The organism is Streptomyces sp. SA15 (genome assembly GCF_002291145.1).
GTDB lineage: Bacteria > Actinomycetota > Actinomycetes > Streptomycetales > Streptomycetaceae > Streptomyces.
On sequence record NZ_NTGE01000137.1, the window covers coordinates 1 to 51,839 of the forward strand.

Below are 51,839 nucleotides of genomic sequence, written 5' to 3' on the forward strand. Positions count from 1 at the left end.
GGGTATCAACATATCTGGCGTTGACTTTTGGCACGCTGTTGAGTTCTCAAGGAACGGACGCTTCCTTTGTACTCACCCGAGAGACTCTCTCGCGGCTTTCCTCCGGGCGCTTCCCTTCGGTCTTGCGTTTCCGACTCTATCAGATCCTTTCGGGCCTGATTCCCGGTCGGCGGGGCCTTTCGACATTCACTACGTTAACCGATTCCCGAGCCAACTCATAATCGAGTTCCGCGAGTCTGAATTCAGGCATGCAGGCATACCGAATTCGCCCTCGCTGGAGGGGAGTCGTAGGTAGTGGGTTGGCCGCTTCCGGCTGCTGGCTTTCGCCGTACCCGGTTCAGCGGCTCGGGCTACATTACGCACCTTCGGAGGGCGAGTCAACTTCGGCGGCGCCTGGGGGCATGGGCCCGATAAGGGCTCACCGTCGGGTCGTTGGCGATCCAGTAACGCCAGGGATGGACGCCACCGTCGCCGGCCACGCCGGTGCGCGGGCCGCTGAGTACCTGGTCGGGGGGCACGGAGCTACCGGCCAGCACCCGCAGCGGCGTATCGCCGGCCGCGCACGCGTCCGTGCCGTCCAGGGCTCTGTCGACACCCAGGGCCGTGGCCAGGCGGGCCGGGCCTTTGGCCAGTTCGTTGTCGTTTCGGGCCGAGAGTCGACGTTTGCGAGCCAGTTCGGTGCCTTCGATGATCTCTCCGGCGCGGAGGAGGACGGCGCTGGCTCGGCCCTCCGGACCGCAGACGAGGTTCATGCAGAACCACATGCCATAGGTGAAGTAGACGTACACGTGTCCGGGCGGACCGAACATCACGCCGTTGCGGGCCGTGCGGCCGCGATAGGCGTGGGAGCCGGGGTCGTTCGGGCCGTCGTAGGCCTCGACCTCCGTGAGGCGGAGCGTGATCGGACCGTCCGGGGTGGTGCGCACGAGGATGCGGCCCAGGAGGTCGGGAGCGACGTCCAGTACGGGCCGGTCGAAGAAGTCTCGGGGCAGGGGCGTACGGTCGGTCGCGATCATGCCCTCCGAGGGTAGTGCAGACGGGTGGGGGCGACGGGGTGGTCAAGGGGCGTTCGCCTTGCCAGGGTGAGGCGCGGAACCGGCCGCGGTCGGATCGCGTTTGTATGGATCAAGGACCCGCGCGCGTGAAGCGCAGGAAGCTCAAGAAGCAGGACGAGGGAGAGACATGGCGTTCAAGAAGCTGCTCGCGAGCCTGGGGGCCGGCGGGGCTTCGGTGGAGACGGTGCTGACCGAGGTCAACGTCGTTCCGGGCGGTGTCGTCCAGGGTGAGGTGCGGATCCAGGGCGGGTCCGTCGACCAGCAGATCGAGGCGCTGTCGGTCGGGTTGCAGGCCAAGGTCGAGGTCGAGAGCGGCGACCAGGAGTACAAGCAGGACATCGAATTCACCAAGCAGCAGCTCGGCGGGGCCTTCGAGCTGAAGGCGAATGCCGTGCACGCGGTGCCGTTCGGGCTGGAGATCCCGTGGGAGACGCCGATCACGATGATCGACGGACGCGCGCTGCCGTCGATGCACATCGGTGTGTCCACGGAGCTGGAGATCGCCCGCGCGGTGGACTCCGGTGACCTGGACCCGGTCAATGTGCACCCGCTGCCCGCGCAGAAGGCGATTCTGGACGCGTTCATCCAGCTGGGCTTCCGTTTCAAGAACGCGGACATGGAGCGCGGCCGCATTCGCGGGACGCGGCAGAAGCTGCCGTTCTACCAGGAGATCGAGTTCCTGCCGCCGCAGCAGTACCGGGGTCTGAACCAGGTCGAGCTGAGCTTCGTCGCGGACGAGAGCGCGATGGACGTCGTCCTGGAGATGGACAAGAAGCCGGGGCTGTTCAGCGAGGGCAGTGACACCTTCCGCTCGTTCCAGGTGGGTCTGCACGACTACCAGAACACCGACTGGGCGGCGTACCTCAACCAGTGGCTGTCCGAAGTCGGCAGCAAGCGCAATTGGTTCTAGGCTCGGAACCACTGACTCCAGAATCGATCAGGAGGTACCGAGGTGACCGAGCTCAAGAGGCGGCCGCTCCCCCACGACTTCCATCCGCCCGTGCCGTCGTTCACGGTGACGAGCGAGGACGTCGCGGAGGGTGCGACGCTCAAGGACGCTCAGGTCTACGCGGCCGGCAACACCTCGCCGCATCTGCGGTGGGAGGGCTTCCCGCCCGAGACCAAGAGCTTCGCCGTGACCTGCTACGACCCCGACGCTCCGACGGGCAGCGGGTTCTGGCACTGGGTGGTGTTCGACATTCCGGCCTCGGTGACCGAGCTGCCGGCGGGTGCGGGCAGCGGCAAGTTCGAGGGGCTGCCGGAGGGTGCCGTACAGGCGCGCAACGACTACGGGTCGAAGGACTTCGGTGGTGCCGCGCCGCCGCCCGGAGACGGACCGCACCGGTACGTGTTCACGGTGTACGCCGTGGACCAGGAGAAGCTGGGCCCCGACGCGGATGCGACGCCTGCCTTCGTGGGCTTCAACCTGCGGTTCCACACGATCGCGCGCGCCCAGTTGATCGGTGAGTACGAGGTGCCCACCGAAGCCTGACGTTCAGAGAACGTTTGCCCGCCCCTGGTCTTGGAAGTGATCAGGGGCGGGCATTTTTGTTGCCGGGGGTCGCGGGGGTCACCCCTCGCGGAGCAGCAGATATTGCGTTGTCCATCTCGGCGTGCCCGGCCAGAGTTGATCCCAGCCCGCCAGGGGGTGGGCCGGTGCACACGGGAGGTGGGCTGGTGATGCGGGACACGCTGGTACTGAACGCGAGCTTCGAGCCGCTGTCGACGGTGACGTTGAACCGAGCCGTCGTTCTGGTGCTTCAGGACAAGGCCGTCGTCGAGCAGTCCCACCCCGAACTGCGCATGCGCGGAGCCGCGGTCGACATACCGGCGCCCCGGGTGATCAGGCTGTGCAGGTACGTACGGGTGCCCTTCCGAAGACAAGCTCCGTGGTCGAGGCGCGGTGTCCTGGTGCGTGACCGGCACAGGTGCGCGTACTGCGGCCGGCGGGCGACGACCGTGGACCATGTGGTGCCGCGGTCGCAGGGTGGTCAGGACACCTGGCTGAACACGGTGGCCTCGTGCGCGGAGGACAACCACCGCAAGGCCAACCGGACTCCGGAGCAGGCGGGTATGCCGCTGCTGCGGGAGCCGTTCGAGCCGACGCCGGCGGACGCGATGCTGCTGGCTCTGGGGCAGGACGACTTCGACGCGCTGCCGGAGTGGCTGGCTCAGCCCGCCGCCTAGGCCGTACGTAGATCTGGGGCCCACCTCCCGCGGGAGGTGGGCCCCAGTCTCGTATGAGGATCTCGTCAGTCGATCGACGGCTTCTCGCGGCGTTCCGTGCCCGTGCCGCCGTTGCCCGAACCGCCCGAACCTCCGACCATCGGGCCGAAGTTGCCCATGGCACCGCTCAGTCCCTTGAGCGCGTCGCCGATCTCGCTGGGCACGATCCACAGCTTGTTGGCGTCGCCCTCGGCGATCTTCGGGAGCATCTGGAGGTACTGGTAGGCGAGGAGCTTCTGGTCCGCGTCTCCGGCGTGGATCGACTCGAAGACCGTACGGATGGCCTGGGCTTCGCCCTCGGCGCGCAGGGCGGCGGCCTTGGCCTCACCCTCGGCGCGCAGGATCTGGGACTGCTTCTCACCTTCGGCGGTGAGGATGGCGGCCTGGCGCGTACCTTCGGCGGTGAGGATCGCGGCGCGCTTGTCACGGTCGGCGCGCATCTGCTTCTCCATCGAGTCCTGGATGGAGGTGGGGGGCTCGATGGCCTTCAGTTCCACGCGGTTGACGCGGATGCCCCACTTGCCGGTGGCCTCGTCGAGGACGCCGCGCAGGGCCGCATTGATCTCCTCGCGGGAGGTCAGGGTCCGCTCGAGGTCCATGCCACCGATGATGTTGCGGAGTGTGGTGACGGTGAGCTGCTCGATCGCCTGGATGTAGCTGGCGACTTCGTAGGTCGCCGCCCGGGCGTCGGTCACCTGGTAGTAGATGACCGTGTCGATGTTCACCACCAGGTTGTCCTGGGTGATCACCGGCTGGGGCGGGAAGGGAACGACCTGTTCACGCAGGTCGATGCGGTTGCGGATGGTGTCGATGAACGGGACGACGATGTTGAGTCCCGCATTGAGTGTCCGCGTGTAGCGGCCGAAGCGCTCGACAATGGCGGCGCTCGCCTGCGGGATGACCTGGATCGTCTTGATCAGGGCGATGAAGACCAACACCACCAGAATGATCAAGACGATGATGACCGGTTCCATCGTGCTCTCCCCGTACCCTTCTCCGCCTAGGCGCCTTCGGAAAGATCTTATGCTTGTTGAAGATCTTGCTGGTCGAGTGTGACAGACCGTCGCGTACCTCGTGGTGCGTTCGGTTCAGTTACGTCTTGCCCCGATTGACGAGGTCACATGACGATCGCCGTGGCCCCCTCGATCTCCACGACGTCCACTTCCTGGCCTACTTCGTAGGCGCGGCCGGTGTCGAGGGAGCGGGCCGACCAGACTTCCCCGGCGAGCTTGATACGGCCGCCGGAGCCGTCGACGCGCTCCAGTACGACGGCCTGTTTGCCCTTCAAGGCGTCCACACCCGTGGCGAGTTGGGGTCGCTGTGCGCGGTGCCGGGTGGCGATGGGCCGTACTACGGCGATGAGGGCGACCGAGACGACGGCGAAGACAAGTACCTGGACGACGACACCGCCGCCGATTCCGGCCGTCGCCGCAGCGGCGAGGGCGCCCACGGCGAGCATGCCGAGTTCCGGCATCGCCGTCACCACGAGCGGGATTCCGAGGGCTGCCGCGCCGATGAGCCACCACACCCATGCGTCGATGTCGTTCACATGGTCATGGTAGGTCCGCGGGTCCTGCCTCCGACAGGGCGCAAGATGCGTTGAAACGGGCTTCTTACCCGGGAGTTGGGGGGTGTCAGGCCATCGGGAGACCCTGTGCGGTCCAACGGTCGCCCACCTGTTCGACGACGAGCGGGAGCCCGAAGCAGAGGGAGAGGTTGCGCGAGGTGAGCTCCAGCTCCAGCGGGCCGGCGGCGAGGACCTTGCCCTGACGGATCATCAGGACGTGGGTGAAGCCGGGGGCGATCTCCTCGACGTGGTGGGTGACCATCAGCATCGAGGGGGCGATCGGGTCGCGGGCGAGGCGGCCGAGACGGCGTACGAGGTCCTCGCGACCGCCGAGGTCGAGGCCGGCGGCGGGCTCGTCGAGCAGGAGCAGCTCGGGGTCGGTCATCAGGGCACGGGCGATGAGGGTGCGCTTGCGCTCGCCCTCGGAGAGCGTGCCGAACTTGCGCTCCATGTAGTCGCTCATGCCGAGGCGGTCGAGGAAGGCGCGGGCGCGCTGCTCGTCGATCTCCTCGTAGTCCTCCTGCCAGGTGGCCGTCATGCCGTACGCGGCGGTCAGCACGGTCTGCAGGACGGTCTGGCGCTTGGGCAGCTTGTCGGCCATGGCGATGCCGGCCATGCCGATGCGCGGGCGCAGCTCGAAGACGTCGGTGCCGGGTGTGCCGAGGGTCTCGCCGAGGATGGTGGCAGTGCCCTTGCTGGGGTAGACGTAGCTGGAGGCGACGTTCAGGAGGGTGGTCTTGCCGGCGCCGTTCGGGCCGAGGATGACCCAGCGCTCGCCCTCCTTCACCGACCAGGAGACCTGGTCCACCAGAGCCCGGCCCTCGCGGACCACGGATACGTCCTGAAGCTCCAGAACATCGCTCATGAGCGCGTTGTCTCCCCTTGCAGTGTGGCCGGTCTCGGCTGTCGCGTAAGCCTGTGGCTCGGTCCGCCGCGCCGGTGGGCGCAGCCCTCAAGGAAATCTACGCCACGGGTGGGCCCGGACATTCCATCGGTCCGGTCCTTAGGGTGGGGGCATGCTCACGGAACCACGCTCTGGACGCCTTGCCGCTTGGGGAAATGCCCTGTTGGCCGGACTTGTCTCGCCGGACGACGCCGTGCTCGCGATCGTCGGGGAGGACGCGGTGCACCGGGTCGAGGGGCTGCCGGGTGAGGCGGTGCCCGTCGGGCTCACGCTCACGCTGGGGCGACTGCGGTCGCTCGGTGTGACGGGGCTGCGGGTCGCGCTGCCCGCGCCCGGGCATCCGCTGGGGCTGAGCGGGCCGCCGGAGTTCAACGCGCGGGCGCTGGACGCGGAGGAGGCGGTCGTCTGTCATGGCGTCGCGCTGGGGCTGGTGCCCGAAGTGTATGAGGCCGGGCCCGAGGGTGATGTGCATGTCGAGGTGGTGTGGCATGTGCTTCCCGTGCGGGAAGCGCCGCCGGCCGATGTGCCGTCGCTCGGGGAGGCCGAGCGGGAGCTGGCGGAGGCGTTGCGGGAGGCGACCGAGGTGCTCACTCGGCTGGATGTGGCCGGGTCGGGGCCGGTGGCCGAGGCGGCGATCGAGGCGTATCGGGCTCGGGCCGAGCGGGGGCGGGAGGTGTTGGCTCCGGGGTATCCGGGGCGGGCGGTGCGGGTGCTGGAGTTGGCGCAGCGGGTCGGGTTCCTGGTGTCGCTGGCGTCTGAGAACGGGCCCGGGGGCGCGGTGAGTGCTTCCGAGATGGCGGCGCGGGGGGTTGCGTTGCGGCCGGTGGAGCGGACGGCTCGGCGGGCTGCTGTCGCTGCTTACAACGCGTATGTGGAGGAGCGGGAGAAGGGGGTGCGGTGAGCGCCGGTTTGCTGGTGGGTCGCGCAGCCCGGCGCTGACGGGGTGCCGCCTGCGCCCACCCGTGCCGCCCCAGCGGCACGACTGCCCGCAGGCTAGGCGGATCGAACGCCCGCAGCCTGACGGCGCGGCTGACCGCGGCTGGGCGGGTGCCGCTGCCTGTGGCGGTAGCGGCGGCGAAAACTGACCGGCCTCCCGGGCACGCCCGGGAGGCCGGAGGTCACTGGCCGCTGGGCGGCATCAGTCAGTGGTTGACGCCCGTGTTGCCGAAGGCGGGGTTCAGCACGCCGACGACGTTCACGCTGTTGCCGACCGCGTTTACCGGGATGTCCACCGGGGCCTGGACGAGGTTGCCCGAGGCGACGCCGGGCGAGCCCACGGCCTTGCCGTCGGCGTGCGCGCCGTCGGTGGCGGAGGCCATCCCGGCACCGGCGGCGAGCAGACCGCCGGCCACCATCGTCACGGCCGCTGCCTTCTTCAGGTTCTTCACTTCTAAGCCCTCCTAGCGATTGCCACGGCCAGTCGCCGCAGCACGCACTGGAGAACGGCGGAGATCCTCGAAGGATGCGCCATCCGGGGGACATTCCCACGACGGTATGAATCTCAGTCCGGAGCGGAACCCTCCGTATTGCCATCTGAAGAGAATTTCAGCCGGTCACACCATGGCGTACGGCCCACAGGGCGGCCTGGGTGCGGTCGGCGAGGTCGAGTTTCATCAGGATGTTCGAGACGTGCGTCTTGACGGTCTTCTCGGAGAGGACGAGGGCGCGGGCGATCTCCCGGTTGGAGCGGCCGTCCGCTATCAGCCCGAGCACCTCGCGTTCCCGCTCGGTGAGCGAACCGCCCCTGCCCTGGCCGGCGTTGGTCTCTTCCTGGGACAACAGGGCGCCCGCAACCTCGGGCTGGAGCAGGATGTGGCCGGCGTGCACGGAACGGATGGCGCCGGCCAGGGCGTCGGGATCGACGTCCTTGTAGACGTACCCGGCGGCGCCGGCGCGCAGGGCCGGGACGACCGTGCGCTGTTCGGTGAAGCTGGTGACGATCAGCACGCGCGCGGGGTTGTCGAGTTCGCGCAGCTTGCGCAGGGCGTCGACGCCGTCCATGCCCGGCATCTTGACGTCCATGAGGACGACGTCGGGTTTCAGCTCCTCGGCGCGGGCGACTCCTTCGGCTCCGTCGGCCGCCTCGCCCACGACCTCGATGTCGTCCTGCACTTCGAGGAACGTGCGCAGTCCCCGGCGGACCACCTGGTGGTCGTCGACGAGCAGCACCTTGATTGTGTCAGCCACCGGGGACCTCCATCTCGATCGTGGTGCCCTTGCCGGGCGCCGATTCCACGGTCAGCGCGCCGCCGACCCCGCTCGCCCGGTCCCGCATGGAGACCAGGCCCAGGTGGCGTCCCGCGCGGCGTATCCCCTGCGGGTCGAAGCCGCTGCCGTCGTCGGTGACCCGCAGGACGGCTCCGCTGCCGCGTCGGTCCAGGGTCACGTCGACGTGCTCGGCTCCGGAGTGCCGCAGGGCGTTGTGCAGGGCCTCCTGGGCGACCCTGAGCAGGGCCTCCTCCTGGGCGGCGGGCAGGGCGCGGACGCCTCGGCCGGCGAAGGTCACGCGGGCGGCGTGGGCACGGTCGAGGACCTGGATCTGGGTGCGGAGGGTCGCGACCAGGCCGTCCTCGTCGAGGGCCGCGGGGCGCAACTCGACAACGGCGGCGCGCAGTTCGTCGGCGGCCTCGGCGGCGAGCGCGGCCACCTGCTGGAGCTCGCCCTTCGCGCGGGAGGGATCGCGGTCGACCAGGGTGGCGGCCGCCTGGGCCGTCAGGCGCAGCGAGAACAGTTTCTGGCTGACCGCGTCGTGCAGTTCGTGCGCGAGGCGCGAGCGTTCCTCGGCGATCGTCAGTTCGCGGCTGCGTTCGTAGAGCCTGGCGTTGGTCAACGCGATCGCGGCGTGCTGGGCGAGAATGGAGAGCAGTTCCTCGTCGTCCTCTGTGAAGCCGCAACCGCCTTCCGGCTTCGGGCACGGGGGGTGTGGGGGGTGTCCCCCCACAGGATGCAGCTTGTTGGCGAGGAAGAGCGCGCCTAGGACCTCGTCGCCGTCGCGGATCGGCAGACCCAGGAAGTCGGCCAGGTCGGGGTGGGCGGACGGCCACCCCTCGAAGCGGGGGTCCTTGCGCACGTCGGCTAGACGCTCGGGCCTGGCCTCGTGCAGCATCGAGGCGAGGATGCCGTGCTGGCGCGGAAGGGGGCCGATGGCCTTCCACTGCGCGTCACTGACGCCGTCGACCACGAACTGGGCGAACCCGCCGTGGTCGTCGGGGACGCCGAGCGCGGCGTACTGCGCGTCGAGCAGCTCGCGGGCCGAGGCGACGATCGTCTTCAGGACGTCGCGCACCTCTAGGTGCCTGCTCATGGCCAGCAGCGCGGAGCTCACCGCGGCGAGGCCGGACCGGGGGCCTTGACTCATGACCTCACGGTACCGGCGGGGTGTGACAGTCCGTATCGGACCTGTGGCGGCCGCCTCCTAGGCCGGTGGGCCTAGGGCGAAGGACCCCGCCGCTTTGCTGCCCGCGTCCGAGGCGGACCGGGCGGTCCGGTTCCTACGTTGGGGGCACGCCGATCAGGAGGCGTCGAGAACGAGGGGACGTGTGTCATGCCGGTAGCGATCATCACGGGGGCCTCGAAGGGGCTGGGGCGGGCGCTCGCCGAGGCGCTGGCCGCGCGCGGCTGGGATCTGGTGCTCGACGCCAGAGGCGCTCAGGCCCTCAAGGAGGCGGCAGAGGCCGTGTCCGCGCACGGGACGCGCGTGACCGCCCTGCCGGGGGACGTCACGGACGCCCGGCACCGCAGCGAGCTGGTGGCGGCGGCGCGGCAGCTCGGCGGGCTCGACCTGCTGGTGAACAACGCGAGCGCACTGGGCGCCGAGCCGCTGGTCCGACTGGCGGAGCTACCCCTTAAGGGGCTGCGGCGGGCGCTGGAGGTGAACGTGGTGGCCGCGCTGGGGCTGACCCAGGAGGCGCTGCCGCTGCTGCGGGCGTCCGCGGCGGGCACGGTGATCGCGGTCAGCTCGGACGCGGCCGCCGAGGCGTACGAGACGTGGGGCGGCTACGGGGCGTCGAAGGCGGCCCTGGACCACCTGGCGGCGGTGTTCGCCGCGGAGGAGCCCGGGCTGCGGGTCTGGGCGGTGGATCCCGGGGACATGGCCACAGACCTGTACGCGGCGGCCGTACCGGAGGACGAGGATCCGCGGCCGGAGCCGGCCAGTGTGGTCCCGGCGTTCCTGCGGCTGCTTCAGGAGCGTCCCGCGAGCGGGCGCTACGGGGCTCCCGCCCTGCTGGAGGGGCGATGACGCTGGCGATGGGGGTGCCCCCGCTCGAGCCCGTTCGAGAGTGGGGGAGGGTGCCGGAGGAGCTGTCGGCCCGGGTGCCGGTCGAGCAGCGCGGGGCCGGGCTCGACCGGGATGCCGTACGGCTGCTCGTGTCGCGCGGCAGTGAGGTGTCGCACCACGCGTTCGTCGAACTGCCCCGGCTGCTGCGCGCGGGGGACCTGTTGGTCGTCAACACGTCTCCCACGCTGGCCGCCGCCGTGGACGGGTGGATCGGGCACGCGCGCGTGGTGGTGCACTTCTCCACGCGCGGGGACGACGGGCGGTGGGCGGTCGAGCTGCGGGACGCCCACGGGAAGGGCACCACGCGCGCGCGTGCGGGCGGTCCCGCGGGGACGCGGGTGCGGCTGCCCGGGGATGTGCGGCTCGTCCTGGAGGAGCCCGTGAGCGCGGAGAGCGGGCGGCTGTGGTGGGCACGGGTGTCGGCGTCCAAAGGCTCGGGGGTCCCCGGGATGCTGCGGGAGCACGGGCGGCCGATTCGTTACTCCTATACGGAGCGGGACCAGCCGTTGTCCGTCTACCAGACGGTGTTCGCGCTGCCGTCCGCCGACGGATCGGGCAGTGCGGAGATGCCGAGTGCGGCGCGGCCCTTCACGGCGCGGCTGGTGGCGGAGCTGGTGAGCCGGGGTGTGCAGTTCGCGCCGATCACGCTGCACACCGGGGTGGCCTCGGCTCAGGCGCACGAGCCGCCGTATCCGGAGCGCTTCGCGGTGCCGGAGGCTTCGGCGCGGATGATCAACGCGGTCAAGGCGGGGGACGGCCGGGTGGTGGCGGTCGGTACGACGGCCGTACGGGCCGTGGAGACGGCCGCGGGGCCCGACGGGGTCGCGCGGGGAACCGAGGGATGGACCGACCTCGTGGTGACGCCCGAGCGGGGCGTACGGGTGGTCGACAGGCTGCTGACCGGGCTGCACGAGCCGGAGGCCTCGCATCTGCTGATGCTGGAGGCGGTCGCCGGGCGGCCGGCGATCGACCGCGCCTACGAGGAGGCGCTGCGGGGGCTCTACCTGTGGCACGAGTTCGGGGACGTACACCTCATTCTCCCGGAGGAACCCCCTCACACAGAGCATTGCGTCAGCAACTGCTCGTGAGACTGTTACCTGCCCGATGTGAGCCCGCACATAGGGCGCAGATCACGTACGAAGGGAAATAGGAGACAAAGCCTTCCGCCCTGAACGGGACAGACGTTCTGGTCTGTCCCGTTTTGCCCTTCCCTGATCCACTACCCGGGGTAGTACGTCACACCTTTGCCTGGCCTTTTTGCGGCCGCTAAGAATGGCTGCCGTCGCTCAGCGCCGCGGGTTCCGCCCGCGGCGTTTGTGCAGGAAGCACCCGTGTCCCCCGCCGGACATGAGCGACCTCCGCGCTATTCGAAGAGGTCCAACCCGCCATGCCCAAGAACACTTCCCTTCGTGACCGCAGTCGCGCCCTGACCCGGAGGCACAAGATCGCGATCGCCGGTGTCGCCACACTCGGTGCCGCCGCCGTCGTGCTGACCACGGTGCCGGGCGGGCAGACGACCACGTCCGAGGCGGCCGCCGCCTCGAAGCCGGTGGCCTACAGCTCCGAGCAGCTCGAGGGCCTGCAGTCCGGCGTCAGCGAGCAGCTCGCCGGTGCCAGCCTCCAGGGCCAGGCCCTCCAGGCGAACGAGAAGGCCGAGGCCGAAGCCGCTGCCAAGGAGAAGGCCGCCGAGGCGGCCGCGAAGCAGCAGGCCGCCGAAGCCGCCGCCGAGAAGAAGGCCGAGCAGGAGCGCGAGGGGAACGAGCCCGCGAGCCGGTCGATCATGCGCGTCCAGGTCAAGGCGGTCGCAGCCAAGAGTTACTCCAACAACCTCGACGGCTGGATCCGCGAGTCCCTGGACATCATGAAGAAGAAGGGCATCCCGGGCTCGTACGACGGCCTGCACCGCAACATCCTGCGGGAGTCCTCGGGCAACCCGAACGCGATCAACAACTGGGACATCAACGCCATCAACGGCGTGCCCTCCAAGGGCCTGCTCCAGGTGATCCCGCCGACCTTCAAGGCGTACCACGTGGCCGGCACGTCGTGGAACATCTACGACCCGATCGCCAACATCACGGCCGCCGCGAACTACGCGGCCGACAAGTACGGCTCGATCGACAACGTCAACGGCGCGTACTGAGTCCGGCGCGGGCCTCTGACCGCACGATGAAGGGCGGCACCCCCACCGGGGGCGCCGCCCTTCATCGTCGTACGGCGGAGGTTACTTGCGCATGACCTCGGGCTCGTGGCGGCGCAGGAAGCGGGCCACGAAGAAGCCGCAGATCACGCCGAGGGCGATCAGGGCGGCCATGTCCATGCCCCAGGCGCCGAGGGTGTTCTCCCACAGCGGGTCGGTGTCGCCGGGCTTCTCCGGCGGGCTGATCTTGTTGAAGTCCAGCGTGGCGCCCGCGGCGGCGACCGCCCAGCGCGACGGCATCAGGTACGAGAACTCGTTGACGCCGATCGAGCCGTGCAGGGTGAACAGGCAGCCGGTGAACACGACCTGGATGATCGCGAACATGACCAGCAGCGGCATGGTCTTCTCGGCCGTCTTCACCAGTGAGGACATCATCAGACCGAACATCATCGAGGTGAAGCCCAGCGCCATGATCGGCAGGGAGAGCTCGATGAGCGTGGCGCTGCCGAGGACCAGGCCCTCCTCGGGGATCTCGCGGCTGGCGAAGCCGATGACGCCGACCATCAGGCCCTGGAGCACGGTGATCAGGCCGAGCACGAACACCTTGGACATCAGGTACGCGGAGCGGGACAGGCCGGTCGCGCGCTCCCGTTCGTAGATGACCCGTTCCTTGATCAGCTCACGGACGGAGTTGGCCGCGCCGGCGAAGCAGGCGCCGACCGCGAGGATCAGCAGGACGGTCGTGGCCGTGCCGTTCGGGATGATCCGGCCGGTCTGCGGGTTGGCCGGATTCGGCAGCAGGCCCTTGTCCGCGTCGATGAGCAGGCTCACCGCGCCGAGGACGGCCGGCAGGATCACCATCAGCGCCAGGAAGCCCTTGTCGGAGGCGATCACCGAGACATAGCGGCGCACCAGGGTGACGAACTGGGACATCCAGCCCTGCGGCTTGGGCGGCCTCATCGCCTGCATCGGAGGCATCTGTACGGACTGCGGAGCAATCGCGTCGATGTCCGCGGCGTACATCTGGTAGTGCTGCGAGCCCTTCCAGCGGCCCGCCCAGTCGTAGTCGCGGTAGTTCTCGAAGGCGGAGAAGACATCTGCCCAAGTGTCGTAGCCGAAGAAGTTCAGCGCCTCCTCCGGCGGGCCGAAGTAGGCGACCGAACCGCCCGGCGCCATCACCAGCAGCTTGTCGCACAGCGCCAGCTCGGCCACGGAGTGGGTGACGACGAGGACGGTGCGGCCGTCGTCGGCGAGGCCGCGCAGCAACTGCATGACGTCACGGTCCATACCCGGGTCGAGGCCGGAGGTCGGCTCGTCCAGGAAGATCAGCGACGGCTTGGTGAGCAGCTCCAGGGCCACGGAGACGCGCTTACGCTGGCCGCCGGAGAGGGAGGTGACCTTCTTCTCCTTGTGGATGTCCAGCTTCAGCTCGCGCAGCACCTCGTCGATGCGGGCCTCGCGCTCGGCGCCCGTGGTGTCGGCGGGAAAGCGCAGCTTGGCCGCGTACTTGAGCGCCTTCTTGACGGTCAGTTCCTTGTGCAGGATGTCGTCCTGCGGGACCAGACCGATGCGCTGACGCAGCTCGGCGAACTGCTTGTACAGGTTCCGGTTGTCGTACAGGACGTCGCCCTGGTTGGCGGGCCGGTAGCCGGTCAGCGCCTTGAGCAGGGTCGACTTGCCCGAGCCGGACGGGCCGATGACCGCGACCAGCGACTTCTCCGGGACGCCGAAGGAGACGTCCTTGAGGATCTGCTTGCCGCCGTCGACCGTGACGGTCAGGTGCCGGGCCGAGAAGGAGATCTCACCGGTGTCGACGAACTCCTCGAGACGGTCGCCGACCAGGCGGAACGTGGAGTGGCCGACGCCGACGATGTCGTTCGGGCCGAGCAGTGTGGAGCCGCCCTTGGCGATGGGCTGGCCGTTGACGTACGTGCCGTTGTGCGAGCCCAGGTCGCGGATCTCGTAGCGGCCGTCGGGTGTGGCGTGGAACTCGGCGTGGTGCCGGGAGACCTGGAGGTCGGAGACGACCAGTTCATTTTCCAGGGCACGGCCGATACGCATCACGCGGCCGAGCGAGAACTGGTGGAACGTGGTCGGGCTGCGATCGCCGTAGACCGGCGGCGCCCCCGCGCCACCACCGGGGCCCTGTTGCGGCGGGATGTGCGCGGCGTGCTGCGGCGCGGCCTGCTGCGGCTGCTGCCAGCCGGCCTGCGGGGCCTGCTGCTGCGGTACCTGCGGTGCCTGCGGGGCCTGTTGGGCCGCCGCCCAGCCGGGGTTCGCGCCCTGCGCCGCGTACGGCTGCTGCTGGGGCTGGACCTGCGGCGAGGCGACGGACGCCGCCGCGCCGGAGACGTTCACGCGCGGTCCGTCGGTCGCGTTGCCGAGGTGCACGGCCGAGCCGGGGCCGATCTCCAGCTGATGGATCCGCTGCCCCTGCACGAACGTGCCGTTGGTGCTGCCGTGGTCCTCGATGACCCAACTCCGGCCGCTCCAGCTGATCGTGGCGTGACGCCAGGACACTCTGGCGTCGTCGAGCACGATGTCCCCCTGCGGATCACGTCCGAGGGTGTATGGCCTGGACGCATCGAGCGTCCAGGTCCGTCCGTTCAATTCCAGTACGAGTTCCGGCACTCCATGCCCCACTGAGTAGTCCCCCGAGTTACCCCCATCACAGGGAGTCTAGGGATGTCGAACATCGTCGGGAACTATTTCAGGATCCGCCCCCTGACCGAAAGTCGGACCTTGTGAAGACCACGCACACGCGCTTCGACTGGTTCCGTTGACGGGGTTGAAACCGGCCCGGAGAGTGGTAATCCAGGCGAGGGGGACATGCGCGGCTTCAACGGCCGCGCCGCGGATCGGGGGGTCTGCCATGAGTGCGTCCATGAGCGTCGAGACCGCGCAGCACGGCACGAGGCTGCCGTGGGGGGACATCCTGCTGTCCGCGATCGCCTCTGTGAGCTGGGCGTTGATCGGGATGGCGGGCACGGCGGCGCTCGGCCTGCATCTGCTGGAGGCGGACACGGCGGGCTCGCTGGGGCCGATGACCGCGGCGGTGGTGGCTCTTGGGGCGGGTGGTTCGGTCACACCGTCCGGCGATGTGTCCGCGTTCGGGTTGACGGGCGCGGAGGCGGCGACCGCCGTCGAGATCACGCCACTGGGTGTCAGCCTCGTCGGCGCGCTGCTGTTGTCGTGGTTCTTCTTACGGTCCCTGCGGGCGGCCGGAGTTGTGATCGCCCCGTCCGAACTCCTCGCGCGCGCGGGGGTGGTGGTCGCGCTGTTCGTGGCGATGCTGGGCGGGCTGGCCTGGGCGGGGCACGACGTCATCACGATCGACGGAAGCTCGCTGGGGCTCGACGATCTGCCCGGCGGTGGTGGGGGCGGCGGCGGCGTCGAGATTCCCGGGGTGGGCGACATCGGGGATATCGGGGACATCGAAGGGCTGCTGCCCGACCAGATCGGCGACCTCATCGACGCGCAAGCCGCGGTCGGCTTCACCGTCGACACCGCGCCCACGCTGCTGGGCGGGCTGGGCTGGTCGGCCGGAATCCTGCTGATCGCGCTGCTGGCCTCGCGCCGCACGCCGCTGCCGCGCGGTTGGGAGGCCGTGCACCGTGTCGTACGGCCGGCCGCGTCCGCCCTCGTCACGGTGCTGCTGGTGGCGGTGGCCGCGGGGTTCGCCGCCGCGGCGTACGCGGCGATCGGCGACGACCATCCGAAGCGGATCGCCGGCGCGGCGCTGCTGGGCGCGCCGAACGGCGTGTGGCTGGGGATTCCGATCGGCCTGTTCGTGCCGTGGGACGGCAAGGCCACCGGCGAACTCGTCCGGCTGCTGCCCGACCCACTGGACGACCTCCTGAGCCCCGGCACCGACCAGAACGTCACGCTGGGGCGGCTGGCCGACCTTGATGGACGGGTGTGGCTGCTGGGGGTCGCGGCGGCGGTGATGATGCTGCTGGCGGGGGTACTGATGGCTGTTCGGACGCCTGTGGGGCTTGTGGGCGGCGGTGTCATCGGGGTTTCGGGGCCGGGGCATGCGGGGGCAGGGTATGCGCTGGGCTCGCGTGGCGGGGGTGTCGGGGCTTCGGGGGGCGGCGGGCCCGAGGGCTTGGCGAGTGGTGGCGGGGCTCGGGGTTCGGCGGGTGCGGGGTTCTGGGGCGGGGCCGGCGCAGGGCCCGGCGGTGTGGGAGGGGGTTCCGGATCCGGGGCCGCTGTGGGCGCGGGGGCCGGTTCCGGGGTTGTACGGGATCCGGGTGCCCTCGGTTTCGCGGGGCGGTGTGCCCTACGGCTCGGGGTCGCGAGCGCGTTGACGCTGCTGCTGCTCGCCTGGCTGACGGAGGTGTCCGTGGACGCCTCGCTGTCCGTGCTCGGCTTCGACGCGCTCGGCGCGGGGATCGACCTGCACGGGAACCTCGGCATGGCACTGCTGCTCGGCGCCGTGTGGGGCGCGGGCGCGGGGGCCGCCGGGGCGCTGCTCGCCCGTGCGACCGGGGCGGCGGGTCAGCGGGCGGCACCACTGGCGCTGGGTGCGGTGGCAGAGGCGCGGCCGGGCGAGAGGCCGGTGGCCGGCGGTGCCGGGGGGTCGCAGTCCGTGGGCGAGGCGGGTGGGGCATACCCCGGGGAAGCCTGGGGGCCGTACGCCGGTCAGGCGGAAGGGCCGTACGCCCGGGGAAGCGGAGGACCACGTGCCGACCAAGCTGGAGGCCCGCACGCCCCGGACCGCGGCGGACCAGATGCTGGCCAGGCTGGAGGGCCGTACGGCCGCGAGGTAGGAGCGCCCCGCGTCGGCCAGGCCGGAGCGCCGCACGCGGGCGAGGCCGGGGCCCCGTACGCCGGCCAGGCCGAGAAGCCCAGGCACGTCGGTGAGCCCGGGGAGCAGCGGTCCGGTGAGGCCGGGCCCTACGCCCCCGGTGCGCCGTACCGTCCGCCGAACCCGGCCACCAATCCGTATCTGCGGGTGCCGGAGGAGCTGAGGGAGCCGGAGGATGCGCGGCCGTCCGGTGCGGGGCCGGTGCCGGGCGGTGTGCGAGCTCCTGAAGACCGGCCGCTGGAAGCGGGACGGCCCGGCGCCGGACCGGGGCGCGGAGATGCGCACGCGCCTCATGACCGGCCGCCCGCTGCGAGGCGGCCCGGTGAGGAAGCTGGGTCGGAGGAAGGCACGCATGCGTCCGACGAGACGCGGCGGCCCGGGGACCCCCCGCCGTCCGGCGACGACGTGTACGGCGCGCCCACGGTGGCCCGGCCGATCGGGCCGCCGCCTCGGTCGTACCGGAAATCCAACAGGTCACGGCCCGGAGACCGGCCGTCGGCCGCATCGGACGGCGGGCCTCCGCCGCCGCCCCCACCACCGCCGCCTCCTCCGCCGGGGAGGCCGAAGGGGCGACGGTGATCCGCGTGGGGCGGCGAGTCGAGGCCGTGACATGTGCCGTATGTGTCGCATGTGCCGTGGGAGTCGAGCGACCCACCACCGAGAGGACGTGGCCCGTTGGTAAGGTCCGCGTCACCGGCCCGACGCCCAGAGTTCCGTGTCCGCCAGACGGACCGCAGGGGCGCAAGGCACTGCGTGCCGGATACGGTGGGAACACCATGAGCGCTTCGCAGACCTCGTCCTCCGACGCCCCCACTCTCCTCGTCAAGATCTTCGGCAAGGACAGGCCGGGCATCACGGCCGGCCTCTTCGACACCCTCGCCGCGTACTCCGTCGACGTGGTCGACATCGAGCAGGTCGTCACCCGTGGCCGGATGGTGCTGTGCGCCCTCGTGACCGAGCCGCCGCGCGGGCTCGAGGGAGATCTCCGGGCGACCGTCCACAGCTGGGCGGAGTCGATCAAGATGCAGGCCGAGATCATCTCCGGCCGCGGCGACAACCGGCCGCGCGGACTCGGACGTTCCCTGGTGACCGTGCTCGGGCATCCGCTCACCGCCGAGGCCACGGCCGCCATCGCGGCCAGGATCACCAAGGTCGGCGGCAACATCGACCGTATCTTCCGGCTCGCCAAGTACCCGGTGACGGCGGTGGAGTTCGCGGTGTCCGGCGTGGAGACCGAGCCGCTGCGCACCGCCCTGGTGACCGACGCGGCGGCGCTCGGCGTCGACGTCGCGGTCGTCGCGGCGGGACTGCACCGGCGTGCGCAGCGCCTGGTCGTCATGGACGTGGACTCGACGCTCATCCAGGACGAGGTGATCGAGCTCTTCGCCGCGCACGCCGGCTGCGAGGACAAGGTCGCCGAGGTGACGGCGGCAGCGATGCGCGGGGAGCTGGACTTCGAGCAGTCGCTGCACGCGCGCGTGGCGTTGCTGGAGGGGCTGGACGCCTCGGTGGTGGACAAGGTGCGCAGCGAGGTACGGCTGACGCCGGGCGCCCGCACCCTGATCCGCACGCTGAAGCGGCTCGGCTACCAGGTGGGGGTCGTCTCGGGCGGGTTCACCCAGGTCACGGATGATCTGAAGGAGCGGCTCGGGCTGGACTTCGCCCACGCCAACACGCTGGAGATCGTCGACGGGAAGCTCACCGGCAGGGTCACCGGCGAGATCGTGGACCGGGCGGGCAAGGCGCGGCTGCTGCGCCGGTTCGCCGCGGAGGCGGGTGTGCCGCTCGCCCAGACGGTGGCGATCGGCGACGGCGCCAACGATCTGGACATGCTCAACGCGGCCGGTCTCGGGGTCGCCTTCAACGCCAAGCCGGTGGTGCAGGAGGCCGCGCACACCGCGGTGAACGTGCCGTTCCTGGACACGGTCCTGTACCTGCTGGGCGTGACCCGTGAAGAGGTCGAGGCGGCGGACGCGCACGACGAGGACTGAGCCGTATCGCGGATCCGGCCGCGGGCCGGGAATCGCACCGCGAAGGTCCAGCCGAATCGCGGACCGAACCTCGAGGATCGAACCACGGGCTCGAACACCGCCGCGAAGGCTGGGCCGCCACCGCACAAAGAAGGGCCCGGCACCTCTGCGATGCCGGGCCCCTTACGCGTAGGTCGGGTCAGTCGGACGGTGCCCAGTAGTCGAGCAGGGTGGCCGCGCCCGGCTCCAGGGTCTTCCAGGAGCCCTCGAAGGACAGGACGGCGAAGGCGGCGGCCGGGAAGCCGCGCCGGCTCATCCGCTCGCGGGCCTCCTCCTCGGCCGAGCCGGCCAGGATGTCGGCGAGCCCCTGCACACCGGGGTTGTGCCCGATGAGCAGGATGTTCTGGGCGTCGTCGGAGGTTTCGTTGAGCAGGGCGATCAGCTCGCCCGGCGAGGCCTCGTAGATCCGCTCCTCGTAGACGGTCTTCGGCCGCTGCGGAAATTCCTGGACGGCCAGCTTCCACGTCTCGCGCGTCCGGATCGCGGTGGAGCACAGGGCCAGGTCGAAGGAGAGGCCGGTGTCTGCCAGCCTTCGTCCGGCCTCTGCCGCGTCTTTTCGGCCCCGATCGGCGAGCGGCCGCTCGTGGTCGGTCACCTGTGGCCAGTCGGCTTTCGCATGCCGGAAAAGGACAATCCTGCGGGGTTCTGCGACGCTCATGGGATCCAGCTTCGCACGAAACAGGCCATGGGGCGCAGGGAGTTGACGGGCGACTCCGAGGGGGTTCAGCGCGTTATCAGCTGCTGCACGCGCGCGAGGAGATGGGTGACGGCGGGGTCACCCGAGGCCGCCTGCGCGTCCGTCGGGTTCAGGATCAGGGTCAACAGCACGATGAAGGCGAGCGTGGGCAGCGCGAGGGCCCACCAGGGCAGCCGGATGTCGACGCCGCCCCGGGGCGCCGTGTGGGGCCGGGTGGGGATGTGGGCCGACATGGATGCCTCCGCTGGTCTTCGATGCCGCGTGGTCCGCTTCTCGCGGTCACATCTCGAAGCTACGGAATCCTGAGCCCTCAACCCATCCGGTGATCCACCCAGTTGACCCTGACACTCGCCCCCTAGGGGATGGTGGGGCTAGCCCCACCCGCAGAAGGAGATCCGGTCAGGGCGAGGCGATCGTCGCGATGATGGCGATGATCACGAAGATGGCGAAGAACGAGCCGAAGACGAGCAGCATCTTCTTCTGGCCGTTCTGGGGGTTCGGGTCGAGCACTGGCATACGGCAAGTCTCGCACCCGTCGCCCGCACCAGAATCCCCGGGGGTCCCGCACCAGAATCCACCGGGGTCCCGCACCGGATTCCCGGGCGTCCCGTACCGGATTCCCGGGTTGTGAGGGCGACCGGGCCGAGGGGCGAGGACGACCGGGCCCAGGGGAGAGGACGACCGGGCCCAGGGAGAGCTCAGCGGGCCGCCTCGTCCTCCACCGTGCGGCTGCGGCCCGCGAGGACGCCCACCACCATCTGCGGGATCATGAGGCCGGTCATGAGGGCGATCGGCAGGCCCCAGCCACCACTGTGCTGGTAGAGCACGCCCACCAGAAGCGGGCCGGGGATGGAGATCAGATAGCCGGTGCTCTGCGCGAAGGCCGACAGCTGGGCGACGCCCGTACCGGTCCTGGCGCGCATACCGACCATTGTGAGGGCCAGCGGGAAGGCGCAGTTGGAGACGCCGAGCAGAACGGCCCAGGCCCAGGCGCCGCCGGCCGGCGCGAAGTACAGGCCGGCGTATCCGGCCAGACCGCAGACGCCGAGCGCGATCACGATCGGCCCCTGGTGCGGCAGCCGGGTGGCGACGCGGGGGATGACGAAGGCCAGCGGCACGCCCATCACCATCGTGACGGCGAGCAGCAGCCCGGCGGTGCTCGCGGGCACTCCGGCGTCCCGGAAGATCTGCGCCATCCAGCCCATCGTGATGTAGGCGGCGGTGGCCTGGAGTCCGAAAAAGACGGCGAGGGCCCAGGCGATACGGCTGCGGGTGATCCGCACGGCCGCCGCCGGCTCCTCACGCGCGGGCCCCTCCCGCGAGGCGGCGGCCTGGGCGGTGCTGCCCCGCTCCCGGACGAACGGAATCCACGGCACCACGGCCACCGCCGCCAGGAGCGCCCACATCGCGAGCCCGGACCGCCAGCTGCCGCCCAGCGCCTGGGTCATCGGCACGGTCACCGCCGCCGCGGCCGACGTGCCGAGAGCGAGCGCCATCGAGTACAGGCCGGTCATGGAACCGACCCGGTCCGGGAACCAGCGCTTGACGATGACCGGCATCAGCACGTTGCTGACCGCGATGCCCATGAGCGTGAGGGCACTGGCGGCCAGGAAGCCTGCCGTACCGCCCGTGTACGGCCGTATGAGCAGGCCGGCCGAGATGGCGGCCATGCCCGCGCACACCACCGCGCCCGGCCCGAAGCGGCGGGCCAGCCGGGGGGCCATGACGCCGAAGAGGGCGAAACAGAGCGGGGGTACGGAGGTGAGGAGTCCGGCCACGCTGCCACTCATGCCGAGCCCGTCGCGGACCTCTTCCAGGAGGGCGCCCAGGCTGGTGATGGCGGGGCGGAGGTTGACGGCGGACAGCATGATGCCGATGACGACCAGACGGGTCGCCCACGCGCGCGTGGCTGATCCCGTGGACACAGCTGCTCCCTGGGGGCCGCCGCTCGCGGTCGGACTGCGTACGCTCGTGGACTTCGTCGTCCGGGTTCCCTGACGTGCCATGCGCCCATCATAGAATCATGGGATGATTGGCTGTCCATCCCCGGGCCGCCCGCTCCGGCCCCGACCGTGCGAAGGTGTGTCATGCCCCTGAGCCATCCCCGCCGGTCGGCGCTGTCCGAGCAGGTCATCGCCGCACTGCGGCACCAGATCACCTCGGGCGAGTGGCCGGTCGGGTCCCGGATCCCGACGGAACCGGAGCTGGTCGAGCAGCTCGGCGTCGCCCGCAACACCGTCCGCGAGGCTGTCCGCGCGCTCGCGCACAACGGTCTGCTGGACATCCGCCAGGGCTCCGGCACGTATGTCGTGGCGACGAGCGAGCTGGCGGGCGTGATGCAACGCCGCTTCGCCGGCGCCGACCCGCGGCACATCGCGGAACTGCGCTCCACGCTGGAGTCGTCCGCCGCCAGGCTGGCCGCCCAGCGGCGTACCGAGAAGGACCTCAAGCAGCTCGACGCGCTCCTCGTACGGCGTGAGGAGGCGTGGGAGTCGGGCGACGCCGAGGCGTTCGTGACGGCCGACGCGACCTTCCACCTGGCGGTGGTGGCCGCCTCGCACAACGACGTGATGACCGCGATGTACGCGGACCTGGGCGAGGTGCTGCGGGACTGGCTGCGCGAGGACGTCGGCGAGGAACTGACGCCCGAGACGCACATGGACCACGCGCGGCTCGTCGACGCGATCCGCACCGGCGACGCGGTGGCGGCCGCCGAGGAGGCCGCCAGCTATCCCTTCCTGTGCCGCCCGGGCCGGTTCAACGCCCCTTCCGGTGGCTGATCCACACCGAGCGGACCTCTTTCCAGCAGCGGCCGGTCAGCCGCACGGTCTGCGCGGGCCCGGCCTCGACCGGGGCCCCGTCGCTGTCGATGTCCCACCAGCGTGCGCACTCGATGTGCAGGCTGACGTGGTCGGGCCGCGGATAGGGGTTGTGGCAGTACGCCGTCACCTGCGAGCCGGTGACGCTGCTGCGGCACCAGGCACCGAACGGCTCCGGTGAGGGTGCTTTCCGTACCTCCACGCGTGCGTGCGGTATCGCCTCGTAGGGCAGGCACAGCACGAGAGAGACGGCGACGGTCGCTGAGGCCAGACTGCGGGACATGCGCACAAGGGGACCTCCTCGGCCGTGCTGGGGAGGGAAGCGCGTGATGAACGCCTGATCCAGAGTGCGCAGTTGTGGCCCTCCCCCGCCTGGCCGAATAGCCCGAACGAGTGACGGGTGAGGGCCCGCTTCCTTTCGGAGACGGGCCCTCACCCATGGGTCGAGCCGCACGGGTCGAGCCGCACGGGTCTAGCCGCATTGGTCGAGCCGCAGCGGCGGCGTCACGCACCGATCGCGTGCAGCCCGCCGTCCACGTGGATGATCTCGCCCGTGGTCTTCGGGAACCAGTCGCTCAGCAGGGCGACGATGCCACGGCCGGCCGGGTCGGGGTCCTTGAGGTCCCACTCCAGGGGGGCGCGGGTGTCCCACACGGAGGCCAGCTCGGCGAATCCCGGGATGGACTTGGCGGCCATGGAGCCGATGGGACCGGCGGAGATGAGGTTGCAGCGGATGTTCTGCTTGCCCAGGTCGCGTGCCATGTAGCGGCTGGTGGCCTCCAGGGCCGCCTTGGCGGGGCCCATCCAGTCGTACTGCGGCCAGGCGTACTGGGCGTCGAAGGTGAGGCCGACGACCGAGCCGCCGTTCTGCATCAGCGGCAGGCAGGCCATGGTCAGCGACTTCAGGGAGTACGCCGAGACGTGCATGGCGGTGGCGACGGACTCGAACGGCGTGTTGAGGAAGTTGCCGCCGAGGGCGTCCTGCGGCGCGAAGCCGATGGAGTGCACGACGCCGTCGAGGCCGCCCAGCTCCTCGCCGACGATGTCGGCCAGCCGCCCGAGGTGCTCGTCATTGGTGACGTCGAGCTCGATGACCTTGGTGGGCTTCGGCAGCTTCTTGGCGATGCGCTCGGTCAGCGTGGGCCGCGGGAAGGCGGTCAGGATGATCTCGGCGCCCTGCTCCTGGGCCAGCTTGGCGGCGTGGAAGGCGATGGAGGACTCCATCAGCACACCGGTGATCAGGACGCGCTTGCCCTCGAGGATTCCGCTCATGATTCAGTGACCCATTCCCAGTCCGCCGTCTACGGGGATGACGGCTCCAGTGATGTACGAGGCGTCGTCCGAGGCGAGGAACCGCACCGTCGCGGCGATCTCCTCCGGCTGCGCGTACCGGCCGAGCGGCACCTGCGACACGATGCCCGCCCGCTGCTCGTCGGTGAGCACCTTGGTCATGTCGGTGTCGACGAAGCCGGGAGCGACGACGTTGAAGGTGATGTTGCGCGAGCCCAGCTCACGGGCGAGGGAGCGCGCGAAGCCGACCAGGGCGGCCTTGGAGGCGGCGTAGTTGGCCTGACCTGGCGAGCCGTACAGCCCGACGACCGAGGAGATCAGCACGACGCGGCCCTTCTTGGCGCGCAGCATGCCGCGGTTGGCACGCTTGACGACCCGGAAGGTGCCGGTGAGGTTGGTGTCGATGACCGAGGTGAAGTCCTCCTCGGACATGCGCATCAGGAGCTGGTCCTTGGTGACGCCGGCGTTGGCGATCAGCACCTCGACCGGGCCGTGCTCGGCCTCGATCTCCTTGTAGGCCTGCTCCACCTGCTCGGGGTCGGTGATGTCGCACTTGACGGCGAGGAAGCCGGCCGGCGGCTCGCCCGAGCGGTACGTGATCGCGACCTTGTCGCCGGCGTCGGCGAAAGCGCGGGCGATGGCGAGGCCGATGCCCCGGTTGCCTCCGGTGACGAGAACCGAGCGGCTCAACGGATCACCCTTTCGATAGCGGTCTGGCACACCCGCCCAACACCTGGATGACAGGCGGCTTCCTCGAAAACCTATCGGGCCGGGGCCGCGCGCGGACAATCGGGCACCCACAGTGGCTTACGGCACTCACTGTCGGATCCCTACAGAAAGATGCGGACTCCGGACGCAAACGTGTGGTCCGCGGACCCGCCCGCGCGACATGATCGGGGCAACGACAGGTCATGACAACAGGGAGAGACCGCGGTGCCTCATACCATCGACGACGCCTTTACGGCACTTCCCCTACGCGCCTTGGCGGACGCCGCGCTCGCACGCGCGCGTGCGCTGGGTGCCGAGCACGCGGACTTCCGGTTCGAGCGGGTGCGCAGCGCCTCCTGGAGCCTCAGGGATGCCAAGCCCTCCGGTTCGTCGGACACCACCGACCTCGGATACGCGGTGCGGGTCGTGCACGGCGGGACGTGGGGATTCGCGTCCGGGGTGGACCTCACCCTCGACGCCGCCGCCAAGGTCGCCTCGCAGGCCGTCCAGATGGCCAAGCTGTCCGCTCAGGTGATCAAGGCGGCCGGGTCCGAGGAACGTGTGGAGCTCGCCGACGAGCCCGTGCACGCCGAGAAGACGTGGATCTCGTCGTACGAGATCGATCCGTTCACCGTCCCCGACGAGGAGAAGTCGGGGCTGCTGACGGAGTGGAGCGAACGGCTGCTGGCGGCCGACGGCGTCAACCACGTCGACGCCTCGCTGCTCACCGTCCACGAGAACAAGTTCTATGCCGACACCGCCGGGACCGTGACCACGCAGCAGCGGGTGCGGCTGCATCCGTCGCTGACGGCCGTGTCGGTCGACGAGTCGAGCGGTGAGTTCGATTCCATGCGGACCATCGCGCCGCCCGTCGGGCGCGGCTGGGAGTACCTGACCGGCACCGGCTGGGACTGGGACGCCGAACTCGAACGGATGCCGGAGCTGCTCGCCGAGAAGATGCGGGCGCCGAGCGTCGAGCCGGGCCTGTACGACCTCGTCGTCGACCCGTCCAATCTGTGGCTGACCATCCACGAGTCCATCGGCCACGCCACCGAGCTGGACCGGGCGCTCGGCTACGAGGCCGCCTACGCCGGCACCTCCTTCGCCACCTTCGACCAGCTCGGCAGGTTGAGGTACGGCTCCGAGCTGATGAACGTCACCGGCGACCGCACCGCCGAGCACGGCCTGGCGACCATCGGGTACGACGACGAGGGCGTCGCGGGCCAGTCCTGGGACCTGGTGAAGAACGGCACGCTCGTCGGCTACCAGCTGGACCGGCGGATCGCGAGACTGACCGGGTTCGAGCGGTCCAACGGGTGCGCGTTCGCCGACTCCCCCGGCCATGTGCCAGTGCAGCGCATGGCCAACGTGTCGCTGCGGCCGGATCCGGCGGGGATGTCGACCGAGGACCTGATCGGGGGCGTGGAGCGCGGGATCTACGTCGTCGGCGACCGGTCCTGGTCGATCGACATGCAGCGCTACAACTTCCAGTTCACCGGGCAGCGGTTCTTCAAGATCGAGAACGGGCGCATCGCCGGGCAGCTGCGGGACGTGGCCTACCAGGCGACGACCACCGACTTCTGGGGGTCCATGGCGGCCGTCGGCGGTCCGCAGACCTATGTCCTGGGCGGCGCCTTCAACTGCGGCAAGGCCCAGCCCGGCCAGGTCGCCGCGGTCTCGCACGGCTGCCCGTCCGCCCTCTTCAAGGGCGTCAATATCCTCAACACGACCCAGGAGGCCGGTCGATGAACGTCAAGTCCGAGATCGGCTGGGGGTCCGGGGGTTATCCCCCGGGAAAGCACAGTCTCAACACGACCCAGGAGGCCGGTCGATGAGTCCTCGTACGAACAAGCCGCACGAGATCGTCGAGCGTGCCCTCGAACTGTCCCGGGCCGACGGCTGCGTGGTCATCGCCGACGAGCAGTCGACCGCGAACCTGCGCTGGGCGGGCAACGCGCTCACCACTAACGGCGTCACTCGCGGCCGTACGCTCACCGTGATCGCGACCGTCGACGGCAAGGAGGGCACGGCCTCCGGTGTCGTCACGCGCTCGGCCGTGACCGCCGACGAGCTGGAGCCCCTGGTGCGGGCCGCGGAGGCCGCCGCGCGCAGTGCCGGTCCCGCCGAGGACGCGCGGCCGCTGGTCACAGGCGTGCCGGCGGCGCCCGACTTCACGGACGCGCCGGCCGAGACGTCGTCCGCCGTGTTCGCGGACTTCGCGCCCGCGCTCGGTGAGGCGTTCGCACGCGCGCGTGCGGGCGGTCGCGAGCTGTACGGCTTCGCCAACCACGAGGTCGTCTCCAGCTACCTCGGTACGTCGACGGGGCTGCGCCTGCGGCACGACCAGCCCAACGGGACGCTGGAGCTGAACGCCAAGTCGCCGGACCGCACGCGGTCGGCGTGGGCGGGCCGGTCCACCCGGGACTTCAAGGACGTCGATCCGGCGGCGCTGGACGCGGAGCTCGCCGTACGCCTCGGCTGGGCCGAGCGGCGGATCGCGCTGCCCGCCGGGCGGTACGAGACGCTGCTGCCGCCGAGCGCGGTCGCGGACCTGCTGATCTACCAGATGTGGTCGGCGTCGGGCCGGGACGCGGCCGAGGGCCGCACGGTGTTCTCCAAGCCGGGCGGCGGCACCCGCGTGGGCGACAAGCTCACGGACCTGCCGCTGACCCTGCGCAGCGACCCGAACGAGCCCGGCCTGGAGTCCGTGCCCTTCGTGCTCGTGCACTCCTCCGGCGGCGACCAGTCGGTGTTCGACAACGGGCTGCCGCTGACGGCCACCGAGTGGATGCGCGAGGGTGAGCTGCGCCATCTGCTGACCAGCCGGCACAGCGCGGACCTGACCGGGCTGCCGGTGGCGCCGGGGATCGACAACCTGATCCTGGACGGCGGCGAGGACCGCTCCCTGGAGGAGATGGTCGCGAGCACCGAGCGGGGGCTGCTGCTGACCTGCCTGTGGTACATCCGCGAGGTCGACCCGGCGACGCTGCTGCTGACGGGTCTGACCCGGGACGGCGTCTATCTCGTGGAGAACGGCGAGGTGACCGGGGAGGTCACCAACTTCCGGTTCAACGAGTCGCCGGTCGACCTGCTGGGCCGGGCGACGGAGGCCGGGCGCACGGAAAAGACACTGCCCAGGGAGTGGAGCGACTGGTTCACCAGGGCTGCGATGCCGGCCCTGAGGGTGCCGGACTTCAATATGAGCTCTGTCAGCCAGGGCGTATAACCTCGTACCTGATTACGAGACCCACTCAAGGAGATACGAGAACCGTGACGGACATCGTCGACGAGCTGAAGTGGCGGGGGCTGTTCGCCCTGTCCACTGACGAGGACGCATTGCGCAAGGCGCTCGCGGACGGTCCCGTCACGTTCTATTGCGGATTCGACCCTACGGCGGCCAGTCTGCACGTCGGCCACCTGGTGCAGGTCCTCACCATGCGCCGGCTCCAGCAGGCGGGCCTGCGTCCGCTGGCCCTGGTGGGCGGGGCGACCGGCCAGATCGGCGACCCGCGCCCCACGGCGGAGCGCACGCTGAACGACCCGGAGACGGTCGCGAACTGGGTGACCCGGCTGCGCGCGCAGATCGAGCCGTTCCTGTCCTTCGAGGGCGAGAACGCCGCGGTGATGGTGAACAACCTGGACTGGACGGCCGGACTGTCGGCCATCGAGTTCCTGCGGGACATCGGCAAGCACTTCCGCGTCAACAAGATGCTGACGAAGGACTCGGTCGCCCGGCGCCTGGAGTCCGAAGAGGGCATCAGCTACACGGAGTTCAGCTACCAGCTGCTCCAGGGCATGGACTTCCTGGAGCTGTACCGCCGGTACGGCTGCACGCTCCAGCAGGGCGGCAGCGACCAGTGGGGCAACCTCACGGCCGGCCTGGACCTCATCCACAAGCTGGAGCCGCACGCCAACGTCCACGCGCTCGCCACCCCGCTGATGACCAAGGCGGACGGCACCAAGTTCGGCAAGACCGAGGGCGGGGCCGTCTGGCTCGACCCGGAGATGACGACGCCGTACGCGTTCTACCAGTTCTGGCTGAACGTGGATGACCGGGACATCGCGACGTACATGCGGATCCTGTCCTTCAGGTCCCGCGAGGAGCTGGAGGAGCTGGAGCGGCAGACCGAGGAGCGCCCCCAGGCCCGTGCCGCGCAGCGCGCGCTGGCGGAGGAACTGACGACGCTGGTCCACGGCGCCGAGCAGACCGCCGCCGTGATCGCCGCGTCCAAGGCCCTCTTCGGGCAGGGCGAGCTGGTCGACCTGGACGAGAAGACGCTGGCCGCGGCCCTGTCCGAGGTGCCGCACATCCAGGTCGCCGAGCTCGGTCCGGTGGTCGACCTGTTCGCCGAGGTCGGCCTGGTGGCCAGCAAGTCGGCCGCGCGCCGCACGGTCAAGGAGGGCGGTGCCTACGTGAACAACGTCAAGGTCGCCGCCGAGGACGCCGTCCCCGCCAAGGAGGATCTGCTGCACGGGCGCTGGCTGGTGCTGCGCCGGGGCAAGAAGAACCTGGCGGCGGTCGAGGTCGCATCGGCCTAGTCACAACATCAGGGGGCGGCTCTCGGCGGAGGGCCGCCCCCTTACGTCTGCGCGTTGTCAGGTCCGCTGTTTTCTCCTGCCCAGCGTCGCCATGTAGGCCATGTCCCCGACGGCCACGATGATGATCGCGGCGACGAGCTGGAAGGCGTGCCGGCTCCAGTCGATGCCGGAGGTCTCGTCGACGCCCGCCGCACGCGCGACCGCGTTGCCGGCGATGGCGCCGAGCAAGCCGAAAATGGTGGTCAGCCAGAGCGGGCTGTGCTGCTTGCCCGGGATGATCGCCTTCGCGATCAGACCCAGCACGAATCCCACGATGATCGCCCACAACCAGCCCATGGCTGCCTCCTCGTACGGCTCGTCCCGTTTCTCGTCCCGGCTCGTCCCGGACCGCCGAGCCTTACACCCAGTGTCGGCCCGGTCGTGGTACGGCGCATGCCGGGCAGGGCCGTACGCGCAACGGCCGAGGCTGTTCGTCCAGGCCGGGGGCGCCCCGGTCTCGTGGACGGGTGAGGCGCGGCGTAACGTGGGAGCTGTCCGGGTCCCGTTCCCCGACCGGGGGCGGACGCGGTACGGGGCGGGGAGAGTCCGATGCGGGCGGATGGTGGAATGTGATGCGGAAGCAGCATGGCGGCGGCAGCGCCCAGGTGTTCCGGATCACCGGGGCTCGGGCGGGCCTCCAGGAGGACGTACGCGGGCGGCAGCGCCGGTACGTCATATCGATGACGATCCGTACGCTGTCGGTGATCCTCGCGGCCACCCTGTGGAACGTCGAACGGCACGTCGCGATCGTCGCGTTGGTGCTCGGCGCGGTCCTCCCCTACATCGCCGTGGTCGTCGCCAACGCGGGGCGGGAGAACGCGCCATCGCTGCCGTCGACGTTCGTGACGGTGCCGACGCCGCCGATGATCGAGCCGCCGCGCGCGGAGGACGCTTTCGCAAAAGAGGACGGTTTCACGCAAGAGGAGCGGGTCGCGGAACCCGTCCCGGAGGACGTCGTCGCCGATCCCGCGCCGGGCGCCGCGAGCGAGCCGCGCGACCGGGCGTGATCATGGCGCATCCTTCGCGGATGCGTCCCGACCCGGGTCAGGCCTGCATCAAGCTCAAGAAAAGCTCAGATCAATCATGTTGTTCCGGTGCCGGGCGACGGGTTACCCGTGACATACTTCGTAGGCGCTCCGCATCCCCCGTCGGAGCGACGGACCGACGCCGGGCAGCTCCCCCCGTGGCTGCTCGGCGTCGCCTTGTTTGCGGACCTGTGAGACGAACCTGTGAGTGACGAGACCCCGATCTGCTCCGCGAAGGGTTGCCGTGCCGACGCCCTGTGGGTGCTGGCGTGGAACAACCCGAAGATCCATACGCCGGAACGGCGCAAGACGTGGCTGGCGTGTGAGGAGCACCGGGAGCATCTGTCCCAGTTCCTCGGGGTGCGGGGGTTCCTGAAAGACGTCGTGAAGTTCGAGGACTGGGAAACGCCCGAGAGCTCCTAGCCGCCGATGGCGGACATCGGCCGGTCCGGCTGGACGAACGACGGGTCGTCCAGCCCCGCGCCCGCCTTCTTGCCCCACATCGCCAGGCGCCAGATGCGGGCGATCTCCTCGTCGGGGGCGTCGGAGCGCAGCGCGGCGCGCAGGTCCGTCTCCTCCGTCGCGAACAGGCACGTGCGTACCTGCCCGTCGGCCGTCAGGCGGGTGCGGTCGCAGGCCGCGCAGAACGGGCGGGTGACGGAGGCGATGACGCCGACGCGGTGCGGGCCGCCGTCGACGATCCAGCGCTCGGCGGGGGCCGAGCCGCGCTCGTCGGAGCCCTCGGGGGTGAGCTCGAAGCGGGTGCGCAGGGAGGCGAGGATGTCGCCGGCGGTGATCATGCCCTCGCGCTTCCAGCCGTGCTGGGCGTCCAGGGGCATCTGCTCGATGAAGCGCAGTTCGTAGTCGTGCTCCACCGCCCAGGCCAGCAGGTCCGGGGCCTCGTCCTCGTTCAGCCCGGGCATCAGGACGGAGTTGACCTTGACCGGGGTCAGGCCCGCGTCCCGGGCGGCGTGCAGGCCCTCTATGACGTCCTTGTGGCGGTCCCGGCGGGTGAGGGTCTTGAAGACGTCCGGGCGGAGGGTGTCCAGGGAGACGTTGACCCGGTCCAGCCCGGCCTCCTTCAGGGCCGTCGCCGTACGCCTGAGGCCGATGCCGTTGGTGGTGAGGGACATCTGGGGGCGCGGCTCCAGGGCGGCGACCCGCTCGACGATGCCGACCAGGCCGGGGCGCAGCAGCGGCTCGCCGCCGGTGAAGCGGACCTCCTCGATACCCAGGGAGGTGACGGCGATGTCGATGAGGCGCACGATCTCGTCGTCCGTGAGCAGGTCGGGCTTGGCCAGCCACTGCAGGCCCTCCTCGGGCATGCAGTAGCTGCACCGCAGGTTGCACCGGTCGGTCAGCGAGACCCTCAGGTCGGTGGCCACCCGGCCGTAGGTGTCGATGAGCACGTGGCCCCCCTGCCTCGTCACTGAACAAATATCTACCGTCAACTGCGAGCCTACGTGACGCCACTGACATCACCAGGGCCCGATCCCACCGGACACCACCGGACAGGACGCGGCCGCGTCGTAGAGACCTACGACGCGGCCGCTCAGGGGGCGTACTCGGTGCGCGCTCAGTGCGCGCTCAGTGCGCGCCGGTGCCGGTCAGGGACCGGACCTCCAGCTCCGCGTACTTGTCGGTGTTCGGCTCCTCCTTGGACAGGATGGTGCCGAGCCAGCCCATCAGGAAGCCGAACGGGATGGAGATGATGCCCGGGTTCTTCAGCGGGAACCAGGCGAAGTCGACGTCGGGGAACATCGCCTTGGGGTCGCCGGAGACGACGGGCGAGAACAGCACCAGGCCGACGGCGACGATGAGGCCGCCGTAGATCGACCACAGGGCGCCCTGGGTGGTGAACCGCTTCCAGAACAGGCTGTAGAGGATCGTCGGCAGGTTGGCGGAGGCGGCGACCGCGAAGGCCAGGGCGACGAGGCCTGCCACGTTCAGGTCGCGGGCGAGGGCGCCCAGGAGGATGGAGACGGCACCGATGCCGATGGTCGCCAGACGGGCCGCCCTGACCTCTTCCTTCTCGGTGGCCTTCCCCTTGCGGATGACGTTGGCGTAGATGTCGTGCGCGAAGGAGGACGACGAGGCGAGGGTGAGGCCGGCGACCACGGCGAGGATCGTCGCGAAGGCCACCGCCGAGATCGTGGCGAGCAGGATGGCGCCCCAGGCCGAGTCGACGCCGCCCAGGTGCAGGGCGAGCAGGGGCGCCGCCGTGTTGCCGGACGGGTTGGACGCGATGATCTCTTCCTGCGAGATCAGCGCCGCGGCGCCGAAGCCGAGCGCGATGGTCATCAGGTAGAAGCCGCCGATGATGCCGATCGCCCAGTTCACGGACTTCCGGGCGGCCTTGGCGTTGGGCACCGTGTAGAAGCGGATCAGGATGTGCGGCAGGCCGGCGGTGCCGAGCACCAGGGCGATGCCGAGGGAGATGAAGTCCAGCTTGGTGGTGCCGGTCGCGCCGTACTGGAGGCCGGGCTCCAGGAAGGCGGCGCCCTTGCCGCTGTTCTCGGCGGCCGTACCCAGCAGGTCGGAGATGTTGAAGTTGAACTTCAGCAGCACCAGGAAGGTGATCAGGATGGTGCCGCCGATGAGCAGCACGGCCTTGACCATCTGGACCCAGGTGGTGCCCTTCATGCCGCCGATGGAGACGTACACGATCATCAGGACGCCGACGAGGGCGACGATGAGGATCTTGCCGGCGTCGGAGGTGATGCCGAGCAGCAGCGAGACGAGGACGCCCGCGCCCGCCATCTGGGCCAGCAGGTAGAAGATCGAGACGACGATCGTGGAGGTGCCGGCGGCCGTTCGGACCGGGCGCTGGCGCATGCGGTACGCCAGCACGTCACCCATGGTGTAGCGGCCGGAGTTCCGCAGCGGCTCGGCCACCAGGAGCAGGGCCACCAGCCAGGCGACCAGGAAGCCGATGGAGTACAGGAAGCCGTCGTATCCGAAGAGGGCGATGGCGCCCGCGATGCCGAGGAACGACGCGGCCGACATGTAGTCGCCGGAGACCGCGAGGCCGTTCTGGAAGGCGCTGAACGACCGGCCGCCCGCGTAGAAGTCGGCGGCGTCCTTGGTCTGGCGGCCCGCCCAGACGGTGATGACCAGCGTCGCCACGACGAACAGCCCGAACAGGGTGATGATCAGCGGCCGGTGCTGGCTGGCCTCGTTCGCGGCAAGGATCGTCTGCTGTGCGGGGCTCATGCGCCGCCCTCCATTCGGGACTTGATGGCCTCGGCCTTGGGGTCGAGCTGCGCGGCGGCGTGCCGCGAGTACCACCAGGCGATGAGGAACGTGGTGACGAACTGGGCGATACCGAGAACAAAGGCGACATTGATGTTGCCGAAGAGCTTGGTGCCCATGAAGTCGCCCGCGTAGTTCGACAGCAGGACGTACAGCAGGTACCAGGCGACGAAGCCGATGGTCAGCGGGAAGGCGAAGGAGCGGAAGGAGCGGCGCAGTTCACCGAACTCCGCGCTCTGCTGCACCTCGTTGAACTCCTCGGGGGACGGGAGTCGGTGTTGCTCTTTCGAGGGGGGCGGTGCGTCGGTAGCCACGGAGTCTCCTCCTGATTGCGGATGCGGTTGTTACGGGGATAGGGGGCGAGTGTCCTCGCGTTCCCTGCCCAAGGTCACGGCGGCGCGCGAGGACTGGTTCAACACCCCGGGCTTCTTTCCCAACTCACTTCATGTAAGTCATTGCTGGCCAGCGACTTCGAGAGATAGTTTCGGGCCTGCACCAAATCGTCATGTACCTGCCCGAGCACCACCTGTGTCTCGGGCAGGTCTCGTTTTTCGGATGATGTGGAGACCCCATGGCTCATCTGCGTTCCAGACGCCGCCTCGCCCTCGCCGTACCGGTCGCGCTGTCGCTGACCGCCTCGCTCGGCTTCCTGCCCGCGGCGGCGTCGGCCGCTCCACGCGCGGAGAGTGCCGCGCAGGCGGTGGACGCGCCCGCCCTGTCGTACGTCGTGAACACCAAGCTGGACCGCCGCACGATCGAGTCGGTGAAGAAGGCGGTCCCGGCGGCGGGCGGCACGGTCGTGGTCACGTACGAGAAGATCGGCGTGATCGTCGTCCACTCGTCGAACCCTGACTTCGCCAAGGAGATGCGCGAGATACGCGGGGTGCAGTCGGCGGGTGCCACGCGCACCGCGCCGCTGACGGCCGCGGGGACCACGGAGGAGGGCGCGGCGCAGTTCCTGTCCAAGGAACAGGCCGCCAAGGTCGCGAGCGCATCGGCCGCCACGCCCGACAGCGAGCCCCTGGAAGCCGACCAGTGGGACCTCCGGGCGATCGGCGCCGACAAGGCCGCGAAAATCAACCCGGGCAGCAGCAAGGTGACCGTCGCCGTGATCGACACCGGCGTCGACGACACCCACCCGGACATCGCACCGAACTTCTCCGCGTCCCAGTCGGCCAACTGCGACGGCGGTGTCGCGGACACCAGCGAGGGCGCCTGGCGGCCGTACACCGCGGACGACTACCACGGCACCCATGTGGCCGGTGAGATCGCCGCGGCCCGCAACGGCATCGGCGTGGCCGGTGTCGCACCCGGGGTGAAGGTCTCGAGCATCAACGTGACCGACCCGAGCAACGGCCTCTTCTACCCGGAGAGCGTCGTGTGCGCCTTCGTGTTCGCCGCCGACCACGGCGTCGAGATCACGAACAACAGCTACTACGTCGACCCGTGGCTGTACAACTGCATGGACGACCCGCACCAGCGGGCCATCGTCGATGCCGTCAACAGGGCCCAGCTGTACGCGCAGAAGAAGGGCACGCTCAACGTGGCGGCGGCGGGCAACTCCAACCACGACCTGGACTCGGACGCGATCGTCGACGACAGCAGCCCCGACGACTCCACGCCGGTCGAGCGGACCATCGACCCGCACGAGTGCTTCGACGTGCCGACGCAGCTGCCGGGTGTGGTCACGGTCAGCTCGACGGGGGTGCAGAACGTCAAGTCGTACTACTCGACGTACGGCAAGGGCGTCGTCGACGTCGCCGCGCCGGGCGGCGACCGGCTCTACCAGATCCCGGACACGCCGTCGAAGAACGGCCGCATCCTGTCCACCATGCCGAACGGCGGGTACGGCTTCCTGCAGGGCACGTCGATGGCCTCGCCGCACGCCGCGGGCGTCGCCGCGCTGCTGAAGTCGAAATACCCGAAGGCGTCTCCGGCCCAACTGCAGGCGCTGCTCAAGGCGCAGGCGGACAACACCGCCTGCCCGGCGTCGTACGACCAGGACGGCGACGGCACGCAGGACGCGGTGTGCGAGGGCGGCAAGTATGTCAACGGCTTCTACGGGTACGGCATCGTCAACGCGCTCCGCGCGGTGAAGTGACGCGTACCCCACGGCACTTCGGCCCCCAGGGGCCTACCGACCTCCCGCACGGTCAGCTCGCCCCACGAACGAACTGGAGACACTGACATATGACAGCGCCTCACCCGCGCTTCCGCCGCGCGATCGCCGTCCCGCTCGGAATGACCATGGCGACAGCCCTGGCATTCCTGCCCAACACCACGGCGACCGCTGCCGACGTGCCCGGCACCGTGAACGGTGTCACCGGAGCCGTGAACGACGTCCTCGCCTCCGCCACGAAGGCGGACGCGACCGCGCTCAGCTACGTCGTCAACGTCCGCCCCGGGCACGGGCCTTCGGGGCAGGTGAAGAAGGCCATCGCCGACGCCGGCGGCACGATCGTGACGTCGTACGACCAGATAGGCGTGATCGTCGTCCACTCGTCGAACCCGGACTTCGCCAAGACCATCCGCAAGGTCCGTGGCGTCGAGTCGGCCGGCAACACCCGCAACGCGCCGCTGCCCGCGCAGTCGACGACCGACATGGGGACGCCGAAGGCGCTCACCGCCGCAGAGGTGGCGAGTGCGAAGGCGAAGGCCGCTGACGGCGAGGACCCGTTGGAGCCGATGCAGTGGGACCTGCCCGCGATCAAGGCGGACAAGGCGCACGAGAAGTCGCTCGGCAGCAGCAAGGTCACCGTCGCCGTGATCGACACCGGCGTCGACGACACCCACCCCGACATAGCGCCGAACTTCGACCGTGCCGCGTCCGTCAACTGTGTGACGGGCAAGCCGGACTCGACCGACGGGGCATGGCGGCCGAGCGCGTCGGAGAGCCCGCACGGCACGCACGTGGCCGGTGAGATCGCGGCCGCCAAGAACGGCGTCGGCATGACGGGCGTCGCACCCGGTGTGAAGGTCTCCGGCATCAAGGTGTCAACCACCGCGGGCTACTTCTACACCGAGGCCGTGGTCTGCGGCTTCATGTGGGCGGCCACGCACGGCGTCGACGTCACCAACAACAGCTATTACACCGACCCCTGGTACTTCAACTGCAAGAACGACCCGGACCAGAAGGCGCTCGTGGACGCCGTCACCCGGGCCTCGCGGTACGCGGAGAAGAAGGGCGCGGTCAACGTCGCGGCGGCCGGCAACGAGAACTACGACTTCGCGGCCGACGAGATCACCGACCCGGTCTCGCCGAACGACGCCACGCCCGTGGAGCGGACCGTCGACCCGTCCGAGTGCCTCGACATACCGACCCAGCTGCCCGGTGTCGTGACGGTCGCGGCGACGGGCGCCAAGGGCATCAAGTCGTCGTTCTCCAACTACGGCCTCGGGATCGTGGACATCGCCGCGCCCGGCGGCGACTCGACGTCGTACCAGAAGCCGGAGCCGCCGGCGACCAGCGGCCTGATCCTGGGCACGCTGCCGGGCGGCAAGTGGGGTTACATGGCCGGCACGTCGATGGCGAGCCCGCATGTCGCGGCCGTCGCCGCCCTGATCAAGTCGACGCACCCGTACGCCTCGCCGGCCGTGGTGAAGGCCCTGTTGTACGCCGAGGCCGACGCCACGTCGTGCACGGACCCGTACGACATCAACAGCGACGGCAAGATCGACGCGGTCTGCGAGGGGTCGAAGAACCGCAACGGGTTCTACGGCTGGGGCATGGCGGACGCGCTGGACGCGGTGACCAAGTAGATCGGTCTGCACCGGTCGACACCGGTCGACAGCTTGATGCGGTCAATGCTGCATAGTGCAGTCGTGACTGACATCGAGTTCGCCTGGTCGGCGGTGGGCGGCGATCCCGCCCTTCTCCCCCGGGTGTCGACCGTGGTGCGGGAGGGCGCTCTTCAGGGGCGCCTTCCCGTACGGGAGTTGGCGCGGGCCTGTGTCGGCGCCTGTGCGCTGGCCGCAGCCGAGCTGGGCGCGCGGCGGGCCGGGCTCGCCGAGGTGCCCGGGGTACGGGTGGACGACGGGGCCGTCGCGACGGCGTTCGTCAGTGAGCGGCATCTGCTCGTCGACGGGCGGGCGCCGGTCAACTTCACGCCGCTGTCCCGGTTCTGGCGGACGGCGGACGGCTGGCTGCGCACGCACGCGAACTATCCGCACCACCGGGCGCGGCTGCTGGGCGCGTTGGGGGTGCCGGAGGGCACGGCGGCCGTGGCGGCCGTCGAATCCGCGCTCGCCGAGCGGTCCGCCCTGGAGATCGAGGAGGCCGTGTACGCGGCCGGAGGCCTCGCCGTCGCCCTGCGTACGCCCGAGGAGTGGGCCGCGCAGGAGCAGGCGGCCGCAGTGGCCGGTCGGCCGCTGGTGGAGCGCGGCCCGCTGGACTCCGCACGCGCGCGCGTGCTCGCGCCGATCGACGGTGACGGCGCTCCCCTGCTGCCCGCCGCCGGACTGCGCGTCCTGGACCTGACCCGGGTCATCGCGGGCCCGGTCGCCACCCGCACGCTCGCCCTGCTGGGCGCGGACGTGCTGCGCGTGGACTCCCCTCGGTTGCCCGAACTCCCCGACCAGCACGCCGACACGGGCTTCGGAAAGCGGTCGACGACGCTCGACCTCGTGACCGACCGGCGTGTCTTCGAGGAGCTGCTCGCGGCGGCGGACGTGGTCGTCACCGGATACCGGCCGGGCGCGCTGGACCGGTTCGGGCTGTCGGCGGAAGCGCTGGCCGAGCGGCGGCCGGGGGTGGTCGTGGCGCAGTTGTCGGCCTGGGGTGCGTACGGGCCGTGGGGTGAACGGCGGGGATTCGACAGCCTGGTGCAGGTGGCCACGGGGATCGCCGCGGTCGAGGGGTCGCCGGAGCGGCCCGGCGCACTGCCCGCGCAGGCCCTGGACCACGGGACGGGATATCTGCTGGCGGCGGCGGTACTGCGGGCCCTGACCGAGCAGTCGTACGAGGGCGGGAGCCGGTTCGTCCGGCTGGCGCTGACGCGGACGGCTCAGTGGCTGATGAACGGGGTCGGGCCGAGCGACGCCGGGGAGGTCTCCCACGGCGGGCCCGGCGCCCGGCCGACGGAGAAGGCGCCCCCGTACGACATACCCGACCCCTGGCTCTCGGAGACGGACAGCGCGCTCGGGCGGCTGCGCTACGCCCGGTCGCCGGTCGCCTTCGAGGGCGGCCCGGTGGACTGGGCGCGGCCGCCGGGGCCCTGTGGGGCGGACGCGCCGGGCTGGATCTGAGTCACCGTCGGGCCGGAAACGTATCTATGGGCGGAATGCCGTACCGCCAAGTGTTTTCCTGGACTTGCCCGGTTCTGTGAAGGCTGGTGAAGATCTTGAGGTGAGCTTGATAAGACCCACGACCGGGGCGTCCGACGCGAGCGGGCCGGCGCGACGCCCCGGGGCCGGCCGGGCCGTCACCGTCCTCGTCCTGGTGGCGCTGGCCGCGCTGATACCGCTGCTCGGCCCGTCCGCCGCGCTGCACGACACGGGCGAGGCCGCCGCGCCCGGTGCCGGTGGTGTCGCGCTGCTGCGAACGGTGCTGATCGCGGCGCTGTGTGTGCCGTTGGGGGAGCTGTTCGTGCGCCGGCTGTCCCGTTCCGTACCCGGCGCTCCCTCGGCCGCGCCCCGCAGCTGGGCGCCGTATGCGGCCGCCGCCGGTTTCGTCGCCGCCCTGGGACTCGCGTCGGTCGTGGCCACGGGCAATCTGGTGCCGCGCAGCGCCGCCGAGATCGATGTCGGCGGGCTGTACGAGTCCCGCGACGGCAAGCTGGCGCTCCTGGAGGTCAACGCCTTCCTCGCGGCCGGCCTGTGCGCCCTCTCGCGCCGGCCGGCGACGCAGGTGTGGCCCCTGGCCGCGGTGGTCGTGGCGGAGGCCCTGCGCGCGCATCCCACGACCGAGCACGACCCGCTGGTCGGGTCCGGGCTGACGCTGGTGCACCTGACGTGCGCGGCGCTGTGGACGGGCGGCCTGCTGTACGCGCTGCGGACGCTGCGGCACTGGGGTGCCCCGGAGGCGGGCACGGCCCTGTTGGGGCTCTACGCGCGCGTGGCGGCCGTTCTGCTCGCGGCCATCACGGCGACCGGGGTGTGGAGTTCGCTGCGCCGCATGCCCTCGGGCACGATCCTGGAGCAGCTGACGACGACCGCGTACGGGCGCACCCTGCTCGCCAAGGTGCTCCTGGTGGCCGCCGTCGCGGTACTCGCCCTGTGGGCGCGGATCCGGCTCGCCCGGGCGGCCGACCCGCTGACCGCCTGCTCCCCCGCGCGGGCCGAGGTCGTCGCTCTGGGGGTGGTGGTCGCGGTGTCGGGGCTGCTGACGGCGTTGCCGGTGCCGATCCGGTGGTGAACGTCGGTTGACGACCCGGCATGCGAACAGGCGTACGCCGCAGGGCGTCTGACAGACGGGGGCGGGACGGGACTGTCAGTCGTGGCCCGTATCCTCAGGGACCATGCTCGATGACCGCGCGAGGGCAGCGTCCTTCCCCACAGCATGGCCGGCCGCGTATCCGAAGGGATACGCGGTCGTTGACGTGGAGACCACCGGCCTGGCCCGGGACGACCGGATAATCTCCGCGGCCGTCTACCGCCTGGACGCGCGCGGCGAGGTCGAGGACCACTGGTACACGCTGGTCAACCCGGAGCGGGACCCGGGCCCGGTGTGGATCCACGGTCTGACGAGCGAGGTGCTTCAGGGCGCGCCCCTCTTCCACGACATCGCCGAGGAGTTCTCGGCCCGCCTCGACGGCCGGGTGCTCGTCGCGCACAACGCGGTCTTCGACTGGCAGATGATCGCCCGGGAGTACGCGCGCGCGGAGCGCGAGGCGCCGGTGCGGCAGCGGCTGTGCACCATCGCGCTGTCCAAGGAGTTGGGCCTGCCGCTGCCCAACCACAAACTTCAGACGCTGGCCGCGCACTTCGGCGTCGTCCAGCGGCGGGCGCATCATGCCCTCGACGACGCGCGCGTCCTTGCGGAGGCGTTCCGGCCGAGCCTGCGCGCGGCGGCCGCGGACGGCGTACGGCTGCCGCTGCACGAGTGCCGGCCGCTGACCGAGTGGACGGACCGGCCCACGCCCCGGATCGGGCAGCAGGCGGGCTACGGCGGCTATCGCCAGAGCAGTTGGCGCCCCGCCCGCAAGCGGCCCGCGTGCCCGTATCCCAACCCGGGCCGCTACGAAGAGGGCAAACGACTCAAACAGGGCATGCGGGTCGCGTTCTCCGGAGACACGTCCATCGAGCGCGAGCTGCTGGAGGACCGCGCGGTCGAGGCCGGTCTGCATGTGGCGACCAGCCTGTCCCGGCTGACCAGCCTGCTCGTCACGAACGACCCGGACTCGACCACGTCGAAGGCCGTCAAGGCCCGGCAGTACGGGACGCCGGTCGTGGACGAGGCAGCGTTCGGGCAACTCCTCCAGGACGTGGAGCCGGGATCGGAGCGGTGACCGTACGGACGGGTGATTGGCGGGCGACTCGCCCGCCGCCCCCTCGCCCGCGCCGGACCGACGGCTCACCCTGTGGCGCATGGCGACATGTGAAGTTTGCGGCAATCACTACGGAATGACCTTCGAGGTGCACGCACAGGGCGCGGTCCACGTCTTCGACTGCTTCTCCTGCGCGATCCACCGCATGGCACCCATCTGCGAGCACTGCCGTGTGCAGATCATCGGCCAGGGCGTCGAGGTCGAGGGCCACTGGTACTGCGGCGCCCACTGCGCCAGGGCGGAAGGGAAGGTGGGGATCATCGACAAGGTCTAGATGTATTGACCAGCACCCCCCTGAATGCGCCCCACGACCGAGTTGTACGGTCGTGGGGTGTACCGCTTCCTGTTGTCCCGGCAGTGGGTGATCCTCACGCTGGTCGCCCTCCTTCTCATCCCCACGATGATCAGGCTGGGCATCTGGCAGATGCATCGCTACGAGATGCGCACCGCACGGAACCAGCTGGTCGCCGACGCGCTGTCCGCCAAACCGGTACCGGTGGAGCAGATGACCTCCCCCGGTCATACCGTCACCAATGACGAGCGGTACCGGAGGGTGACGGCCAAGGGTCACTTCGACACCGACGACGAGGTCGTCGTCCGGCGGCGCACCAACTCCGACGACGAGGTCGGCTACCACGTCCTGACCCCGTTCGTCCTGACGGACGGCAAGGTGGTGCTCGTCAACCGGGGCTGGATCCCCGCGGACGGCCCGAGCCAGACCGCGTTCCCCAAGGTCCCCGCACCGCCCCGCGGCCAGATCACCGTCACCGGCCGGCTGATGCCCGACGAGACGACCGCGGCGAGCGGCATCAAGAACCTCAAGGGACTGCCGGAGCGGCAGGTCATGCTGATCAACAGCGAGCAGGAGGCGCGGCGCCTGGACGCCCAGGTGCTCGGCGGCTACCTCGCGCAGACGGCGCCCGAACCGAAGGGCGACACCCCCGAGCTGGTCGGCCGGCCCGGCGACGAGGACGCCGCGCTGAACTACGCGTACGCCATCCAGTGGTGGCTGTTCGCCGCCGGCGTCCCGATCGGCTGGCTGGTCCTGGTCCGGCGGGAGGCCCGCGACCGCAGGGCGGCGGCCGCCGAGAAGGAGACGCCTCAGACGCAGCCGGCCACGGTCTGACACCTCGCGTCACCCGCCCGGCCCCGCCCCGGATTGCCACCCACGGGGTCCGGGAACCCGCACTGCGTGCACCCCCGTATCGAGGACTACGCACTCATCGGCGACGAACAGACAGCGGCGCTGGTCGGCCGGGACGGCTCCGTCGACTGGCTGTGTCTGCCCCGCTTCGACTCGGCGGCCTGCTTCGCCAAGCTGCTCGGCGACCAGGAGAACGGCCACTGGCGGATCGCCCCACGCCGACCGTGCCGTGCGCACGCTGGAGAGGAACCCGAAACTGCGCGGGGACCTGGACGGCTGGCGGGCGATGCGTGACGAGGTGCACCGGGAGGTGTGCGAGAAGGGCTACGACCCCGAGCGGAACACCTTCACTCAGTACTACGGCTCGCGCGAGCTCGACGCCTCGGTGCTGCTCATCCCGCGCGTCGGCTTCCTGCCGCCGGACGACCCGCGCGTGCTCGGCACCATCGACGCGGTCCGCGACGCGCTGGGCCACGGCGGCTTACTGCGCCGCTACAGCGCCGCGGAAACCCCCGTGGACGGCCTGCCGGGTGGCGAGGGCACCTTCCTGGCGTGCTCGTTCTGGCTCGCGGACGCCCTGCACATGACGGGCCGTACGAAGGAGGCGCGGGAGCTGTTCGAACGACTGGTCGGCCTCGCCAACGACGTGGGGCTGCTGTCCGAGGAGTACGACCCCGTGGCCGGCGTCCAGCTGGGCAACGTCCCGCAGGCGTTCAGCCACATCGGCCTGGTGAACACCGCCCTCGCCCTGTTCGGGGGCGAAGGGGCAGGATAGGGGCCATGGATCTTGGGCTGAAGGACAGGGTGTACGTCGTCACCGGGGCCACGCGCGGCCTCGGCAACGCCGCCGCGCGCGAGCTGGTCGCCGACGGCGCGAAGGTGGTCATCACCGGGCGGGAGGAGAAGAGCGTCGCCGAGGCGGCCGCCGCTCTGGGGGCGAACGCGGTGGGGGTGGTCGCGGACAACGCCGACCCTTCGGCGCCCGCGCGGCTGATCGCCGCCGCGCGTGAGCACTTCGGGGGCTTCGACGGCATCCTCGTCAGCGTCGGGGGGCCTGCGCCGGGGTTCGTCGCCGACAACACGGACGAGCAGTGGCAGGCGGCGTTCGAGTCGGTGTTCCTGGGGGCGGTTCGGCTCGCGCGGGCGTCGGCGGCTGAGCTGGAGGCCGGGGGTGTGGTCGGGTTCGTGTTGTCCGGGTCGGTGCATGAGCCGATTCCGGGGTTGACGATCTCGAATGGGCTGCGGCCGGGGTTGGCCGGGTTCGCGAAGTCGCTGGCGGATGAGTTGGGGCCGCGGGGGATTCGAGTCGTGGGGCTGCTGCCTGCGCGTATCGACACGGATCGGGTGCGGGAGTTGGATGGGATGTCCGCCGATCCGGAGGCTGCTCGGGCTGCGAATGAGGCGCGGATTCCGTTGCGGCGGTATGGGCTGCCTGAGGAATTCGGGCGGACGGCTGCGTTTTTGCTGTCGCCGGCGGCCTCTTATTTGACGGGGGTCATGTTGCCGGTTGACGGGGGGATGCGGCACGGGTTCTGAGGTTTCTCAGCTGACCCTTTCCGCACGGTGCTTCACCGCGTTCAGTCTGACCTCGGCCGGGAGTGTCTCGAGGCCCGCCGAATCGCGAGCGTGCGCCAGTGCCCCCGTCTCGAGGCCCTGCAGCGCCGTCCCTGGGTCCGCATGCGGTTCCAGTCGGAGCCGTACACGCGTCTCGGGGGCGCTCGGGCGGCCCGTGAGCAGGACCTGGGCGTGGGAGACGCCGTCCAAGGCGGCCGCCTGTCCCGCCAGTACGTCCTCCAGCGCCCGGCCCCTCAGCAGCGCGCCCTCGCCGTCGCCGGTGTCGACCAGTACCTCGGTGAGCCGGTGGCGGCGCAGGACCGCCGTGAGCCACCACAGGGCGAGCAGGAGGAGGACGGCGAGCACGGCGAGCACGGTCGGCCACCACCAGGCGTCGTCCCGCCAGCGGGTCCGCTCGGAGTGGGTCAGCAGCACGTCGTGCGAGCCTTGGTGGATCCACCAGGAGGGTGCCGGGGCGCCCAGTCCCACCGCGAGCACGGAGCCGCCGAGGGCGACCAGCACGAGGCCGACGACGGCGAGCAGCACCCGGTTGACGGTCCTGAGCACCGTACTCACCCCTTCCGTCCGGGTCGTGCCACGTGCACCGACAGCGCGGGCTGCCGGGCCAGCCCCAGCCCCCTGACCGCTTCGGTGAGCGCGGCGTTCAAGTCGGCGCGTACGTCGTCCAGTTCGCGGAAGTGGGAGACCGCGCGGACGCCGGCGCGGGCGCGGCGCACGCGTACCCGTACCGACTGCACTCCGGCGACCTCCATGGCCCGGTCGCGCAGCACCATGGCGGCCGCCTCCCGGTGCAGTCCGGCGCGTACGTCGGCGTGGGTGCGCCGCATCGGCAGTACGGCCCGCAGGCCGGGCGTCACGGCCAGCACGATCAGCCACAGGCCGAGGGCGGCGGCGACGCCCGCGCCGACGAGCACCCAGATGTCGTCCAAGGGCCGCTCGGCGAGCTGCCGGGCGAGGCCGCGGCGCCAGGGCAGGGCGTCCCGGTCGGCGCGCACGGCGGCGATGTCGTACAGGAAGGCGCCCGCGACGGCCAGGAGCAGCAGCGCCACGAGGCCGGCGGGGACGCGGCGCGCCGACCAGAAGCGGCCGCCGGCCTTCCCGTCCTGGCTGTCCGGCACAGGTGGAGCCTCGTACTCCCCGCCTGTGTCGGCCGCCTTCTCGATGACCGGCAGTCGCTGTGTGGTGCCCTCGGAGCCCTGGGACTCGCTCATCGCGTCCTCCCCTGTGCCGCGCCGTGCGCCGGTGCCAGGTGCAGTCGCTCCACCTGGACGGTAACCTCCGGCACCTCCATGCCCACCAACGCGCCTACCCGCTCCACGACATGACGACGCACCTCACGGCATCGGGCGCCGATGTCGCAGGGGTAGGCGAGTTCGAGGTGCACGCGGATGCGGGCGGTTTCGTGGTGGACGGCGACGTTGGCGTGCGGGGGCGCGGCGTCCTCGGGCAATTGGCCGAGTGCCTCGCGGGCCGCCTGCGACGCGATCTTCGCGACGACCCGGTCGGCGATCCGCGTGGCGCCGCGCTCGCCCGGCGGGACGACGGCCACGGGTCTGCGCAGTCCGTCGGCCGCGCTGCTCACGGGCGTCACCGCCGCCGGTCGCGCCGGTCGTCACGGGTACGGAAGAAGTCGCCGAGCTCCCAGTCCCCCTCCAGGAACCGGCCGACGACGAACCCGACGGCGCCCAGGGCGGCGACCAGCAGGAAGGCGCCGAACCCGCCGAAGTACCCGGCGAAGCCCAGCGCCATGCCGGCGATCATGCCGACCACGGCCATGCTCATGGTGCGCTCCGTTCGATTGTCGGTCGCCGGTGCGTCACTGGAGTCGGGGCTCCGGCTCCTCTTCCTCTTCCTCGGGCAGCTTCACGTCGCTGACCGCGATGTTGACCTCGACGACTTCGAGGCCGGTCATCCGCTCCACCGCCGCGATGACGTTCTCCCGAACAGCCTGGGCCACATCGGAGATCGCCACGCCGTAGTCGACGACGATCTCCAGGTCGAGCGCGGTCTGCACCTCGCCGACCTCTACCTTGACCCCGCGCGTGACGGCCCTGGTCCCGCCCGGCACCCGGTCCCGCACGGCTCCGAAGGTACGGCTGAGCCCGCTGCCCATCGCGTGCACGCCGACGACCTCCCGGGCGGCCATCCCGGCGATCTTCTCCACGACCCCGTCGGCGATCGTCGTCCGCCCCCGGGTGGCCGGGTCCCCGCCGCCGCGCTTGACGGTCTTGCGGGTCTGTACCGGCGACTCGGTCTCGCTCTCGGGGCTCCGCGTCCGGTTCCGCTCCGTCATCTCGCTCATCGCCGTACATCCCTTCCGGTCGTCGTCCCATTGACCACGGTAAGCGGGGTTGCGCGATCGCGCGCCAGGGATGCGGCAGGCTGGAGTAATGACGGTGGACCGGTGGACGCAGGCCGTACGGCATCAGCTGAGGCTGGGAAGACTCCTGCCCCTGGGCGGCGCGGGCGACGGCGCGTGGATCTCGGAGGAGGCGGCCGGAGCGGTGCTGCGGCGCGCGGCCGAGGACCTGCGGGGCGTGCGGCTGGGCCCGGTGCGGATCGGGCTCGCCGACCCTGAGGACGCGCACGAGCCCGCCGTACTTCCTCCGCCGAGCGCTCTGCCGCCGGGCCCGCTGCGGGCGACGGCGGAGTTCGCCGCGACGGCGTCCGAGCCGCTGCCGATGACGGCGGCTCGGGTGCGGGAGGTGCTGGCGGGCGCGGCGGAGGGCCTGGGGCTGGCGGTGACGGAGGTGGACCTACAGGTGACTGCCCTGCTGGACGAGGAGCCTGAACCCCTTCCCGTACGACCGCCGGAGCCGGCCCCCGCCGCGCCGCGCGGGGACACCGACGAGGGCCGTGCGGCCGACGCGGCCCTGGGCGTCCCCGGCGTGTCCCATCTGACGGGCACGCTGGGCCGCCCGGTGCACATCGAGGAACGGCAGGACGAGACCACCGCCCTGCCACGGCGGCACGTCCGCCTGGAACTGGCGGTGGACGCGGACCACCGAGCCGTGGACGTGGCCCGGCGGGTCCGCGCGCAGGTGGAACAGGCGCTACCGGATCACCCGACGGTGGCGGTGCTGGTGACCGCGGTCGGGTGAGGTCTCACTCGCCGACGCCCGCCAGGTCCCGCAGTCGCCGGGCCTGCGCGGCCCGTTCCGCGGCTCGCTGCTCCTCGTAGGACCGCCCGTCGGCCCCACGCAACAACGCCTTGGTTTCGATGACGGCGTCCCGAGGCGCGGCCAGGATCGCCCCGGCCAAGTCGCGTACCGCGTCCTGGAGCTGATCCGACGGCACCGCGACATTCGCCAGCCCCGTGCTCACGGCCTCCTCGGCCAGGACGAAGCGCCCGGTCGCGCAGATCTCCAGCGCCCGGGCGTATCCGACCAGCCCCACGAGCGGATGCGTGCCCGTGAGGTCCGGTACCAGCCCGAGGCTGGTCTCGCGCATGGCGAACTGCACGTCGTCGGCGACGACGCGCAGGTCACAGGCGAGCGCGAGCTGGAAGCCCGCCCCAATGGCATGCCCCTGCACCGCGGCGATGGACACGATGTCGCTCCGTCGCCACCAGGTGAAACCCTCCTGGTACCCGGCGATGGTCGCGTCCAGTTCGGCGTCGCTGCCCCGCGCGAGGTCGATGAACGACGGCTCGCCGTCGAAGCCCTCGGGCGTGAACGCCTGCCGGTCGAGTCCTGCGGAGAAGGACTTGCCCTCGGCACGCAGCACGACGACCCGGACCGACCCCGGCAGGAGCCGCCCGGCTTCGGCCAACGCCCGCCACAGAGCGGGGTTTTGGGCGTTGCGCTTGGCCGGGTTGGTCAGCGTCACCGTGGCGATCGCGTCGTCGACGGTGAGCCGTACGCCGTCCTTGTCGAGTACTGGAGCTTCGGGTACTGGAGCTTCGGGAACAACGTCCTGGTCGGGCGAAGCCATGGGGCGCCTCCGATGAGTGCGGTCAGCAGAGCGATGCTAAGTGACTGCACAGTAACCACCCGGCCGATCAGCTGACCGACCGGGTGGCCACCATCGAAGCCGATGGGCCGCCCGGGATCAGGACGATGCGGCCTTCTTGCCCCGCGTCGCCCCGCCACGCCCACGGAGCGTGACGCCCGATTCGCTGAGCATCCGGTGTACGAAGCCATACGAGCGGCCGGTTTCCTCGGCCAGCGCCCGAATGCTCGCACCGGAGTCGTACTTCTTCTTCAGGTCTGCCGCGAGCTTGTCGCGCGCGGCGCCGGTTACCCGGCTGCCCTTCTTCAGAGTCTCGGCCACCCGTGCCTCCTCATGGGAAGTGCGCTCTGGTCTCCTCATGATCACCCCTCCGGGCCTTCATGGCCACCCATTCGGCAAGGTCCGTGAGACAAGGTTTTGACGACGGGAGCGGGTCCCCACAAGCGGAATCTGTAATTCCAGCGCTCCTTGTTCGTACCGCCGAACGGGTAAATTCGCGAAGTACCAGGTCAGGGACGCGCGACGGCCGAGCCCTTGTCGATAAAGGGCCCGGCCGGGAAATTGATGTAGGACACACCTCGGTACGAGGAGATCTCACACAGATGATGGATCACGGATCGGCCGAATGATCCATACGCAGTGGATCACCTCTTCGATCAAGCGGTGCTGACCGCCGGACCGAGGTGCGCGGGTGCTCGGACCGAATCCGCGGCCTCTGCTCAGGCGAGGGCGACGAGGTCCGCGTAGTCGGAGCCCCACAGGTCCTCCACGCCGTCGGGCAGCAGGATGATCCGCTCCGGCTGGAGCGCCTCGACGGCGCCCTCGTCGTGGGTGACCAGCACGACGGCGCCCTTGTAGGTGCGCAGCGCGCCGAGGATCTCCTCGCGGCTGGCCGGGTCGAGGTTGTTGGTCGGCTCGTCCAGCAGCAGCACGTTCGCCGAGGACACCACCAGGGTCGCGAGCGCCAGGCGGGTCTTCTCGCCGCCGGACAGGACGCCGGCGGGCTTGTCGACGTCGTCGCCGGAGAACAGGAAGGAGCCGAGCGTCTTGCGGACCTCGACCAGGTCCAGGTCGGGGTTGGCGGAGCGCATGTTCTCCAGGACCGTGCGGTCGGCGTCCAGGGTCTCGTGCTCCTGGGCGTAGTAGCCCAGCTTGAGGCCGTGGCCGGGGACGACCGCGCCGGTGTCCGGCTGCTCCACGCCCGCCAGCAGGCGCAGCAGGGTGGTCTTGCCGGCGCCGTTGAGGCCGAGGATGACGACCCTGGAGCCCTTGTCGATGGCCAGGTCGACGTCGGTGAAGATCTCCAGCGAGCCGTACGACTTCGACAGGCCCTCGGCCATCAGCGGGGTCTTGCCGCAGGGCGCGGGCTCGGGGAAGCGGAGCTTGGCGACCTTGTCGGACTGGCGGACCGCCTCGAGGTCGGAGAGCAGGCGCTCGGCGCGGCGGGCCATGTTCTGCGCGGCGACCGTCTTGGTGGCCTTGGCGCGCATCTTGTCGGCTTGCGCGTTGAGGGCGGCGGCCTTCTTCTCGGCGTTCTGCCGCTCGCGCTTGCGGCGCTTCTCGTCGGCCTCGCGCTGCTGCTGGTAGAGCTTCCAGCCCATGTTGTAGACGTCGATCTGGGCGCGGTTGGCGTCGAGGTAGAACACCTTGTTGACGACCGTCTCGACCAGGTCGACGTCGTGGGAGATCACGATGAAGCCGCCGCGGTAGGTCTTGAGGTAGTCGCGCAGCCAGATGATCGAGTCGGCGTCGAGGTGGTTCGTCGGCTCGTCGAGGAGCAGCGTGTCCGCGTCCGAGAAGAGGATGCGGGCCAGTTCGATACGGCGGCGCTGACCGCCGGAGAGAGTATGGAGCGGCTGGCCCAGTACCCGGTCGGGCAGGTTGAGCGCGGCGGCGATGGTGGCGGCCTCGGCCTCGGCGGAGTACCCGCCCTTGGTGAGGAACTCCGTCTCCTGGCGCTCGTACTGCCTGAGGGCCTTCTCTCGCGTGCTCCCCTGGCCGTTGGCGATGCGCTGTTCGTTGTCGCGCATCTTGCGGATGAGTACGTCGAGGCCGCGCGCGGAGAGGATGCGGTCGCGGGCGAGGACGTCTAGGTCGCCGGTGCGGGGGTCCTGCGGGAGGTAACCGACCTCGCCTGAGCGGGTGATGGTGCCGCCGGCGGGGGTGCCCTCGCCGGCGAGGCACTTGGTGAGGGTGGTCTTGCCGGCGCCGTTGCGGCCGACCAGGCCGATGCGGTCGCCCTTGGCGACACGGAAGGTGGCGGACTCGATGAGGACGCGCGCACCGGCGCGCAACTCGATACCGGAGGCGGAGATCACGGACAGACTCCAGGGCGGGGTGATTGGCGGGATGGGCGGCTGAGGACGTTCCCGCCGTCTAATGCGCGAGGAGAATGGCCATGGGCCAAGTCTAACGGGGCCGTGCAACCACTTTTTCTGTGTTCGGGTGTTCGAGCCGGGCTTTGGGGAGTCCAGGCGGCTGCCGCCGCTGCTCCGGTGCAGGGCTGGGCGATGAAGCAGTACTCGGGGGTGACGTACGGCACGTGCGGGGTCGAAGGCGCAGCGCTTGCGGACGGGGTGTGTCCGCCGTTCGGATCATCGCCGGGGCGTTGTCAGTGGTCGCTGCGAGACTGGGCAGCAGGTGATGTTCCGGCAAGGGCTCACGAAGGAGTGATCGGTATGGCAGGCACGAGCGGCGGGCGTCCGAGCATCTACCCCACCCTGGTCTACGCGGACGCGAAGGCGGCGATCCGGCAGCTCACGGAGGCCTTCGGCTTCACGGAGCTGTCGGTGTACGAGGGCGAGGACGGCTCGATCCTGCACGCCGAACTGGTGCAGGGCAACGGCGGGGTGATGCTCGGTTCCAAGGGCCGCGGCGGTGTCTTCGACACGGCGATGAAAGACGCGGGCCCGAGCGGGGTGTACGTCGTCGTGGACGACGTCGACGCACATCACCAGCGAGCCGTGGACCACGGCGCGGAGATCCTGATGCCCCCGACGGACCAGGACTACGGCTCGCGGGACTACATGGCCCGGGACGCCGAGGGCAACATCTGGAGCTTCGGCACGTACGCCCCCGAGATAGGGGGCTGAGCCGGGCGTTCAGCTGCCCCCGGTGTGCACCTGGAAGGCCGCGCGGCGTACGGCCTTGGCCAGAGCCGGGTCGGGGTGTGCGGCGGCGAGCGCGACCAGGACCTGCACGGTGCGGGGGTGGCCGACGGCACGCACCTCGTCGAGGAGCGAGGGCACGGTCGGCTGCACCGCGGACTCCAGGTGCCTCACCAGCATCGGGGCCTCGCCGTGGTCCGCGACGGCGGCGGCGGTGTCGACCCACAGCCAGGTGGCCTCTTCCCGGGTGAGGACCTCGTGGGCGTCCTCGGGGTCGATGCCGTCGTGCTCCGCGAGCCACAGCAGGGCGTACGGCCGCAGCGTCGCGTCGTCGGCCACGGAGCGGACGTCGGGCTCGGCGGGGGCGCCGACGACGCGCAGGGCCTCGAAGGCGAGCCCGCGCAGCAGGGCGTCCTCGCCGCGGGCGGCGTCGAGCAGCTCGGTGACAGCGTTGCCGACGGGGCGGGCGGCGAGCCAGGCGCGGTATTCGGCGCGGGCCGCGTTCGGGCGCAGTTGGGCACAGCCGCGGAGCATGTCCTCGGCGGCCTGCTCGATGTTCCCGGCGGGGCTCTGCGCGGCCACGCAGATCTGCTCCAGTTTGACCCAGACCGCCCAGCTGCCGAGCGGGGTGAGCGTGGCCTGCCCGTCGCCGTAGGTGAGGGCACCGACGGAGGCGAGCGAGCGCAGGGCCCAGTCGAGGAGGGGGGCGAGGGGGGCGTCGGCGGCCTGGTGCTCCGTGGGTTCGGGCTGAGGGCCGTAGGGGATTTCGCAGCGCTCGGTGCGCAGTTCGGTGACTCGTTGCTCGAGGAGGTCGAGGAGCTGCTCCACCGGGACGGGGCCGGCGGACAGCTGGAGGAAGGAGAGCACCTGAGGCATGGCCGAGACGACCTCGGCGAGGGCGGCGGGCTCGTGGTCGGCGGGCTCCGGGTAGGCGAGCGACCAGGCGTCGAAGAGGGCGACCCAGCCGCGCAGTACGGCGCTGTCGTCGCGGTTCCAGGCGCGCAGCCGCCAGCCGGGGCGGGCGGTGTCGCCGTGCACCTCGACGAGGCCGGCGAGGCGGGCGGTGTCCCAGTCGGCGCGGACCTGAGCCGGGGTCAGGCACAGGTCGGCGGCGGCCCGTTCGGCGGTCTCGTCGGAGAGGGTGCCCCTGCCGTCGGGGTTCGCGCGGTCGCGGCCGGGGCGCAGGGCGGCGTCGGCCCAG

Annotated in this window: 54 protein-coding genes and 1 pseudogene; 27 read left to right on the top strand and 28 right to left on the bottom strand. The window is 70.6% G+C overall.

Annotated elements, in window-relative coordinates; all coding sequences use genetic code 11:
* Positions 1-377 precede the first annotated feature (377 nt).
* A complete protein-coding gene (locus CLM62_RS31715) occupies positions 378-1,016 on the bottom strand; it encodes a DNA-3-methyladenine glycosylase (protein WP_095753334.1) in 639 nt (212 codons plus the stop codon).
* Between the two features lie 166 nt (positions 1,017-1,182).
* Between CLM62_RS31715 and CLM62_RS31720 the strand changes: the two genes are divergently transcribed.
* From CLM62_RS31720 to CLM62_RS31730, 3 genes are all read left to right on the top strand, one after another.
* Positions 1,183-1,965 (top strand): sporulation protein, encoded by a 783-nt coding sequence (locus tag CLM62_RS31720; RefSeq protein WP_095753335.1) that lies wholly within the window; start codon positions 1,183-1,185, stop codon positions 1,963-1,965.
* A gap of 42 nt (positions 1,966-2,007) precedes the next feature.
* Complete coding sequence (locus CLM62_RS31725) at positions 2,008-2,547, top strand: YbhB/YbcL family Raf kinase inhibitor-like protein (protein ID WP_095753336.1); 540 nt, start codon at positions 2,008-2,010, stop codon at positions 2,545-2,547.
* A gap of 188 nt (positions 2,548-2,735) precedes the next feature.
* Complete coding sequence (locus CLM62_RS31730; protein WP_095753337.1) at positions 2,736-3,242, top strand: HNH endonuclease; 507 nt, start codon at positions 2,736-2,738, stop codon at positions 3,240-3,242.
* Positions 3,243-3,307: 65 nt separating this feature from the next.
* On the opposite strand, the gene CLM62_RS31735 is transcribed toward CLM62_RS31730, so the two are convergent.
* The 3 genes from CLM62_RS31735 to CLM62_RS31745 form a co-directional block, all read right to left on the bottom strand.
* Positions 3,308-4,255 carry an SPFH domain-containing protein gene (locus CLM62_RS31735; RefSeq protein WP_095753338.1) on the bottom strand — a complete coding sequence of 316 codons (948 nt, stop codon included), beginning with the start codon at positions 4,253-4,255 and terminating at the stop codon, positions 3,308-3,310.
* Positions 4,256-4,398: 143 nt separating this feature from the next.
* Positions 4,399-4,830: an NfeD family protein gene (locus tag CLM62_RS31740; protein ID WP_095753339.1), complete on the bottom strand. Its 432-nt coding sequence runs from the start codon at positions 4,828-4,830 to the stop codon at positions 4,399-4,401.
* A gap of 85 nt (positions 4,831-4,915) precedes the next feature.
* Complete coding sequence (locus CLM62_RS31745) at positions 4,916-5,713, bottom strand: ABC transporter ATP-binding protein (RefSeq protein ID WP_095753340.1); 798 nt, start codon at positions 5,711-5,713, stop codon at positions 4,916-4,918.
* 151 nt (positions 5,714-5,864) lie between these two features.
* On the opposite strand from CLM62_RS31745, the gene CLM62_RS31750 reads away from it, so the two are divergent.
* A complete protein-coding gene (locus CLM62_RS31750; protein WP_095753341.1) occupies positions 5,865-6,653 on the top strand; it encodes a hypothetical protein in 789 nt (262 codons plus the stop codon).
* Between the two features lie 241 nt (positions 6,654-6,894).
* Here CLM62_RS31750 and chpE read toward each other — a convergent pair whose 3' ends face one another.
* From chpE to CLM62_RS31765, 3 genes are all read right to left on the bottom strand, one after another.
* On the bottom strand, positions 6,895-7,140 hold the full coding sequence (gene chpE, locus CLM62_RS31755; RefSeq protein ID WP_095753342.1) for a chaplin ChpE: 246 nt from the start codon (positions 7,138-7,140) through the stop codon (positions 6,895-6,897).
* A 157-nt stretch (positions 7,141-7,297) separates the two neighbouring features.
* Positions 7,298-7,939 carry a response regulator transcription factor gene (locus CLM62_RS31760; RefSeq protein WP_095753343.1) on the bottom strand — a complete coding sequence of 214 codons (642 nt, stop codon included), beginning with the start codon at positions 7,937-7,939 and terminating at the stop codon, positions 7,298-7,300.
* Complete coding sequence (locus CLM62_RS31765; RefSeq protein ID WP_095753344.1) at positions 7,932-9,110, bottom strand: GAF domain-containing sensor histidine kinase; 1,179 nt, start codon at positions 9,108-9,110, stop codon at positions 7,932-7,934. Before CLM62_RS31765 ends, CLM62_RS31760 begins: the two co-directional genes overlap by 8 nt.
* 186 nt (positions 9,111-9,296) lie before the next feature.
* Here CLM62_RS31765 and CLM62_RS31770 point away from each other — a divergent pair, with 186 nt between their 5' ends.
* The 3 genes from CLM62_RS31770 (at position 9,297) to CLM62_RS31780 (ending at position 12,171) form a co-directional block, all read left to right on the top strand.
* A complete protein-coding gene (locus tag CLM62_RS31770) occupies positions 9,297-9,992 on the top strand; it encodes an SDR family oxidoreductase (RefSeq protein WP_095753345.1) in 696 nt (231 codons plus the stop codon).
* Positions 9,989-11,119, top strand: a complete 1,131-nt coding sequence (locus CLM62_RS31775; protein WP_095753346.1) for an S-adenosylmethionine:tRNA ribosyltransferase-isomerase — start codon at positions 9,989-9,991, stop codon at positions 11,117-11,119. The genes CLM62_RS31770 and CLM62_RS31775 overlap by 4 nt, the downstream gene beginning before the upstream one ends.
* A gap of 299 nt (positions 11,120-11,418) precedes the next feature.
* The gene (locus CLM62_RS31780) at positions 11,419-12,171 is read left to right on the top strand and encodes a transglycosylase SLT domain-containing protein (protein ID WP_095753347.1); all 753 of its coding nucleotides are present in this window, start codon (positions 11,419-11,421) and stop codon (positions 12,169-12,171) included.
* A gap of 81 nt (positions 12,172-12,252) precedes the next feature.
* Here CLM62_RS31780 and CLM62_RS31785 read toward each other — a convergent pair whose 3' ends face one another.
* A complete protein-coding gene (locus CLM62_RS31785) occupies positions 12,253-14,799 on the bottom strand; it encodes an FHA domain-containing protein (RefSeq protein ID WP_179382304.1) in 2,547 nt (848 codons plus the stop codon).
* Positions 14,800-15,052: 253 nt separating this feature from the next.
* Here CLM62_RS31785 and CLM62_RS31790 point away from each other — a divergent pair, with 253 nt between their 5' ends.
* Positions 15,053-17,557, top strand: a complete 2,505-nt coding sequence (locus tag CLM62_RS31790) for a streptophobe family protein (RefSeq protein ID WP_257004212.1) — start codon at positions 15,053-15,055, stop codon at positions 17,555-17,557.
* Positions 17,558-17,754: 197 nt separating this feature from the next.
* Entirely contained in the window at positions 17,755-18,969 is a 1,215-nt protein-coding gene (gene serB / locus CLM62_RS31795; protein WP_095753349.1) for a phosphoserine phosphatase SerB, read from the top strand.
* A gap of 178 nt (positions 18,970-19,147) precedes the next feature.
* On the opposite strand, the gene CLM62_RS31800 is transcribed toward serB, so the two are convergent.
* The 4 genes from CLM62_RS31800 to CLM62_RS31815 form a co-directional block, all read right to left on the bottom strand.
* Positions 19,148-19,666, bottom strand: a complete 519-nt coding sequence (locus CLM62_RS31800; RefSeq protein WP_095753350.1) for a histidine phosphatase family protein — start codon at positions 19,664-19,666, stop codon at positions 19,148-19,150.
* Positions 19,667-19,731: 65 nt separating this feature from the next.
* The gene (locus CLM62_RS31805) at positions 19,732-19,938 is read right to left on the bottom strand and encodes a hypothetical protein (protein WP_095753351.1); all 207 of its coding nucleotides are present in this window, start codon (positions 19,936-19,938) and stop codon (positions 19,732-19,734) included.
* 166 nt (positions 19,939-20,104) lie between these two features.
* Positions 20,105-20,221, bottom strand: coding sequence for an SGM_5486 family transporter-associated protein (locus CLM62_RS52100; RefSeq protein ID WP_086023195.1), 117 nt, complete (start codon positions 20,219-20,221; stop codon positions 20,105-20,107).
* 182 nt (positions 20,222-20,403) lie between these two features.
* Positions 20,404-21,711, bottom strand: a complete 1,308-nt coding sequence (locus CLM62_RS31815; RefSeq protein WP_095753352.1) for a CynX/NimT family MFS transporter — start codon at positions 21,709-21,711, stop codon at positions 20,404-20,406.
* Positions 21,712-21,792: 81 nt separating this feature from the next.
* Between CLM62_RS31815 and CLM62_RS31820 the strand changes: the two genes are divergently transcribed.
* Positions 21,793-22,485, top strand: a complete 693-nt coding sequence (locus CLM62_RS31820) for a FadR/GntR family transcriptional regulator (RefSeq protein WP_095753353.1) — start codon at positions 21,793-21,795, stop codon at positions 22,483-22,485.
* On the opposite strand, the gene CLM62_RS31825 is transcribed toward CLM62_RS31820, so the two are convergent.
* From CLM62_RS31825 to fabG, 3 genes are all read right to left on the bottom strand, one after another.
* Positions 22,463-22,813 carry a hypothetical protein gene (locus CLM62_RS31825; RefSeq protein WP_095753354.1) on the bottom strand — a complete coding sequence of 117 codons (351 nt, stop codon included), beginning with the start codon at positions 22,811-22,813 and terminating at the stop codon, positions 22,463-22,465. The genes CLM62_RS31820 and CLM62_RS31825 overlap by 23 nt on opposite strands.
* 215 nt (positions 22,814-23,028) lie before the next feature.
* Positions 23,029-23,796, bottom strand: coding sequence for an enoyl-ACP reductase FabI (gene fabI, locus CLM62_RS31830; protein WP_095753355.1), 768 nt, complete (start codon positions 23,794-23,796; stop codon positions 23,029-23,031).
* A gap of 3 nt (positions 23,797-23,799) precedes the next feature.
* Positions 23,800-24,504 carry a 3-oxoacyl-[acyl-carrier-protein] reductase gene (fabG, locus tag CLM62_RS31835; RefSeq protein ID WP_095753356.1) on the bottom strand — a complete coding sequence of 235 codons (705 nt, stop codon included), beginning with the start codon at positions 24,502-24,504 and terminating at the stop codon, positions 23,800-23,802.
* Positions 24,505-24,747: 243 nt separating this feature from the next.
* Here fabG and CLM62_RS31840 point away from each other — a divergent pair, with 243 nt between their 5' ends.
* The 3 genes from CLM62_RS31840 (at position 24,748) to tyrS (ending at position 29,061) form a co-directional block, all read left to right on the top strand.
* Positions 24,748-26,271 (top strand): TldD/PmbA family protein, encoded by a 1,524-nt coding sequence (locus CLM62_RS31840; RefSeq protein ID WP_095753357.1) that lies wholly within the window; start codon positions 24,748-24,750, stop codon positions 26,269-26,271.
* Positions 26,272-26,353: 82 nt separating this feature from the next.
* Complete coding sequence (locus CLM62_RS31845; protein WP_095753358.1) at positions 26,354-27,748, top strand: metallopeptidase TldD-related protein; 1,395 nt, start codon at positions 26,354-26,356, stop codon at positions 27,746-27,748.
* Between the two features lie 44 nt (positions 27,749-27,792).
* Positions 27,793-29,061, top strand: a complete 1,269-nt coding sequence (tyrS, locus tag CLM62_RS31850; RefSeq protein ID WP_095753359.1) for a tyrosine--tRNA ligase — start codon at positions 27,793-27,795, stop codon at positions 29,059-29,061.
* 57 nt (positions 29,062-29,118) lie between these two features.
* On the opposite strand, the gene CLM62_RS31855 is transcribed toward tyrS, so the two are convergent.
* Positions 29,119-29,397: a GlsB/YeaQ/YmgE family stress response membrane protein gene (locus CLM62_RS31855; RefSeq protein ID WP_095753360.1), complete on the bottom strand. Its 279-nt coding sequence runs from the start codon at positions 29,395-29,397 to the stop codon at positions 29,119-29,121.
* Positions 29,398-29,672: 275 nt separating this feature from the next.
* Between CLM62_RS31855 and CLM62_RS31860 the strand changes: the two genes are divergently transcribed.
* Positions 29,673-30,107, top strand: coding sequence for a DUF3099 domain-containing protein (locus CLM62_RS31860; RefSeq protein ID WP_179382305.1), 435 nt, complete (start codon positions 29,673-29,675; stop codon positions 30,105-30,107).
* 222 nt (positions 30,108-30,329) lie between these two features.
* Positions 30,330-30,548: a hypothetical protein gene (locus tag CLM62_RS31865; protein WP_095753361.1), complete on the top strand. Its 219-nt coding sequence runs from the start codon at positions 30,330-30,332 to the stop codon at positions 30,546-30,548.
* On the opposite strand, the gene moaA is transcribed toward CLM62_RS31865, so the two are convergent.
* The 3 genes from moaA to CLM62_RS31880 all read right to left on the bottom strand — a co-directional run bounded on the left by moaA (position 30,545) and on the right by CLM62_RS31880 (position 33,691).
* Positions 30,545-31,534 carry a GTP 3',8-cyclase MoaA gene (gene moaA / locus CLM62_RS31870; protein ID WP_218835642.1) on the bottom strand — a complete coding sequence of 330 codons (990 nt, stop codon included), beginning with the start codon at positions 31,532-31,534 and terminating at the stop codon, positions 30,545-30,547. The two genes, CLM62_RS31865 and moaA, sit on opposite strands and share 4 nt — an antisense overlap.
* A 178-nt stretch (positions 31,535-31,712) precedes the next feature.
* On the bottom strand, positions 31,713-33,338 hold the full coding sequence (locus tag CLM62_RS31875) for a cation acetate symporter (RefSeq protein WP_095753363.1): 1,626 nt from the start codon (positions 33,336-33,338) through the stop codon (positions 31,713-31,715).
* Positions 33,335-33,691, bottom strand: a complete 357-nt coding sequence (locus CLM62_RS31880; protein WP_095753364.1) for a DUF485 domain-containing protein — start codon at positions 33,689-33,691, stop codon at positions 33,335-33,337. Before CLM62_RS31880 ends, CLM62_RS31875 begins: the two co-directional genes overlap by 4 nt.
* A gap of 257 nt (positions 33,692-33,948) precedes the next feature.
* Between CLM62_RS31880 and CLM62_RS31885 the strand changes: the two genes are divergently transcribed.
* From CLM62_RS31885 to CLM62_RS31925, 10 genes and pseudogenes are all read left to right on the top strand, one after another.
* Positions 33,949-35,478, top strand: coding sequence for a S8 family serine peptidase (locus CLM62_RS31885; protein ID WP_095753365.1), 1,530 nt, complete (start codon positions 33,949-33,951; stop codon positions 35,476-35,478).
* A gap of 89 nt (positions 35,479-35,567) precedes the next feature.
* Complete coding sequence (locus CLM62_RS31890; RefSeq protein WP_179382306.1) at positions 35,568-37,136, top strand: S8 family serine peptidase; 1,569 nt, start codon at positions 35,568-35,570, stop codon at positions 37,134-37,136.
* A gap of 45 nt (positions 37,137-37,181) precedes the next feature.
* Positions 37,182-38,621, top strand: a complete 1,440-nt coding sequence (locus tag CLM62_RS31895) for a CoA transferase (RefSeq protein WP_095753366.1) — start codon at positions 37,182-37,184, stop codon at positions 38,619-38,621.
* Between the two features lie 100 nt (positions 38,622-38,721).
* Positions 38,722-39,729 carry a CopD family protein gene (locus CLM62_RS31900; protein WP_095753367.1) on the top strand — a complete coding sequence of 336 codons (1,008 nt, stop codon included), beginning with the start codon at positions 38,722-38,724 and terminating at the stop codon, positions 39,727-39,729.
* Between the two features lie 103 nt (positions 39,730-39,832).
* Positions 39,833-40,822 carry a DEDDh family exonuclease gene (locus tag CLM62_RS31905; protein ID WP_095753368.1) on the top strand — a complete coding sequence of 330 codons (990 nt, stop codon included), beginning with the start codon at positions 39,833-39,835 and terminating at the stop codon, positions 40,820-40,822.
* Positions 40,823-40,901: 79 nt separating this feature from the next.
* Positions 40,902-41,135 (top strand): hypothetical protein, encoded by a 234-nt coding sequence (locus CLM62_RS31910; protein WP_095753382.1) that lies wholly within the window; start codon positions 40,902-40,904, stop codon positions 41,133-41,135.
* Between the two features lie 57 nt (positions 41,136-41,192).
* Positions 41,193-41,987, top strand: coding sequence for an SURF1 family protein (locus CLM62_RS31915; RefSeq protein ID WP_095753369.1), 795 nt, complete (start codon positions 41,193-41,195; stop codon positions 41,985-41,987).
* Positions 41,988-42,053: 66 nt separating this feature from the next.
* The gene (locus CLM62_RS49510; RefSeq protein ID WP_143659186.1) at positions 42,054-42,299 is read left to right on the top strand and encodes a trehalase-like domain-containing protein; all 246 of its coding nucleotides are present in this window, start codon (positions 42,054-42,056) and stop codon (positions 42,297-42,299) included.
* A pseudogene (locus tag CLM62_RS31920) lies at positions 42,223-42,780 on the top strand (glycoside hydrolase family 15 protein); the annotation flags it as partial. The gene CLM62_RS49510 and the pseudogene CLM62_RS31920, both read left to right, overlap by 77 nt.
* A gap of 5 nt (positions 42,781-42,785) precedes the next feature.
* On the top strand, positions 42,786-43,541 hold the full coding sequence (locus CLM62_RS31925) for an SDR family oxidoreductase (protein ID WP_095753370.1): 756 nt from the start codon (positions 42,786-42,788) through the stop codon (positions 43,539-43,541).
* Positions 43,542-43,547: 6 nt separating this feature from the next.
* Here CLM62_RS31925 and amaP read toward each other — a convergent pair whose 3' ends face one another.
* Genes amaP through CLM62_RS31950 form a run of 5 tightly spaced genes read right to left on the bottom strand, consistent with a single transcriptional unit; the run spans position 43,548 to position 45,882 of the window.
* Positions 43,548-44,135 carry an alkaline shock response membrane anchor protein AmaP gene (amaP, locus tag CLM62_RS31930; RefSeq protein ID WP_095753371.1) on the bottom strand — a complete coding sequence of 196 codons (588 nt, stop codon included), beginning with the start codon at positions 44,133-44,135 and terminating at the stop codon, positions 43,548-43,550.
* A complete protein-coding gene (locus CLM62_RS31935) occupies positions 44,132-44,791 on the bottom strand; it encodes a DUF6286 domain-containing protein (RefSeq protein ID WP_095753372.1) in 660 nt (219 codons plus the stop codon). Before CLM62_RS31935 ends, amaP begins: the two co-directional genes overlap by 4 nt.
* On the bottom strand, positions 44,788-45,171 hold the full coding sequence (locus CLM62_RS31940; RefSeq protein ID WP_095753373.1) for an Asp23/Gls24 family envelope stress response protein: 384 nt from the start codon (positions 45,169-45,171) through the stop codon (positions 44,788-44,790). The genes CLM62_RS31935 and CLM62_RS31940 overlap by 4 nt, the downstream gene beginning before the upstream one ends.
* Positions 45,168-45,362, bottom strand: a complete 195-nt coding sequence (locus tag CLM62_RS31945; RefSeq protein ID WP_095753374.1) for a hypothetical protein — start codon at positions 45,360-45,362, stop codon at positions 45,168-45,170. The genes CLM62_RS31940 and CLM62_RS31945 overlap by 4 nt, the downstream gene beginning before the upstream one ends.
* Positions 45,363-45,396: 34 nt before the next feature.
* Positions 45,397-45,882: an Asp23/Gls24 family envelope stress response protein gene (locus CLM62_RS31950; RefSeq protein WP_095753375.1), complete on the bottom strand. Its 486-nt coding sequence runs from the start codon at positions 45,880-45,882 to the stop codon at positions 45,397-45,399.
* Between the two features lie 88 nt (positions 45,883-45,970).
* Here CLM62_RS31950 and CLM62_RS31955 point away from each other — a divergent pair, with 88 nt between their 5' ends.
* The gene (locus tag CLM62_RS31955; protein ID WP_179382307.1) at positions 45,971-46,681 is read left to right on the top strand and encodes a nucleopolyhedrovirus P10 family protein; all 711 of its coding nucleotides are present in this window, start codon (positions 45,971-45,973) and stop codon (positions 46,679-46,681) included.
* Between the two features lie 4 nt (positions 46,682-46,685).
* Here CLM62_RS31955 and CLM62_RS31960 read toward each other — a convergent pair whose 3' ends face one another.
* The 3 genes from CLM62_RS31960 to CLM62_RS31970 form a co-directional block, all read right to left on the bottom strand.
* Positions 46,686-47,513, bottom strand: coding sequence for an enoyl-CoA hydratase/isomerase family protein (locus CLM62_RS31960; RefSeq protein WP_095753376.1), 828 nt, complete (start codon positions 47,511-47,513; stop codon positions 46,686-46,688).
* A 117-nt stretch (positions 47,514-47,630) separates the two neighbouring features.
* Positions 47,631-47,852, bottom strand: a complete 222-nt coding sequence (locus tag CLM62_RS31965; protein ID WP_004002281.1) for a helix-turn-helix domain-containing protein — start codon at positions 47,850-47,852, stop codon at positions 47,631-47,633.
* Positions 47,853-48,250: 398 nt separating this feature from the next.
* Positions 48,251-49,849, bottom strand: coding sequence for an ABC-F family ATP-binding cassette domain-containing protein (locus CLM62_RS31970; RefSeq protein ID WP_095753377.1), 1,599 nt, complete (start codon positions 49,847-49,849; stop codon positions 48,251-48,253).
* A gap of 360 nt (positions 49,850-50,209) precedes the next feature.
* On the opposite strand from CLM62_RS31970, the gene CLM62_RS31975 reads away from it, so the two are divergent.
* Positions 50,210-50,623 (top strand): VOC family protein, encoded by a 414-nt coding sequence (locus tag CLM62_RS31975; RefSeq protein ID WP_095753378.1) that lies wholly within the window; start codon positions 50,210-50,212, stop codon positions 50,621-50,623.
* Between the two features lie 9 nt (positions 50,624-50,632).
* Here CLM62_RS31975 and CLM62_RS31980 read toward each other — a convergent pair.
* Positions 50,633-51,839: hypothetical protein (locus CLM62_RS31980; RefSeq protein ID WP_095753379.1), on the bottom strand; the 1,207-nt coding region annotated here is incomplete at its 5' end.

Excerpts from the sequence above, each read along its gene's own strand:
- CLM62_RS31945 (WP_095753374.1), bottom strand. The coding sequence starts at position 45,362 with ATGAGCATGGCCGTGGTCGGCATGATCGCCGGCATGGCGCTGGGCTTC.
- fabI (WP_095753355.1), bottom strand. The coding sequence starts at position 23,796 with ATGAGCGGAATCCTCGAGGGCAAGCGCGTCCTGATCACCGGTGTGCTG.
- CLM62_RS31745 (WP_095753340.1), bottom strand. The coding sequence starts at position 5,713 with ATGAGCGATGTTCTGGAGCTTCAGGACGTATCCGTGGTCCGCGAGGGC.
- CLM62_RS52100 (WP_086023195.1), bottom strand. The coding sequence starts at position 20,221 with ATGCCAGTGCTCGACCCGAACCCCCAGAACGGCCAGAAGAAGATGCTG.
- CLM62_RS31955 (WP_179382307.1), top strand. The coding sequence starts at position 45,971 with ATGACGGTGGACCGGTGGACGCAGGCCGTACGGCATCAGCTGAGGCTG.
- CLM62_RS31750 (WP_095753341.1), top strand. The coding sequence starts at position 5,865 with ATGCTCACGGAACCACGCTCTGGACGCCTTGCCGCTTGGGGAAATGCC.
- CLM62_RS31805 (WP_095753351.1), bottom strand. The coding sequence starts at position 19,938 with ATGTCGGCCCACATCCCCACCCGGCCCCACACGGCGCCCCGGGGCGGC.
- CLM62_RS31860 (WP_179382305.1), top strand. The coding sequence starts at position 29,673 with ATGCGGAAGCAGCATGGCGGCGGCAGCGCCCAGGTGTTCCGGATCACC.
- CLM62_RS31895 (WP_095753366.1), top strand. The coding sequence starts at position 37,182 with ATGCTGCATAGTGCAGTCGTGACTGACATCGAGTTCGCCTGGTCGGCG.
- CLM62_RS31790 (WP_257004212.1), top strand. The coding sequence starts at position 15,053 with ATGAGCGTCGAGACCGCGCAGCACGGCACGAGGCTGCCGTGGGGGGAC.
- CLM62_RS31780 (WP_095753347.1), top strand. The coding sequence starts at position 11,419 with ATGCCCAAGAACACTTCCCTTCGTGACCGCAGTCGCGCCCTGACCCGG.
- CLM62_RS31815 (WP_095753352.1), bottom strand. The coding sequence starts at position 21,711 with ATGGCACGTCAGGGAACCCGGACGACGAAGTCCACGAGCGTACGCAGT.
- CLM62_RS31715 (WP_095753334.1), bottom strand. The coding sequence starts at position 1,016 with ATGATCGCGACCGACCGTACGCCCCTGCCCCGAGACTTCTTCGACCGG.
- CLM62_RS31885 (WP_095753365.1), top strand. The coding sequence starts at position 33,949 with ATGGCTCATCTGCGTTCCAGACGCCGCCTCGCCCTCGCCGTACCGGTC.
- CLM62_RS31775 (WP_095753346.1), top strand. The coding sequence starts at position 9,989 with ATGACGCTGGCGATGGGGGTGCCCCCGCTCGAGCCCGTTCGAGAGTGG.
- CLM62_RS31910 (WP_095753382.1), top strand. The coding sequence starts at position 40,902 with ATGGCGACATGTGAAGTTTGCGGCAATCACTACGGAATGACCTTCGAG.
- CLM62_RS31820 (WP_095753353.1), top strand. The coding sequence starts at position 21,793 with ATGCCCCTGAGCCATCCCCGCCGGTCGGCGCTGTCCGAGCAGGTCATC.
- CLM62_RS31890 (WP_179382306.1), top strand. The coding sequence starts at position 35,568 with ATGACAGCGCCTCACCCGCGCTTCCGCCGCGCGATCGCCGTCCCGCTC.
- CLM62_RS31730 (WP_095753337.1), top strand. The coding sequence starts at position 2,736 with ATGCGGGACACGCTGGTACTGAACGCGAGCTTCGAGCCGCTGTCGACG.
- CLM62_RS31935 (WP_095753372.1), bottom strand. The coding sequence starts at position 44,791 with ATGAGCGAGTCCCAGGGCTCCGAGGGCACCACACAGCGACTGCCGGTC.
- CLM62_RS31905 (WP_095753368.1), top strand. The coding sequence starts at position 39,833 with ATGCTCGATGACCGCGCGAGGGCAGCGTCCTTCCCCACAGCATGGCCG.
- CLM62_RS31925 (WP_095753370.1), top strand. The coding sequence starts at position 42,786 with ATGGATCTTGGGCTGAAGGACAGGGTGTACGTCGTCACCGGGGCCACG.
- CLM62_RS31800 (WP_095753350.1), bottom strand. The coding sequence starts at position 19,666 with ATGAGCGTCGCAGAACCCCGCAGGATTGTCCTTTTCCGGCATGCGAAA.
- CLM62_RS31720 (WP_095753335.1), top strand. The coding sequence starts at position 1,183 with ATGGCGTTCAAGAAGCTGCTCGCGAGCCTGGGGGCCGGCGGGGCTTCG.
- serB (WP_095753349.1), top strand. The coding sequence starts at position 17,755 with ATGAGCGCTTCGCAGACCTCGTCCTCCGACGCCCCCACTCTCCTCGTC.
- CLM62_RS31875 (WP_095753363.1), bottom strand. The coding sequence starts at position 33,338 with ATGAGCCCCGCACAGCAGACGATCCTTGCCGCGAACGAGGCCAGCCAG.
- CLM62_RS31855 (WP_095753360.1), bottom strand. The coding sequence starts at position 29,397 with ATGGGCTGGTTGTGGGCGATCATCGTGGGATTCGTGCTGGGTCTGATC.
- CLM62_RS31845 (WP_095753358.1), top strand. The coding sequence starts at position 26,354 with ATGAGTCCTCGTACGAACAAGCCGCACGAGATCGTCGAGCGTGCCCTC.
- CLM62_RS31975 (WP_095753378.1), top strand. The coding sequence starts at position 50,210 with ATGGCAGGCACGAGCGGCGGGCGTCCGAGCATCTACCCCACCCTGGTC.
- CLM62_RS31735 (WP_095753338.1), bottom strand. The coding sequence starts at position 4,255 with ATGGAACCGGTCATCATCGTCTTGATCATTCTGGTGGTGTTGGTCTTC.
- CLM62_RS31950 (WP_095753375.1), bottom strand. The coding sequence starts at position 45,882 with ATGAGCGAGATGACGGAGCGGAACCGGACGCGGAGCCCCGAGAGCGAG.
- CLM62_RS31765 (WP_095753344.1), bottom strand. The coding sequence starts at position 9,110 with ATGAGTCAAGGCCCCCGGTCCGGCCTCGCCGCGGTGAGCTCCGCGCTG.
- CLM62_RS31770 (WP_095753345.1), top strand. The coding sequence starts at position 9,297 with ATGCCGGTAGCGATCATCACGGGGGCCTCGAAGGGGCTGGGGCGGGCG.
- CLM62_RS31960 (WP_095753376.1), bottom strand. The coding sequence starts at position 47,513 with ATGGCTTCGCCCGACCAGGACGTTGTTCCCGAAGCTCCAGTACCCGAA.